The organism is Pseudomonas frederiksbergensis, assembly GCF_001952935.1.
Taxonomy (GTDB): Bacteria; Pseudomonadota; Gammaproteobacteria; order Pseudomonadales; family Pseudomonadaceae; genus Aquipseudomonas; species Aquipseudomonas frederiksbergensis.
Map to the genome: position 1 here is coordinate 5,125,945 of NZ_CP018319.1, position 55,444 is coordinate 5,181,388.

The window sequence follows — 55,444 nt, forward strand, 5'->3', positions numbered from 1 at the left end:
ACCCATGAGGAGCTGGATCTTTATGGTCGGATCATGAACTACATCCAGCAGAATCTGACCGATCCGGACCTGTCGATCGAGCGCATCGCTCAAGTGCATTATGTGTCCACGCGAACCGTCACGCGCGCTTTCGCCCGTTACCAGAAAACGCCGGTTGCGGAGATCTGGAAAGAGCGCCTGATCGCCAGTCGTGAGGCTATAGAGCGCGGCCAGGTACGCAGCATTTCCCAAGCTGCACTGGATTTCGGATTCTCCGATTTTTCCCATTACAGTCATGCTTTTCGCAAGGCCTTTGGTGTGGCACCTCATACACTCCTGCGCCGAACTTGAGAAAGGCCCCAGGATTCACAAAAAACGCCACTCAATGAGTGGCGTTTTTTGTGCATGAGATTAATGTTCAGCGTCCGGCCATTAGCCCGGCTTTGACGAGAGTTCAGAGCCTGAGGTATGAGTCGCCTGCAACGCACCCTGGAGGGTACTCATCACCATGTCATGCAGCAACTTGCGGCGTACTCCCTTGCTTGCGTGCGGCTCCCCAACCCAGGCTGGCAGTTGGTTGAGGAGGGACACGATGCCGCTCAAGGTGGCGCGCCGGGTGGCATTGGTCGGTTTACCGGTGAGCTGCTCTATAGTTTCCACCAGGTGCTCCTCGTAGCGTCGGCGCAGGGTCAGGATCAAGGCATGCTGTTCGCTGCTCAGGCAATGGAGGTCGTACTCTGCCAGGCGGAAATGCGCCCCCATGCGCTCGTGTAGCAGGAGGTGCGCCTCAAGCAGGCCATGCAGTCGTACCGCCGGTGCGGATTTGCGACGATTCACCAGGCTGGCGCCGTGAAGCAACTGTTCGTAGAGTTCCTCGATCAGCTCGAACAACAGTGCTTCCTTGCTATCGATGTGGTTGTAAATGGAGCCGACATTGATCCCCAGATAAGTGGCGAGGTCGCGCATGCTTACCCGGCTGAAGCCACACCTGGCGAACAGCTCGAGAGCCTTGTGGCGGGTTTCCAGGTAGCGCGAGTGGTGCCCTAGTTCGACAGGTAGCGCCATCCCCTTCATACGCGAAACTGCCCCAACAGCCGATTCAGCTGACCCGCCAGTTGGCCCAGTTCCTGGCTGGCCTCGTTGGACCGGCCTGCTGCCTGGGCATTTTCGTGGGCCAGCGAAGCTGCACGGGTGACATTCTGGTTGATGTCCTCGACCACATGGGACTGCTCCAGGGTGGCGCTGGCGATCGAGGCGTTCAGTTCGGTGAGATTGCGCAGCGCGCTGAGAATCTGGTGCAGGCTTTCACCGGTTCGGCGGGCCTGTTCCACGGTTTGTTGAGCGGCTTGGCTGCTGGTATTGATGACCTTCACCGCCGCTTCCGAGTTGCCCTGTAGGCGCTCGATCATGCCTTGGATCTGTGCGATGGACTGCTGAGTGCGCTGGGCCAGCAGGCGCACTTCGTCTGCTACCACGGCGAAGCCGCGGCCCTGTTCGCCAGCGCGCGCCGCCTCAATGGCGGCATTCAGCGCCAACAGGTTGGTCTGCTCGGCGATGGCGCGAATGACTTCCAGCACACTGCCGATCTGGGTGCTTTCCTGGGCCAGGCTCTGGATCACCTCGACAGCCTGGCCGATGGTCTCGGACAACTGGTCGATCTGGCTCAGGCTGTTGTCAATATTGTTCTGGCCCTGGCGTGCCTGCTCATCGGCCTGGCGTACTTCGTTGGCGGCGTGTTCGGCGTTCTTCGCCACTTCCTGCACGGCGTAAGAAACCTCGTGAATGGCGGTGGCCACCAGCTCCATCTGCTGGGACTGTTGTTGGCTGTGGCGCTGGCTATCGCTGGCAATCTCAGCGAGTGATTGCGAGGCCTGGTCCAGGCTGCCTGCGGTCTGCATAGACTGGCCGATCACAGTGCGTAGCTTGTTGGTGAACACGTTGAAGTGGACGTTGAGGGCAGTGAGCTCGTCGCGCCACTGGCTGTCCAGGTTGCGGGTCAGGTCGGCATCGCCGCTGGCGATGTTCTGCATGGCATCGACCGCTTGCGCCAGTGGCGAGGCTATGCTGCGGGCAATCAGCAGGATCAGCGCGCTGAGCAGCAGCGTGATCATTATCAGGATGACGAAGGTATGTACCAGCTGGCGGCGGAACTCGACTTGCACGTCGTCAATGTAGATACCTGAGCCGACGATCCAGCCCCAGGGCTTGAACAGTTCGACGTAGGAAACCTTTTCGACCGGAGTGTCGGCACCCGGCTTGGGCCAGCGGTAACTCACCAGGCCTGAGCCGTCGCGTTTTGCCACGGCAACCATTTCGTCGAAGAGCGCCTTGCCATCAGGGTCGAGGGTGCCAGCCATGCGCTTGCCTTCAAGCTTGGCATTGGGATGCAGGATCATGCGCGTGTCGAGGTCTTCGAGCCAGAAGTAGTCCCCGTGGTCATAGCGCAGATCGCGTATGACCGCGATAGCCTGCTGCTGCGCCTGTTCACGACTGAGCCCGTGTTCTTCCAGGTTTTGGAAGTGGCGCAGGATCCCGCTGGCCGTCTCGACCACGTGACGGGTTTTCAGCGCCTTGGCTGCATACAGGTTGTCATAGCTCTGCTTGAGCATCATGCCGGCAAGAATCAGCAGCATCAGGATGGACGTGAGCAGGATCAACCACAGTCGGCGGTTGATGGGAATATTGCGCAAGCGGGGCATGGGCAACTCCACAAGGAGGGGCAGAAAAGAGGGCGTCCGGACGCGGCAGGCGCGTCCGGACGGGGGACTCAGAGCGCGTAGTGGGCCAGCTCGCGGGCGATCAACAGGCGTTGGACCTCGCTGGTGCCTTCGTAGATCTGGGTGATGCGTGCATCGCGGTAGTAACGCTCAACCGGATAATCCTCCAGGTAGCCGTAGCCGCCATGGATCTGCATGGCGCTGGAACACACGCGCTCGGCCATTTCCGAGGCGAACAGCTTGGCCTGCGAGGCTTCTGATAGACACGGTTGCCCGGCGCTTTTCAGGCGTGCGGCATGCAGCACCAGCAGTCGGGTGGCATTGAGCCGGGTGTGCATATCGGCGAGCAAGTTGGATACGCTTTGGTGTTCGATGATCGGCTTGCCGAATTGGACGCGTTCGCGGGCGTACCCCAGCGCGGCTTCGAAAGCGGCGCGGGCGATGCCCAAGGCCTGGGCGGCGATACCAATGCGACCACCTTCCAGGTTGGACAGGGCAATGGCCAGGCCCTTGCCGCGTTCGCCCAGCAGGTTAGCCTCGGGGATCGTGCAATTGTCCAGGGTCACCGCGCAGGTATCCGAGGCCTTGATCCCCATTTTGTGCTCACGGCGGTCGACCACGAAACCAGGGTTGTCGGTCGGTACCAGGAAGGCCGACAGCCCCTTCTTGCCCTGTTCCGGATCGGTGACGGCGAAAACGATGGCCAGCTTGGCGCGCTCGCCGTTACTGACGAACTGCTTGGCACCGTTGAGCACCCACTGCCCATCATGCAGCTCGGCTCGGGTGCGCAGGTTGTGTGCTTCGGTGCCGGCCTGCGGCTCGGTCAAGCAGAAGCAGCCTATGGCCTGGCCGCTGGCCAGAAGCGGCAACCAGTCGTCTTGCTGAGTCGGGCTGCCATATTTCAGCAGGGGGCCGCAGCCCACTGAATTGTGGATACTCATCAATGCGCCGAGGGCACCGTCGCCGGCCGAGATTTCCTCCACGGCCAGGGCGTAGGCCACATAGTCGGTGTAACTGCCACCCCAAGTGTCCGGCACTACCATGCCCAGCAGGCCCAGTTCACCCATCTGCGCCACCACGGCGTCATCGATCCAGCCGGCCTTCTCCCAGGCTTGGGCATGCGGGCCGACTTCGCTGCGGGCAAAGTCGCGCGCCATGTCGCGGATCATGCGTTGTTCTTCGGTCAATTCGATATCGTGCATTGCGGTGTCTCCTGCCGATCAGGCGGTGCGAAGAGGGTTTGCAGAGGCCGGGTGGAAGTCGCCGAAAAAGGATTGCACCCGCGGTGGTGCCAGTTCCGCCAGGGTTGGAGGGTTCCAGCGCGGGGTTTTGTCCTTGTCGATGATCAACGCGCGCACGCCCTCGATCAGGTCACCTTTGTCAAACCACTGATAGTCCAGGTGCAACTCCAGGGCAAAGCAATCGGCCAGGCTCAGGTAACGGCCGCGACGCAGCAATTCCAGGGTCACGGCCATCGCCAGTGGCGAACGGCTGTCGAGCAGTTTGGCCGTCTGCTCGGCCCAGTCGCGCAGCTCGGGACGTTGCTCGCGCTGCAGGGCGGTGAGAATGGCCGGCACATCGGGCAGGGAAAAATATTCATCGATCACCTGGCGATAGGCCTTGAGTTCCGATCCCGCAATACGTTCGGTGGACATGCGGGCGAGCAGGTTTTGCAGGTCTTCGTCGGGCGCACCGGTCCAGTTCAATTGATCCAGGGCGGCATCCAGTTCGGCCAGTTGCTCACTGGGCAGGCAGTAGTCAGCCAAGTTGGCATAGAGGGCATCGGCGGCACGTACCTGGCAACCTGTGACCCCCAGATAGATACCCAGCTCACCCGGAAGGCGCGGCAGGAAATAGCTGCCGCCGACATCGGGGAAAAAGCCGATGCCGACTTCCGGCATGCCCATCCGCGTGCGCTCGGTGATCACCCGTAACGAGGCGGCCTGGGCCAGGCCCATGCCGCCGCCGAGGACGAAACCATCGAGCAGCGCCAGCACCGGTTTGGAATAGCCGTGCAGGTACTCATCCAGGGCGTACTCTTCCTCGAGAAACAGCTCGTGCAGGTTGTCGCCGGCCTTGTGACTGTCGTACAGCATGCGGATGTCGCCACCGGCACAGAAGGCTTTTTCCCCGGCGCCACGAAGGGTCACGGCGACGATCTCCGGGTCCTGTTCCCAGACCCACAGGTACCGGCACAACAGTGTCACCATGGGCAGGTCCAGGGTGTTCAACGCACTTGGTCGATTCAGCGTCAGGTGCCCGATGCGGTTGCGCACACTGGCCAGCACCGGGGCTTGCTGCTCGCTCATGCTTTTGCTTCCCCACGGAACAGTTTGATGATGGCGGAGAAGTCCAGGCCGCCATTACCTTGCAGGCTGAAGGTCTGGTACAGCTGCTGGGCGGCAGCACCGAGCACCACCGGCTGACGCACATGTTTCGCTGCTTCGGTGGCGAGGCCGAGGTCCTTGAGCATCAGGTCGGTACCAAAGCCGCCACTGTAACCACGCGAGGCCGGAGCGTTTTCCAGCACGCCCGGGAACGGATTGTTGATCTCCGAGCTCCAGCACCGACCGGTGGAGGTGCCGATGACACCGGCCAGCACCTTGGCGTCCATGCCCAGGGCCACACCCAGGGCCATGGCCTCGGCGACGCCGACCATGGAGATGCCGAGCAGCATGTTGTTGGCGATCTTGGCCACTTGGCCGTTTCCTGCTGCGCCGCAGTGCACGATGTTCCTGCCCATGGCCGAGAGGATTGGCAGGGCCTGGTCGAATACGCTGACCGGGCCGCCGACCATAAAGGTCAGGGTGCCTGCCGTCGCGCCACCGGTGCCGCCGGATACCGGCGCGTCGAGCATTGGGTTGCCCTGGGCAAGGGCGAATTTGGCCACCTCGCGGGCACTGAGCGGGTCAATGGTTGAACTGTCGATCAACAGCACGCCCTGGCCAATATTGGCCAACAGGCCGTCCTTGCCGCGATAGACCTGCTTCACATGGTCGGCGGTCGGCAACATGGTGATGATCACCTCAACCTTGGCTTTGGCCACGGCGGCGGGTGAGTCAGCGGCGCTGGCACCGGCCTCCACCAGGGTCGCGACCGCCTGCGGGAAAGGATCGAAGACGGTCAGGCTGTGTCCAGCCTTGAGCAGGTTGCGGGCCATTGGGCCGCCCATGTTGCCGAGGCCGAGAAATCCGATATGCATGATGACTACCTTTTGCGAGTGGGGGATCAGCGGTGCAGGAAATTCGGCACGCGCTTGTCGACGAAGGCTTGCATGCCTTCCTTTTGGTCGTGGCTGGCAAACAGCGAATGGAACAGCCGCCGCTCGAAACGTACGCCCTGACTGGCCGGCGCTGGGCGCCGGCCAGCAAAGGTCATTTCAGGGTGATGGTGGTGTTGACCGCACCGCTGGTGTCGTCTTCGTCGAACCAGCGCTGGGTGACCGTCTTGGTCTGGGTGTAGAAGGTCACCACTTGTTTGCCGTAGGGGCCCAGGTCACCGAGTTTGGAGGCGCGAGAACCGGAGAACGAAAACAGCGGGACCGGTACCGGGATCGGCACATTGATGCCCACCTGGCCGACGTCGATCTCTTCCTGGAAGTGACGGGCCGCAGCGCCGGAGCGGGTGAACAGGGCGGTACCGTTGCCATTCGGGTTGGCGTTGATGATCTCGATCGCCTCGCTCAGGTTGGCGGCATGCATGACGCACAGCACCGGGCCGAAGATTTCTTCGCGGTACACGGACATTTGTGCCGTGACGCCGGAGAAGATGGTCGGGCCGACGAAGTTGCCGTCCTGGTAGCCAGGCACACTCGGGTTGCGCCCATCCAATTCGAGCCTGGCGCCTTCTTCGATGCCGCTGGCGATCAGGCTGTTGACGCGATCCAGAGCCGCGCAGGAGATCACCGGGCCGATGTCGGTGCCAGGTTCGGTGCCGCCATTGATCTTGAGGGTTTTGGTCCGCTCGATCAGGTCCGGCAACCAGGTCTGCGCTTCACCCACCAGAATGACCACCGGCAGGGCCATGCAGCGCTGACCGGCGGCGCCGAAGGAGGCGCCCAGCAGGTTGTTCAACGTCTGCTGTTTGTTGGCATCGGGCAGGACGATGGCGTGGTTCTTCGCGCCCATCATGCACTGTGCACGCTTGCCATTCTGGGTAGCGCGGTTATAGACATGGGTGCCGACCTTGGTCGAACCAACGAAGGACACGGCTTTGATGTCCGGGTGGTCACAGATCAGGTTCACCGCGTCGACGCCGCCGTGGATGACGTTGAGCACGCCCTTGGGTACACCGGCTTCCAGGGCCAGTTCGACCAGGCGCATGGTCACCAGCGGGTCTTGCTCGGATGGCTTGAGGATGAAGGTGTTGCCGGTGGCGATGGCCATCGGGAACATCCACAGCGGGATCATCGCCGGGAAGTTGAACGGGGTGATGCCGGCACACACGCCCAGCGGCTGCATCAAGGTGTAGGTGTCGACGCCATTGGCCACGTTGTTGGCCAACTCACCCATCTGCAGATTGCCGATGGAGGCGGCGTGCTCGACCACCTCCAGGCCGCGGAACACATCACCTTCGGCATCCGGCAGGGTTTTGCCCTGTTCAGCGGTGAGCAGAGCGGCCAGTTCCTTGATGTTCTCGCGGATCAGTTGCTGGTATTTGAAGAAGATCCGGGAGCGGGCGCCGATCGGAGTCTTGCGCCAGGTCTTGAAGGCTTCCTTGGCGCTGGCCACGGCGGCGTCCATTTCCTCGGCGGTGGCGAAGGGCACGCGGGCCAGGACTTCCTGGGTAGCCGGGTTGATCACGTCGCGCCATTGGGTGCTGCGCGATTCGACGAATTCGCCGTTGATGAGAAGCTTGACGCTAGGAATGCTGGAGGAGGTCATTTTCGGGTCCTGTCTACTTTCTTTGAGTCGAGTGAGGCCCCTCGGCCTGATTGGCCGAGCGGTCGCGTTTGAATTCAGGAGGGCCGGCGTACCGGCCCGGGTTCAGCCCTTGAGGTGAGGGAAGTCTTCTTCGAAGTACTCTTGCGCGCCGCGTGCATCGCTCTGGCGGCGCTGCACTTCCATTTGCCGCAATTCCACCCGACGAATCTTCCCTGAGATGGTCTTGGGCAGTTCGCTGACGAATTCGATACGCCGCACCCGCTTGTAGGGCGCCAGGTGCTCGCGAGCGAAGGCGAGGATGTTGCCGGCCAGTTCAGCACTGCCGGGTTCGTCATGGGCCAGGATCAGGAACGCCTTGGGCACGGCCAGGCGTAGCGGGTCCGGGCTTGGCACCACGGCCACTTCCATCACCGCCGGGTGCTCGATCAGTGCGCTTTCCAGCTCGAAGGGACTGATGCGGTAGTCGGAGGCTTTGAACACATCGTCGGCACGGCCGACGAAGGTGATGTAGCCCTCTTCATCGATCTGTGCGGTATCGCCGGTGCGGTAGTAACCGTCGCGCATTACTTCTGCGGTTTTTTCCGGGCTGTCCTCGTAGCACAACATTAGGCCAAGCGGACGCACATCCAATGGCAGGGCTACTTCTCCCTCGTTGCCGGGTACGCCGTCGGGGTCAAGCATGGTCACCCTGTAGCCCGGCAGAGGACGGCCCATGGAGCCGGGTTTGAGCAGTTGGCCGGGTGTGTTACCGACCAGAGCGGTGGTTTCCGACTGACCGAAACCATCACGCAGCGGCAAGTCCCAGGCATGCAGGATCTGCTCGATGATCTCCGGGTTCAGTGGCTCACCGGCACCCACCAGTTCGCGAAGGTTCAGGCGCTCCTTGTAACTGGCCAGATCCTCCTGAATCAGCATGCGCCACACGGTGGGCGGGGCGCACAGGCTAGTGACGCCATAGCGCTCCAGCGCGCCAAGCAGGGCCGGGGCGCTGAAGCGCGCGACGTTGTGGATGAAGATGCAGGCGCCGGCGTTCCATGGTGCGAAGAGGCAGCTCCAGGCATGTTTGGCCCAGCCCGGTGACGAGATGTTCAAGTGCAGGTCACCCGGCTGCAGGCCAATCCAGTACATGGTTGACAGGTGGCCGACCGGGTAGCTCTGGTGACTGTGCAGCACCATCTTTGGCTTGGAGGTAGTGCCAGAGGTGAAGTACAGCAGCATCGGGTCGGTGGCTAGCGTGCGGTCCTCGACGTCGAACTGCTCGGAATACTCGCTGGCGGCACTGTGCGGGGTCCAGCCGGCGGGGGCCGGGCCGACGCAGATGCGGCTGCAGCCTTCTCCCAGGCCGACGAACTTGTCGACATGGGCGCTGCCGACCACCAGGTGACGAACCTGGCCGCGCTCGATGCGGTCGCCCAGGTCATCGGGGGTCAGCAGGGCGGTGGCGGGAATGACCACGGCGCCGATTTTGAAGGCGGCCAGCATGGTTTCCCACAAGGCGACATCATTGCCGAGCATCAGCAGGATGCGCTCGCCGCGGCGCACGCCGAGGGCACGCAAGTGGTTGGCCACCTGGTTGGAGCGCGAGGCCAGTTGCTGGAAGCTGTAGCGCTGTTCGCTGCCGTCTTCTTCGACGATCCACAAGGCGTTGGCGTGATTGTCCTCGGCCATGGCATCGAAGTAATCCAGTGCCCAGTTGAACTCGTTCAGTTGCGGCCAGCGGAAGTCACGCACGGCAGTGGCGTAGTCGGTACGGTGGGCCAGCAGGAAGTCTCGAGCGGCGAGGAACGGTTGGCAGTTGCTGTTCATTGGAGTCTCCATCGATCGTGGTGACGATCGGCGCGGGTACAGGTACGGGATGGTCAGGCGGCGAGGGGGGCTTCGCTGCGGGCAGCAATGCGTACTAGACGCATGCAGGTACCTGAGAGCGGGGAGACGGCGGCAAGCATGGATGTCTTCACGGTGTATGCCCTTGTTTGTTTTTGTTGGGTCTGGCGCGGTTCATGACCAGGCGCTTGAGCCCAGTATATGCATGCAAAAATCAATTAAAAATGCTCATAAAAACCGGTGCGTTGTGCAAAAAAATCATAGAGGTGGCGCGTTGGATGGAGGGCCGCTCGCACTCTCAGGCGATGCGAGCGGCCCCCGTCTCGCGGGGGGATTTACCAGAGCGCCAGGGTATAACTGACGATCAACCGGTTTTCATCCAGGTCGCTACCGAAGTGGGTCGATCGCACCGTCGCATTGCGCCACTTCACGCCGACATTCTTCAATGGCCCGCTCTGCACCACATAACCAATGTCGGTATCACGTTCCCATTCCTTGCCTTCCGGGCTATTGCCGCCCAGATCGATGTTGTCACCGGTGAGGTAGCGGGTCATGAAGGTCAGGCCCGGAATGCCGATGGCCGCAAAGTTGTAGTCGTAGCGCGCCTGCCAGGACTGTTCGTCCTTGCTGGCGAAGTCGCCGATCTGCACGAAGTTCACCAGGAACGCATCGGTGCCGTTGACGTAGGCGTAGCCGGTGTCGCCGCTCATGCCTTGATAACCCAGGCCCACCGCATGCCCGCCGAGGTTGTAGGTGAACATCGCGCCGATGGCGTTGTTATCGACATTGCTGCCGCCATCATCCGTGGAGCGGGCGAAGCGCAGATCGGTCTTCAGCGACTGGCCGGTGGTGACTGGCAAGACGTAGGTCAGGTTGACCAGGTGCTGGCTGTAGAAGTTGTCGAGGTGGCCGTAGCTGTAGCCGGTGGCGAGGTTGCTGGTCCATTTGTAGTTCAGGCTGGCGAAATCGAAGCTGTCGCTGTCGAGATGACGCGTGGTGATGCCCTTGGCGCCGGTGCGGGTGATCCCCATGTCCTCGTAGTCCGAGGAGTCGCGCTGATTGACTTGCGTCAGGCGCCCGGCATCCACGGTCAGGCCTTCGAGTTCCAGCGACGTCAGCTGACCGCCCTTGAAGGTTTGTGGCAACAGCCGTGAATCGTTGGCCAGTACCGTCGGCAGTTTCGGCAGCAGCGTGCCGAGTTTCAGTGTGCTTTTTGAGGCGCGCACTTTGGCGGTCAGGCCCAGTTCGCCGTACTCGTCCTGCGCCCCTTTGCTCGTGTCACGGTGGCGTTTAAGCAGGCCGGAGCCTGCGCGATCAGGGCTGGAATCGAGCTTGACGCCGAGCAGGCCGATGGCATCGAAGCCGACACCGATCAACCCGTCGGTGTATCCCGATTCGTAGCGCAGCAGGAACCCCTGCGCCCATTCCTCTTGTTTGGATTGGGCGGCGTTGTCCTGGCGATAGTCACGGTTGAAATAGAAGTTGCGCAGTTCCAGGCTGGCTTTACTGTCTGCGAGGAAGTCCGCGTGGACCTGGGTGGCAACGCTGCTGCTTGCCAGGAGCAGGGTAAAAAGGGTGGGTTTCATTGCATGCCTCTTGTTGTTATAAGCAAGCCTTTCCCGCACTGGCCGGGGCCGGTGGAGGGAAGACTCGATGGAGGTGCCCTGCGCCGGGAGGCGCAGGACGGGAGTAAAAAAGCGCGACGCTAAGGGGCGAACTCGCGCTCGGGGCATAGACCCCGGGAAGCTGCAGCGTTAGTGACTGCTGGCCATAGCAGCGCCCAGGCCAGTCTGGGCGCGGACGAACTGATCGGCATAGGCAGCGCGCTCGCGGTCGGCACGCTCGCTACGGTCCAGTTTGGATGCCACCACGATGACCAGGAAGGCCAAAGGCATGGAGAACAGCGCCGGCTGGTCGTAGGGGAAGATTGCCTGGGCATGGCCCAATACGCCGACCCATACCGACGGAGAGCCGATGACCAGGGCCAGGGCGCTGATCAGGCCAGTCATACCGCCATAGAGGGCGCCACGGGTGGTCAGGCCACCCCAGTACATGGCCATGATCAATACCGGGAAATTCGCCGAGGCCGCTATGCCAAACGTCAGGCCGACCAGGAAGGCGATATTCTGGCCCTCGAACAGAATGCCGAGGGAAATCGCGACGATACCGAGACCGACAGTGGCGATGCGCGACACACGCATTTCCTGCTTCTCGTCGGCCTGGCCCTTCTTCAGTACCGAGGCATAAAGGTCGTGAGAGATGGCCGAGGCGCCGGCCAGGGCCAGGCCGGCCACCACTGCAAGAATGGTGGCGAAGGCCACGGCGGAGAGGAATCCGAGAAACAGGTTGCCGCCCACCGCTTTAGCCAGATGCATGGCAACCATGTTGCCGCCGCCGATCATGGTGCCGCCGAGCTTGCCGTCGACATAGTACTGCGGGTCTGTGCCGACGATGACGATGGCGGTGTAGCCCAGGATGCAGACCACCAGAAAGAAGAAGCCGATGAACACCGTGGCGAATAGCACCGATTTGCGCGCCTCCTTGGCGTTGGGCACGGTGAAGAAGCGCATCAGAATGTGCGGCAGGCCGGCGATGCCGAAGACCAGTCCGAGGGACAGGGACACCGCGTTGATCGGGTCGGCCAGCAACGTGCCCGGGCCCATAATCTGCACGCCGCTGGCATGCACCGCCACGGCTTGGGCAGCCAGCGTCTCGAAGCTGAAGCCGAAACGACTCAGGGCCATCAGCATCAGGGTCGTGCCGCCGGCCAGCAGCAGGACTGCCTTGGTGATCTGCACCCATGTGGTGGCGAGCATGCCGCCGAAGATCACGTAGACCAGCATCAGCAGGCCGACCACCACCACCGCCGTGCGATAGTCGAGGCCGAACAGCAGCTTGATCAACTGGCCAGCACCGACCATCTGCACCACCAGGTAGCAACACACCACCGTCAGCGAACCGAGGGCGGCGAAGCTGCGCACGCGAGTTTGATCCAGGCGGAAGGAGACGATGTCGGCGAATGTATAGCGGCCCAGGTTACGCAGGCGCTCGGCCATCAGGAAGGTGACGATGGGCCAGCCGACGAAGAAGCCAATGATATAGATGAAGCCGTCATAGCCCTTGGCGAACACCAGGCTCGAGAGGCCCAGCAAAGTGGCCGCCGACATGTAGTCACCGGCGATCGCCAGGCCATTCTGAAAGCCCGTGATACCGCCGCCGGCACTGTAGAAGTCAGCAGCGGAGCGCGTGCGACGGGACGCCCACCAAGTGATCAGCAAAGTGGCGAGGACGAAGATGAAGAACATGCCGATGGCATGCACATTGAGCGGTTGCTTCTCTGCGGTGATGGGTGCGGCGTTGGCCAGCAGGGGACTGAGGGCGAGAAGGGCGAGTAGGCGTTTCATGCGCGGGTCTCCTGGAGGATCTGCGCGCTGAGCGCGTCGAAACGTGTGTTGGCGGTGTTCACGTACCAGGCGGTAAGCAGCCAGGACAGCAGGATAATTGCCACGCCGATTGGCATGCCGAGGCTGAGATGACTGCCGTCGTACAGCGGCAGGTGCAGCCAGGCAGGTGCGAAGGCCACTACCATGATGAAGCTGTAATAGACAGCGAGGACCGCGGCGCTCAGTGACCAGGCCAGCAGTGCGCGCTGGCGGGTGAGTCGCTGGAACTTGGGATTGGCCCTGACCTGGGCGCAGGTCTGGGCGTGGTTCGGATGGTCAGTCGTCATGATGAGGCTCCGCTTTTAATTGTTGTTGTATGTCGCCTTTTGAGAGGCGTACGGGTACCCGGGCGACGTCCCGAAGCGGAGCGTCACCTGAATGCTGCTGGAGTCGTATCTGCCCTGGCGATCTTCCGGAGGCGAGGGGTGCTGAAATGACGTCGGTCAGGTGCCGACAGGGAACCCGCCTATGAGCTCTCGACGGGTCCGAATGTGGCAGTGATTGCGCTGTCGCACAGCTGCCTGTTTTCGGCTTGAAAACAGTGTTTTTACCCTGCATTCATGCCGTCAGCCTTGATTGAAAATTGGGCCTTTTCGGTTGAAAAACGATGCTGGTCAAACCAGGCTGAATGCGAGTATATGTTGGCTAATTTCCAATATGTATTGGCAGAAAAGCCTGATGAATATGCAAAAACGCACAACCCAAAGTCATGTGAATTGGGACGATATGCGCTTCTTTCTCGAAGTCGCCCGTGCTCACACCGCGAGTGGCGCAGCACGCCGTTTGGGAGTGGACTACACCACGGTGTCGCGGCGCATCCGCGCCCTTGAGCAAAGCCTTGGTGCGCTGCTTTTCGAGAAGTCCCGAGCGTCGGGCTTCGTCATGACCATCGAGGGGCAGCGCTTGGTCAGTCACGCCGAAACTCTGGAAAGTACGCTGCTGGCAGCCTGCGAGCAGGTTTCCGGAACCACCGGGGGGCTCGCCGGGCACCTGCGTATTGGCTGTACCGAAGCTTTCGGCTCCTGTTTCGTCACCACGCAGATGAGCCACTTCATCATCCACTATCCGCATATATCCGTGGACATCCTGCCGGTCCCGCACTTCGTCAACCTGTCACGGCGCGAGGCAGACATCGCCATCACCCTGGAGCGGCCTGAGCGCGGTCCGTACGTGTGCTCGCGGCTGTGCGACTACCGTCTGCGTCTGTATGCGACACCGGAGTACCTGGCCAATCATTCGCCGATTGCCAGTCGCGAGGACCTGGCCGGTCACCCATTCGTGACCTATGTCGAGGATCTGGCCTTCAGCTTCAAGTTGCTCTACCTGAACGACCTGCTGCCCGGCGCGCACAGCCGCCTGCGCAGCACCAGCGTAGTTTCCCAGTACCATGCGGCGTTGGAAGGGCGCGCGCTGGCCATCCTGCCCTGCTTCCTCGCCGGTCCCGACCCGCGCCTGTGCGAAGTGCTACCGGATCAGGTGGAGGTCACTCGACAGTTCTGGATGTACTACAGCGAGGACCTGCGCAAGCTCAAGCGGATCACCTTGGTAGCCGACTATTTGCGCGCCTGTGCTGAACTCAATCATCCGCTGCTGATGGGCGAGTCCCGCGCGATGGCCTACCTGCCGTCGCCCTGAATTGCAAGTTTGGCCGCGGCTGCCGGCGCGGTGTCTACAGCCGCCGGCGAGGGCTCATTGACCTGGCCACGGTGAGCCTGGATTCATGCATTCAGCGGACCTTGGCGATCAGCCGCGAGTTACGTTCATTGCGAAAGGCCAGTTGTTCAATGGTCTGGGTCGCGTGCTCGGCTTCTTCGCGAGCCTTGAGGATTACGCCGTGATGGTCCGATTTGCTGCACACCGGGTCGGCATTGCTCACGTCCCCCGTGAGCATGAAGGCCTGGCAGCGACAGCCGCTGAAGTCTTTTTCTTTCTCGTCGCAGGAACGGCACGGCTCAGGAGCAACGCCTGTGCCAGCCTGACCGAAAGCGCCGTGGGCACTGGGCTCCAGGCCTTACCCAGGAGGCAACCCAGGCAGGAACGGCAAAGCAAGGGCTGTATCGAACTCGTACAACTGTCTCGGAATGGGACAACGACGCCCGCACTGATTCGACCAGACCAGCAAAAAGTGAAGCCGCCGCCAACGGTCCGTCGCGCGATCAAAAAGCCCTTTACGAAGGCGCAAAGGCGCTGGATGATCTCGAACCTGCAACCTGACCCTAAAAAAATAAAAACAGGTGTCTCTATGCTTCTTGAGCATGCGTTGTTAACCGATGTCAGCGGCAAGCCGATACGCCAGCAACACAAAATCTTTTCAACCGAGTGGGATGAAATCAGCGACTGGTCGGATCGCGTTTACATGCCCTATCGTGTGGCCCCCATCGGGCATGCCATCAAGCCGCACGCAACCATGCATTCGTCCAGGATTGGCGAGTTGACGCTGACTCGTTTTGCCTATGGAGTCGCCGTGAGCGTCGATGAATTTTCGCCCGAGTCGGGGAATGCGTTACTGCTGACGACCATTCGCGGCAATGCCCGGCACTGGGCTCAACGTTCGGTCACTGAGGATACGGCAGTAGGTCAATCCTTCATTGCCAATTGCAGTCGTGTCGATTACCGGATCGACCTCGACCCGGATCACCTGCAACTGAATCTGACTATTCCTCATGCAGTTCTGGAACGGATGGCGCAGCAGTGGTTTGGGTTCGTGCCCGATGATCGGTTCTGGAGACATAAATGCATTATCGGCGGAATCGGTTCTAGCTGGCTAAGCCTGCTGGAGTACACGGTTCGTTGTGTTGCCGAGGCTTCCGAGCACATGGCTGAAGGACGTATGGGGGCTCACCTGGAGCAAAGTCTTTGCGTTCATTTATTGCGAGAGTGGGCTGGCCGCGCCGAGCAAGCAGGGCTTGATTTCAATAGTCCAATGAACCGGATTGCACCGCGTTATGTCAGGGCCGCTGAAGAGTTTATGAGTGCCAACGCATTGAGCCTGCCGACGATGGCAGAGGTTGCCAGTGCCGTCGGGACCAGTGTGCGGGCATTGAGTGGAGCCTTCTCGCGTTTTCGCGGCATGACGCCCGGTGCGTTCTTGCGCGAGCAGCGGTTGCAGGGTGTGCGCCGCGATTTATTGGCAACGGATCCGGAGTCGGGTACGACTGTTTCCACCATCGCCTTTCGGTGGGGTTATCTAAACCTGGGTGAATTTGCGGGAATCTATCGCAAGCGTTTCAGTGAATTACCCTCCCAAACCTTGCAGCGCCGACTGCGTTAGCGATGCGAGGCAGAAAAGGGCACCGAGAGTGACGTCCAAGACGCTCTCGGTACCCAGGAAGCCAACCACTTGCTGTGGGTCAGAACACCCACAACAGCCGTAGGTTAACCCGCTGCTTTTCCTTGAAGCCGTTGTCGACCGATACGTCCTGGCCGTAATTGAGCAGGGCCTGGAACGTAGGGGTCAACCAGTACGATCCCCCGACACGGTACTTGCTGGTGTTGGGTTCATCGTTCAGATCCTGACCGTCAACGCGCGTCTCACCACCCCAGAGTTGAGACGCGCCGACATGCACCGAGAGCTTGGGTGTCACGGCGTATCTCAGGTAGGACTGGGCTTGCCATAGAGGCTTCTGTCGCAACGTCAGGCCTTGACTCGTGAGGTCATCATTTTTGCCAAACAGGGTTACATCGGCGGTGAGGTCCAGAGACAACTTTTCAGTGAGGCCGGTCACATAGCCTGTCTGCAACGTCATCTTCCAACGATTTTCGCCAAGGTTGAGTGCATCGTTTCGGTCATAGTTACCGGTCGGCACGAACAGGTAGGGCGCAATGCCCCAATATCGGTTCTTCGCCGGATCATTCACGAGCCACAGAGTGGACGCCAGGACCAAGTCGCCCACGCCATTGGTTTGTCCCAACGAGTCGTTATCGCGTGTTCCTTCCAGGCGCCCGAATGGCAACAGGAACTGCGTATTAATCGTGTAGTCACCCAACTGCTGGTAATTCGCGACGCGCAATATGCCGATATCCGAGTCGAGTCCCGCTTTGATCGCAACCTTGTGACCATTACCGTAAAGTGACCGCCGTTCGGCATGCTGGAGGTAAAGCAAGCCGATATTGCTGCCGGCTGGAAGCGCAGCGGCGTATTCGCCGGCGTCCACATCGACGGCTCCGGCGTTGCCCGCCAGAGTCGCCAGCAGGAGGCCGGCACTGATTGTTGACGTGCCAAATGCGCATTCTGTGGATCGAGCGCGCGCAGGGGTACGTGTGGAGATCTCCATGAGTCACCTGTTTTGTTTTTGTTGTTTTCGGAGAAGGGGATAGTTTTCTTGCGCCATCGCCTGGAGCCCTTGGGGGGCTCTCATGCGAATCGAATCAGGTACGGGTTCAGGTGGTCAGATTGCGGTAGGCCGCCGTTTCGAAATCCAGATATCCATTGGTCGAAACAGGGTCTACGAATGGCAATATCTGAGTGGCCCAAAAACCACCGATGCCATTCTTGCGATCGATCCAATAGAAAAGATTGGCCAACCCAGCCCACGCCAAAGAGCCCGCAGGACGACCGGTGGGTGCGTCTTGTTCGTTGATCATGAAACTCAACGCCCATGACTTTGGCATGCCAGGGAAGAATTCCGCAGTGTGGGAGATACTCGGAATCACGCAGGGAAGGGCTTTTATTTTCAGGTTGTCGAGCCCGTTTTTTTCAGCGAAACGAATCGTCTCAGGCTTCAGAATTCGTCCGTGATCACCCTGTCCATCGTTTAGCCAGGCCCGGATGAACAGGCAATAATCCTTCACTGTCGAGAACAGGCCATGGCCTCCCATGTGCACTTCTGGTTCCTCTGGAAGGAGGGAGCCCTCGACCGCGGTCAGCGATCCATCTTCTTCACGCTGATGCATTCCAGCCCGTCGCTGGATCATCGATGCGCTCATGCTAAAGGCGGTATCGGTCATGCCCAGCGGCTCAAAAATACGCTGTTGCATGACTTCACCCAGACGTTTGCCGGTAATGGCCTCGACCACCAGACCGGCCCAATCCATGTTGGAACCGTATTCCCACTGTTCACCAGGCTCAAACAGCAAGGGCGTCATAAGTGCCGCCAACGATCCACTGATGATGCTGGGTTGGCGTCCTTCCTGGACTAGCCTGTTGTAGTTTTCGTTAAAGAATTCATAACCCAGGCCTGCTGTATGAAGCAGAAGCATCCGCGTGGTGATGTGTTTTTTGGGCGCGCGAAGCCGCGGGGTGCCGTCGGTATCAAACCCTTCAAGCACCTTAAGTTCGCCGATCATCGGCACATAGTTCCTGGCAGGCGCATCGAGATCCAGTCGGCCGTCCTCGACCAACTGAAGCACCGCCGTGGCGGTTATCGCTTTAGTCGTGGAAAACATGGCGAAAACACTGTCGGTCGTCATTGCATCAGTTTGACCGAGCGTTCGTTGTCCTGAAGCACCCTCGTAGAGCAAACCATCTCGCCCGGTTATTGCTGCAACTACGCCTGGCACGCGCTGTTGTCCCGCGGTGACGGTATCGAGCAGGTTATTGATTGATGAAGTGAAAGCCGGATTCATTATTCTTATTCTCCTTGAACCCATCCCTGGTGCGCTCGGCTAGAGCCTATGGCGGGATGTGCAGTGGCAAGACTGGTTAAGCCGACGTGAAGCGTTGAACGTCGGTCCAGGGGAGACTAAGAAAACAAGTTCGGAGCGTCTGTCGTCTGCCGGCAAGGGGTGTCGGAATCAGGCACTTATTTAAGTACTGCGCAGGAGGGCGACGAGCAAACAGAGATAACGAGCGCCTACTGAGTGAGGCTCGCCAGCAGAGCAAAGCGGTCGCAGATCCGCCTGGAGGGAAGTTTGCGCGTATCCGTACTGCGTTGCTCATTGAAGTCCTTAAGCGCCAGTACAGACCAATCGGTTAGCTCATCGATATGTGGCGTCGTCATTTGAGCGTAACAATGACCTTGCCCTTGGCTCGTCCCTGCTCGACGTACTTCAACGCCTCTGCCGTTGATTCAAAGGTGAAGGCGCGATCAACCACAGGTTTGATGATGCCGTCCTCAACGAGCGCGGTGATTTGTTGCAGTTGAGCACCATTGGCCCGCATGAACACGAATGCATAGCTGACATCCTGCTTGCGCGCTTTGCGACGAATGCCAAGGCTCAACAGGCGCATGACTTGCTGCAATGGCCAGGACAACCTTTGCTCCTGCGCGAACTGTGCAGTGGGTGGACCTGAGATGGAAATGAGCTGGCCGCCGGGCTTGAGGACCTTGAGTGACTTCTCCAGTACATCGGCGCCAAGGCTGTTCAACACCACGTCATAGTCGTGCAAGACACTTTCGAAGTTCTGCTGTGTGTAATCGATTACTGCATCGGCCCCGAGTGCCTTCACCCATTCGACATTCGCGGTGCTGGTGGTGGTCGCGACAAAGGCGCCGAGGTGTTTGGCGAGCTGGATGGCGAGAGTGCCGACGCCGCCGGAGCCGGCGTGGATCAGTATTTTCTGGCCCTTTTTCAGTTGGGCGGTTTCGACCAGCACTTGCCAGGCGGTCAGTGCAACCAAGGGGAGGGACGCGGCTTGTGCCATGGTGGTATTGGCGGGTTTGCGTGCGACCGCGTTTTCGTCCACTGCGATCAATTCGGCGAACGTTCCGATCTGCGCTTCAGGCGGGCGAGCGTAGACCTCATCTCCCGGCTTGAACCCCGTCACCTGTGCTCCAATCTGAACCACTACGCCCGCCAGGTCATTGCCCAGCACCAGCGGAAATGCATAGGGCAGGATCAGTTTGAATTCGCCTTTCCTGATCTTCGAATCCAGAACGTTGATGCTGCTGGCGTGTACCTCAATCAATACGTCGTGGGCGCCCACTTCAGGGACGGCCACTTCTCCAATGCTCCCAGTGTTCTTGCCATAGCGATCAATTAGAAATGCCTTCATCGTGGTGCGGCTCTTGTCGGTTGGAGGGAGGGTGGGCGGTACGTATTCGGCGTTGATGTGCCGCGTTGTCAGGCATCGAGGAACGCCAGTGCCTTGGCCACGAAGTCAGCGTAGTTCTGGAAAATTCCGCCGTGCCCGGCATCTTCATAAATAACCAACTGTGCGTTCGGGACGCGGTTGGCCAGTGTCAGCGAGTTTTCACTGGGCACCATGATGTCGTTGTCGCCGTTGACGATCAGCGTCGGCGTCCGCAAGCGCTCGAGGTCTTGCGGTGCCTGATTGCCCCACGCGGTGATGGCTTTCAACTGTCGCAGGAAAGCGTAGGGCGTCGGGCCTTTGTCGCGATTATTTTTGCGCGCTTTCAAGCGTTGCAAATACTGCGAGGCGGATCGACGGCCGTTGGGCGTCGAAGTAAAGAACAGGTAGAACTTGGGATCGCGCAAGGTCAGTAAGCCTTTGAGCATCAATGGCCACGTGACCGAACCGACCTTGTCGATACCAGTGCCGCCGGCTGGCCCGGTGCCGGTCAGAATCAAGCGGCGCACCAATTCTGGCGCTTTCAGGGCGATGTCTTGAGCAACGAAACCGCCGAGCGAAAAACCGAGCATATCAACGGTGTCGAACCCCAGCGCATGCAGCAGTTGGATGGCATCGTCAGCCATTTCGCCGACCGTCAGTGGTGCGGTTCCACCTGAGCCGCCGATACCGCGATAGTCGGTGGTAATGACGCGCCTGGTTTGTGCCAGGCCATCGATGATCGCGGGATCGAAGTTGTCCAGCACCGCGCCCCAATGGTTGAACAGTACGAGAGGCACACCGGTTGTGGGGCCGGTGTCGCGGTAGGCGAAGGGAATGCCGTTGACCGTGATCGACAGGTTCGCCGCGTTGATGAACGACGTCTGCGAACCCGAGGGGGTATTTGTCTTCGTTGGATTCATTTCTACTCCGGACAGCGAGCCTGACGCGCCTGCATCGAATCCGGCGCGTATGCTCGCTACCAAAAGATCATTGTTGGGTTAGGTAGCGCTGGGCAACCGCAGCCTGGCGGATTTGCCCCAGCAAGCCCTGACGTGCGCTCTGCAGGTCATCCCAGCGTTCAGCTTCGTGCAGCGGCGGGATCGTTACCGGTTCGCGACGATCGAATCCGACCAGTGCGGCATCCACCAGATCGCCCACTTCCATGATTTCGCTCAAGGTATTTATGTCGACCCCGGAGCGATCCCAGATTTCCGTGCGGGTGGCCGCCGGCAGCACGGCCTGCACGTAGACGCCCTGAGGAGAAAGTTCCAGGCTCAGGCCTTGGGAAAGAAACAGCACAAACGCCTTGGTTGCACCATAGACCGACATGCCGAACTCCGGAGCAAGACCCACCACCGAACCGATGTTGATGATCGCGCCTTCGCCTGCTTTGGCCAGGCGTGGGGCGATGGCGCTGGCCAAGCGCACCAGCGCTGTGGTGTTGAGGGCGACCAGTTGCGCAACGCTGTCGGTGCTTTGGTCGATAAAGTTACCGGACAGCGCGGCACCGGCGTTATTGACAAGGATGCCGATACGGGCGTCGTCGCGCAGGCGGGTTTCAACAGTTGTCAGATCGCCGAGTTGGGTCAGGTCCGCCGGAATGATATCGACGGCGACGCCGTGTTCGCTGCGCAATCGGGCTGCAAGTGCGTCCAGACGTGCCTGGTCTCGGGCGACCAGTACCAGATCGTGTCCGCGTTGCGCGAAGCGCTCGGCGTAGACGGCGCCAATGCCGGTGGAGGCGCCAGTGATGAGAACAGCAGGGCGAGTGCTCATGGGTTATCTCTCTTTGAGGATGTGTGAAACAGAAAGCGCGATCACTGATTGCTCAGCTTGCGGTAGCGTTCGATTCAGCCAACGTCGGGTAGTCGATGTAGCCTGCTGCACCGCCGCCATAGAGCGTGGCGGGATTGAAGGCGGACAACGGCGCGCCACTTTTGAGGCGCTCTACCAGATCCGGATTGCTAATGAACGGGCGACCGAATGCGATCAGATCGGCTTGGTCTTCGGCGAGCCTTGATGTCGCCAGATTCAGGTCATAGCCGTTGTTGGCGATGTAGGTATTTTTGAAGCGCTGGCGCAGGGCGCCGAAATCGAATGGCGCCACGTCACGCGGGCCACCGGTCGCGCCTTCGACCACGTGTAGATAAACCACACCGAGCGCGTCGAGTTGGTCGACGACGTAATCGAATTGCGCCTGCGGATCACTGCTGGAAACGCCATTGGCCGGCGACACCGGCGATAAGCGCACACCGGTGCGATCCGCGCCGATTTCATTGACGACGGCCGCCGTCACTTCGAGCAACAGACGCGCTCGATTTTCAATCGAACCGCCGTAAGCATCGGTACGCAAATTGGCGCTGTCCTTGAGGAATTGATCCAGCAAATAGCCATTTGCACCGTGAATCTCTACACCATCGAACCCAGCAGCGACAGCGTTTGCCGCGGCCTGGCAGAAATCGGAGACGATCCCTGGTAGTTCGCTGATGTCCAGTGCGCGCGGCTCGGAGACGTCTTCAAAGTGGTTGTTGACGAATACCTTGGTGGCGGCGCGCAGCGCAGAAGGGGCCACGGGTGCGGCGCCGTTTTCTTGCAGATCAACGTGCGACACGCGGCCGACATGCCACAGTTGCAGAAAGATTTTTCCGCCCTTGGCATGGACGGCATCGGTCACTGTGCGCCAGCCGTCTATCTGCGCCTGCGTGTAGATCCCGGGGGTGTCCTGATAGCCCTGGCCCTGTTGGGAAATCTGCGTGGCTTCGCTGATCAGCAAGCCTGCGCTGGCACGTTGGCTGTAATAACTGGCCGCGAACTCGCTGGGGACAAAGCCTTCGCCTGCGCGGTTACGTGTCAGCGGCGCCAGGACGATGCGGTTCGATAGCGTGAGGGCGCCAAGCGTGTAAGGGGTGAACAGATTCTGATCGGTCATCTGGTATTTCTTCCGTGCCCGTTGATGGAGTTCGGTGGTGTGTGCAATTAGGATGATGATCTTAATCTAAGCTGTCAACAGCTTTGATTATGACCAGCATCTATGTATGCTTGGCCGCATGATTTCCCAGTGAACATGAGGTATTGCACGTGAGAGTGACCAAGGCCCAGGCGCAGGCCAATCGAGAGCACATTGTCGAGACAGCCTCTGAGCTGTTCCGTGAGCGTGGCTTTGACGGCGTCGGTGTGTCGGATCTCATGGCGGCTGCCGGTTTCACCCATGGAGGTTTCTACAAGCATTTCGGTTCGAAGGCCGACCTGATGGCCGAAGCCTCTGCTTGCAGTCTTGCCAAGTCGCTGACAGGTGCCCAAGCGCTCGACGTTCCCGGCTTCATCGGCGTCTATGTGACGAGGGAACATCGGGACGGACGTGGCAGCGGTTGCACCATGGCCGCGTTGTGCGGCGACGCGGCGCGTCAATCGGATGATTTGAAAGCGACGTTTGCCGAAGGGATCGAACACACTCTCCAAACGCTGGGGGAAAAATATCCGACGGGGCCGGACTCCGCGGCGGGTGAGGGAAGAAAGAAAATGATTGACCTGCTGTCACGTGCTGTCGGCGCGATTATTTTGTCGCGTGCCTGCCCGGATGATTCCGCGCTGGCGGATGAGATCCTTGAGGTGTGCCGCGCTGAAATGTTTGCTTCGTTGCCGAACGATGATGTGGAAGCGGTTTAGAAGGGCGGCTCATTCAAAGCGTAGTTTTCGGATGAAGTTCAATTTTATGCTTGGACCAGAAAGTCAATTTTGGGTCGAAAGCTGCGGCTCACGAGTGACGGCTTTTGGACGACAGTTGCCGGTCGAGAAGGACTGCAATCGACCCAGGCTGTGTGAAAACATTGCCGATGAATCAATAGCATTAGACAAACAACCTCAGGTCTTTCACATTCCATCTAAAGCGGGTCAGGAAAAAGACATGCCTTCACGTTTGGCATCCAGCTACCCAGATATTCAACATGCATTGGACGCGATCATTCCAAGCAAAAAATTGGACGTGGCTACTCGTATTGTCCTATGGGCGGCGAGTGACGCTGGGCTAGACCCAGCCGAAATTATGGTCACGCTGTCAAAACTAGATCCAGTGCTGTTCGACAACCTTTGTTCTGAAATGGAGGCGCAGTATTTCAGACTGTTCGAGCGCGGAGATGAGATGCATCTATCGTTTTTCTGCAAGGCTCGAGCCTACAGCGCCAGCGCTTGGTTGGCTCGTGAGGCACCCTACGAAGCAATTTACGAGTCAATCTTTGCCACAGAGAAACCCCTTGTGATTGCTGATTTTTTGTAGGTAAAAGAACCTCCCGAACAACATTACTTAGCTCTGAGACCGCAACTTTCGGGGCTTTGAAGCCTACTATTGGGTGGGGCCGCTGAGTTTCAGCTGTAGCCTGATGACTCGCCCATCGACCTTGGCTGTGTGAAGCGCTAATGATTGTCTAACCTTCTGATCGTTGAGATCGTATCGGGGGCGATCATGAAGCGATTTATTGAAGGTGAGGCTCGCACGCAAGTGACGCTGCTGCCAGAGTGTCTGGACGATTACGTAGCCGAAGAAAATCCAGTGCGCGTTGTCGATGTTTTCGTCGATGAACTCGACCTGGGCGCACTTGGTTTTGAGGGCGTCGATCCTGCCGCAACTGGTCGTCCGGCCTATCACCCAGCGGTGTTGCTGAAGATCTATATCTACGGCTATCTCAATCGGATTCAATCCAGCCGCCGACTTGAGCGAGAGACCGAGCGCAACGTCGAGTTGATGTGGCTAACGGGGCGTTTGGCTCCGGACTTCAAAACCATTGCCGACTTTCGCAAAGACAACGGCAAAGCCATTCGCAGCGTATGCCGCCAGTTCGTAGTTCTTTGTCGCAACCTCAATCTCTTCTCCCAATCGATCATCGCCATCGACGGCAGCAAATTCAAAGCCGTCAATAATCGCGACCGCAACTTCACTCAGGGCAAGGTGAAGGCACGCATGCAGCAGATCGAGCAGAGCATTGATCGATATCTGGCGGCGATGGATTCGGCGGATCGGGCAACGCCCGAAGTGGCCGAGGCCAAAGCAGAGCGGCTTAAAGAAAAGATAGAAACACTGAAAAAGCAGATGCAGAAACTCAAGGACATCGAGGCGCAGCTCCACGAAAGTCCAGACCAGCAGATCTCCCTCACAGACCCAGATGCACGCTCAATGGCTACGAGCGGCCGAGGCACCGGAACGGTTGGCTACAACGTACAAACAGCTGTCGACGACAAACACCATCTGATCGTTGCCCATGAGGTGACCAACGTTGGTAATGATCGTGGGCAACTGAGCAATATGGCGAACCAAGCGCGTGAAGAAATCGAGGCTGAATCGCTAACGGTGGTGGCCGACCGAGGCTATTACAAAGGTCTGGAAATCCTTGCTTGCGAGCAAGCCGGCATCATTACCTTCGTACCGAAACCCCTCACATCTGGCAGCAAAGCCGAAGGCCGATTTGGTAAGCAGGACTTCATCTATCTTACGGCGTCGGACGAGTATCGATGCCCTGCGGGGCAGTTACTAACCAGGCGGCATTCGTCGATGGAAGACGGCATGTTATTGCATTGTTACTACTTCTCGGGCTGCCAGTCCTGCTCAATGCAAAAGCAATGTACGACGGGTAAGGAGCGCCGTGTGAAGCGTTGGGAACATGAGGCTGTAGTCGACGCGATACAGGTTCGGCTAGAACATGATCCAGCGATGATGAGGGTTCGTCGACAGACTGTTGAACATCCTTTCGGAACGCTCAAGTACTGGATGGGAAGTACCCACTTCCTGACCAAAACCCTGCCGAGGGTGAGCACTGAGATGAGCCTTCATGTGCTCGCCTACAACCTCAAACGAATGATGAGCATCTTCGGCATCGCAGGACTGATTGAGGCGATCAGGGCGTGAACCCAGCCGTTTGGGCCGCTGACGCGGCCCAAACGGCATTACGAACGTCTATGTCACTGACTAAGCTAATTCGCGCTTCCGCCCGCTGATTCCATAGGCAACCCTCGCGACTCTCAGTTTTCGAGGTATTTAGCGCGTTTTCACACAGCCTGGACCCATTGCAGACATTCAGAAATGTCTACAAAAGCGGTAAATCCCCTGAGTGGGTAGGCAATGCCTCCTTCATTCACTGACGTTTCATTTAAAAAAACCGTCCACTCCCGGTCCTGATAACTGCCGGTGGTCGATTCCATTTGCCGTGCCAGTGCCTGCAAATGATGCAGCACGTTATTGGTGAGGTCCACGGGGGTACGCCGTGAACGGTTGGAGGCGAAGCTGATCGCAGCCACCACTTTTCCGCTGCGTTCGCGTAGCGGCACGGCGACAGAAATGGTCCCGGGTTCCATCTCGTCTATGGCCAATGCGTAATTGACGTCGCGTATGTGGTCGTCTTATTGATTTTTAATGAGATTAAATATTTATGGCGTGATTTTTCACAATGAGTAATCAGGTTAACCGAATCGACCGACAGGTTGCGTTCGGAAAACCAAATGGTGTTCAGGGCCGCTAACGCCAGACCGGCAACAGGCCCAAGGAAAACAGTACATGTGAAGCCGCACTGATCACGCCGAAAAACAGCACCAGGGCAATCATGGGGTGGCCGCCCCACACGCGATACCGCGGGCTGCCAAAGCGTTTGCGTGATGCGCTGGCCAGCAATGCCGGGGTAATCACGGCCCAGAGGGTCGCCGCCAGACCGGCGAAACCGATTGCATGGATAAACCCTTCGGGCCACAACAGCCCGCAGAGCATGGGCGGCAGGAAGGTGGTACCTGCGGTTTTCAGGCGACCTCGCGGGCTGTCGTCAAACTCCAGCACGTCGGCCAGATAATCGAACAGCCCCAGAGTCACGCCAAGAAAGGAGCAGGCGACGGCGAAGTTGGAAAAAAGGCTGAGGAATACGTCGATTTTCGCGCTGTTGAGCATGGCCCCCAACGCGCTGATCAGTACGTCGATATTACCGCCACGCTGAGCGATGTCCTTGAACCCGTCCCGGGGAATGTTCCCCATGCTGCACACCATCCAGACGACATAGAGACCCAGCGCGATGAGGGTGCCGCTGACCAGGCAGGCCCGGATACGCTGCGGATCTTTGCCGAAGTGTTTCATCAGGCTGGGCACGTTGCCGTGAAAGCCGAAGGACGTCAGGCAGAAGGGCAGGGTCATCAGCAGGTAAGGGAGGTAGTGGCTGTCCGTGGCGCTGCGATTGAGCAGCGTCGCCGGTTGCACATGATCGAGCAACCCGCCGAAGGTCAGGAAAAACGCGATGATCTTTGCACCGAAAATCACCGTGGTCACCCGGCTCACCGCTGCCGTGCTCAGCCACACGATGACCGATACCGTCAGGGTGAAATACAGGCCCCCGGCCCGCGCCGACAGATTCACGCCCAATGACTGGGCGCTGTGATGAATCACTGAACCACTGGCCGAGATGTAGGCGTAGGTCAGCGTGTACAGGACAAAGACGATGCTCAAGCCGTTCAACACATTCCAGCGATGACCCAACAGGTCTTTGGTGATCGTTGAAAAACTGGCACCCGGACGATAGTTGAGGTTGGCCTCAAGAATCATCAACCCGGAATGCAAGGTGCAGAACCAGGCAAACAATAGGACCGCGACGGAGCCATAAAACCACAGGCCGGACATGACGACCGGCAGCGAAAACATGCCGGCGCCGACAATGGTGCCACCGATCATCATGGCGCCGCCGAGCACCGAGGGCGACCGTTCGAGTGCAACGGGGGGAGCGGAAGAGGACGTAGAAGTGCTGCGCATGGCAAGGCCTGCATTTGAATTATTAGAGAACTGTTCTTTCAGTGGGCGAAGAGGTCGGCGTCAGAAAGGATCGGCGCCATTCAGCGTTGCCGATGATGGCGCCGACAGCGCGTCAGCGCATGGCCAGCAAGCGTGACAACTGACGGGCTCTCTCCAGCAGCAGGCTGTCCTGCCCGGGCAACGCGTCGAACGAAAGGCCGACCGGTAGCGAGAGTTTTTCCGCTACCGGAACGGTGACGCTGGGTGCCGCCAGGTTGCTTGCCGGGTCGGTGTTGCGCACGAACGTCTCGAAGTTGCTTTCTGCCTCGCACTCCGTGAGTAACGGTGCTGTGCAGCTGACGGTGGGGTACGCAATGACATCCAGTTGATGAGCATTGAACAGACGACTGTATTCACGACCCAGCTGCAGTTTGCTCATCAAGGCCTGTACATAGTCCGTGTAGGAAATCGCCGGACTTTCGAGTTGTGCCGTCAGTATTTTCTTGATGCCCGGGTCCTGGATCTGCGCCAGGATGCTCAGGAATTGGTCGCCCCAGCCTTCTTTCATCAGGAAGCGCGGGAAGTCGATGAAGAACTCATAAATCGGCAATGGGAACTGAATGCTCTCATTGATTTCCCCGATCAACAGGTCATCGACCGGAACCAGCTCCACGCCCCGATCTGCCAGTACTTCGATCGCCGCGAAGCAATCGTGTCGGACTTTTTCGTCGAGGTTGGCCCAGAAGAATTTTTCCGGTATGCCCACCCGTAGCGGTCTGTTGTCGTCCAGCGCAGCGGGGAGGGCCCCGGTCAAGTGACGGTGGATGAACTGACAGTCTTGCAGTGTGCGGGTCAGTAGCCCCGGCGTGTCCTTGGTCTGGGAAACGGGCACGATGCCGTCGACCGGGTAGCAACCCGTGGTGGGGCGAAACCCGACGATCCCGCAGAACGCAGCGGGGATGCGCACCGAACCGCCGGTGTCGGTGCCCACGGCGCAGGGCACCAGGCCGGCGGCGACGGCTGCCGCGCAACCGCCGCTGCTGCCGCCGGCGCTGTAGCGTTCGTCGACCGGGTTGACCACGGCGCCATGGGTTCGGTTGGCTGACGTCACCCCGAACGAAAGTTCATGCATATTGTTTTTACCAACGGCCCTCGCCCCCAGCACCTTGAAGCGCTCGACAATCCCGGCATTGGACAACGGGTAATAAGCGGCCAGCCCCGGCGTTCCTGCGGTGGTCGGCATGCCGCTGACATTGATGTTGTCCTTGAAGGAAACGGGAATGCCATACAGGCCCGCCTCCCGATCCGCGCCGGGGGCGCCCTCGAACGCCGCCGGATCGAACGTGATGAAGCTGTTCAGGTGTTGATGATCAAACTGTTTGTCGCGCAGGGATTGGTGCCAGGTGTCCAGGCAGTGACTGCCACTGCGAAATCCGCTGACGAGTTCTTCAATTGAATGCTGGCTGTACATAAAACGGGTCTCGGCTATGGGGATGGAGGCTTGCGATGAAGGCGTCAGCAATAGCGGTATTGAGCGTGCAGCCCGTCCAGCGGATTGTCGGCAATCAAGTCGCCACCTAGACTACTGATCACCGCACAGGCACCGTTGAGCGCTGTTTGAATGGCGCCTTCCGCCCAGCCACCGGTGAAAGAGCAGCCGCACCCGGCGAGGTACAACCCCGTGTCCTGTTGTGGGTCGAGGGCTGTTTTGAATTGGTAGAACAAGCGCTCCGAGTAAATATCGTCACCCGGAAAGTTGAGTTTGAAGGCACCCAGCGAATGCTTGTCGGTCAGCCAGTCATACTCCAGGACGTAGCGCTGGTAGTTACCATCGAGCGGTAGCAGGTGGCTGGCAAACTCTGGAGCGCTCATGGCCAGTTCATCGACAAGACGCAGGCAGCGCTGAACTTTGTCGGTCATTGAAACCATCTTGTGGGAGTCGTCTTCCCAGGTGTAGCTGATCAAAACCACGCCCCAGGACTCAGGATCCTGAGGCGCGTAATCGAGGCAGTACACGCCCTTCACCAGGGTGTCTGTCTGGATGTTCTGTGGCAGGCCGTGTTTCAACCAGAACTTGTCTTTGGTCAGGATGAACAGCTTGGACGAACCGACCATATGGGTCTCGTTGATCGCCCGCGCCACATCACGATTCACGAAGGCCTGGTTCTGCGTGAGCTTCATGTTCACCTGCAGCGCCCGGGTGGTGGTCGTGGTAATTACCCGGTCGCAGGCATAGGTTTCGCCATTGCTGCCGGCCAGCAGGATTTCACCGTTATCGCCCTTGTTGATGGACTCGATGCGGGTGCGACAGATTCGGTCGCGCAGGGGCATGCCGTTGAATGACGTATCGGCAATCAACTCCGACAGCGACGAGATGCCCATCGGCACCAGCCGTTGATTGACTTCGAGGCCATTGACCACCAGCCGCAGAATTTCGGTAAAGGAGGCGCGGTAGACCGATTGGAAACCGCCCGAGCCAATCCCCAGCGACCCGAATAGATGGAAGTCTTCGGGTTTGCGCCACTGTTGTCCGCCGGGCGGGTTACTGCCGGTGAAAATCCGCACCATGGCCGAATAGAACGAGCTGTCGCCGAAGCAATCCAGATAGCGCTGCCATTCCGGCTGCACTTCCGCGTAATTGTGTTGTTTGAGTAACTCGGTCAGTAACAACGGTGGCGCCAGGCAGGTGCCGTCATCGAAGGTTACGCCTTCTTTCAAAAACGCATTCCAGCCCCGATGGACCGTGCTGAAAATCGCTGGTGGCGGCTGCATGGCCGCCCAGTGATGAGTCTCGCCGCGGTAGTGAATTTCAGTGTCCACGACACCGGGGTCGGGAAATGCTTCAGTGGTTTCGATACCGAAGCGGTTCAGGTAGTGAAACAACCCGACCTCGCTGGGAGGAAAGCGCATTGCGCCCATTTCGGCGATGAATTGCGGGTGGTCGTCGTCAAAGCGCTGGGTCAGCAAGCGCCCGCCCAAGTGTTCCTCGGCGGCCTCGAACAGCGTGACCCGACGGGCGCCTGCACGTAGCAGTTCGTAGGCGGCGACCAGCCCGGTCAGCCCGGCACCGACAATGCCGATGTGTCTGTTGGCCGTTTCGGGTGGCAAGTAACCGATCGCATCGACGGCATTGCGCAAAAACTGGCCGTAGTCGTACAACAAGTCAACATACGGAAAGGAACAGGGAAATGTGGCTTCGTCGAAGCCGGTACTCATAACGTTCACGTGTGATTCTCGATAAATCAGATGATTAACTGCAGGCTTTCAATCGCTCGGGAGGGATTGAGCAGAAGTACTTTTTTGCCTTTGATTTTCCAGATGCCTTCGACGTTAATCAGTTGATGCTCGACGGTGACCGGGAAATGCCATTCGCTGTCACCGCGGGCTTCGCAATAGAGCATGTTGGTGCTACTCGATGCGCTGAGATCATCGTCTTCCAGGTGGATCAACGAACACTGGGCGATATGCAAACCGCGACTCTTGGGCTGTTGCGAGTAGTTGCGCGCGTTGGTCAAGCGGTTGATGCGCAACGTGGTCAGAAACCGGTCTTCATACAGCAGCGAGGACTCATGGAGGGGGCTGGTCTGTTCTCGCCTCACCGGTATCCAGTAGGTGTATTCGGGAGTCAGCAGTTGTTGCCAGGCACTGAAGTCTTGCTGGTCCAGCAGCTGGATTTCGCTGGCAATCAACTGTTCGATCGCGTGTTTATTGTTCTGGTGGAGTTGCATGGTTTTCCCGCATCAAGTGCTGCCAGCTGTTGTAAAAGTTGCGCATCGCCATTTCGCTGGTGCCCGAAACCACCTGGGTCCGCTCATAGGATTCGTTCGATTCAAAGAGTCGTGCCACGTTGACCCACTCGTTGGCGTGACTGCGCAATCCCTCCGTCGCCCGCTCGTACATTTCCACATCGTCGTGGGCCACCATCGAGCAGGGGGAATTGATCAGGTTGTTGTACTGGACGGTTCTTTCCAGCAACTGGATGGGGGCACCCAGCAACTCGAAGATCCATGACTCGACCACCGTCTCCTGGGCGCTGATCGGCTTGATCACCCGCAACGTCTGGATCGGTCCCTTGACCATCAGGTTCGGGAAATAGACGGTGTTGTGTCGGGTGTCTTCGAGAATCTCGGTGGCCTGGCGTTCGCCATAGCTATGGACCATCAAGTCCCAATACCCCGGAATGTCGGCATAGGCTTTATGGATCGAGTTGCTGACACCGGTATGCCCATGGCCGTTGGGCCAGGTGCGAATGCCCATGTTGGCGAAAAACTCGTAGGACGCCATGAACGGCGAGAACAGCTCGACCACCATGGGCGAAGGGCTGGTCTGGTCGCTGGTTTCCTTCCACAAGCGAATCGCTTCGCCCGCCGAGGACTCGTGGGCAATCATCGGGTGACAGGTGTCGGTCTGGTTATCGACGACCATTTTCCAGTTGCAGCGATGTCGGTGCAGGAGCGGCTGGCCAACGATGCGAAGCTGACCCAGGGGTGAGCGCAGCACCATGTTGTCCAGTGTCGATAATGACTCGCCGAAAAACGTGTTGAAGTCGATGCCTTCCGCCTGGAGGCGGACAAACACAAAACCGCGATAATTCTCCACCGCCGCGACGGCTTGCATGCCTCTGTGGGCAGAGCACGTGCTGAGGTCGCAATCGTCGTATTCCTTCTTCACCGGAATACTCAACAGTTCGCCATCGGTCTTGAATGTCCACGCATGGTAAGGGCAGCGGATGAACCGGCCGACGTTACCGCGAGGCTCGGCCAACACTTTTACGCCTTTGTGCGGGCAGCGGTTATGCAGGACAACAATCTCGCCATTTTTTTGCCGGACCATTGCCAAGGGTTGTTGGGCAATGTCGGTGGTGAAAAAGTCACCAGGCTGCGGGATCAGACTGTCGTGCCCCACATAGCACCAACTGGCGGCGAAGACGCTGTGTTGTTCTTGTTCAAAGAGCTGTTGATGAAGGAAGAGCGATTTGTGCACTTCTCTGCCGTTGAAGTAATTGTCCAAACGGTTGTCCTCGTTAGATCGCCAGCTTCAGGCGTTGGCTTTTGGCCCGCGAGACGCAGGGATAAATCGTTGTGCTACAGGCGGCTTCTTGTTCGCTCATGATGAAATCGCGATGATCGACTTCGCCCTCAACGACCTCTATTGCGCAGACGCCGCACTCACCGCGCCGGCAGTCATAGAGCGGGTCCAGGCCGGCCGCCTCGAGCGCCTCGAGCAAGGATTGATCGGGATTAACGTTGACGCTGATCCCCGACTCGACGGCGTCAATCACAAAGGCCGACGCATCGTCTTCACGGACCACATTGAAGATTTCAAAATGGATGCGCTCGCGCCCCAGGCCATTGGCCTCTGCATGGCAAAATACCTCGTTGAGCATCGATTGCGGGCCGCAGACGTAGAGCCGGTCGTGTGGTGCCAGATCGGCCAGCACCTGGCTGACAGAGCGACGGCCCTCGGGCTGATTGGAGAAGTGCAAGTGCAAGCGTTCCTGCAGCAGTGCCTGCATTGGCAAGGCATAGGCCGCGTCATCGTCGCTCCTGGCGAAATAGTGTAGGTGGGCGCTTCGATTCAATGACGTCAGGTGTTGAAGGATCCCGGTCAGCGGCGTAATGCCGATGCCGCCGGCAATCGCAATGTCCCTGCCGACGTCTTCAGTGAGCGGGTAGGTGAACGTATTGAACGGGCCATTGAGCTGCACCGTGTCGTTGACGGCCAGCGAACGAATGTAGCGACTGCTGACCGAGTCGGCAGTGAGCCGGATGGCAAAGACGACGCTGCCTTGCTGCGTAGTGCGGTCTGCCAGCTGTACCGCCGAGTAGTGCCGCCATTCATTCAGTTCGGGGATGAACCATTTGAAATGTGCGCCCGCTGCCGGCACCGCACACCCCGTTGCTAGCGGGCTGACGGTGATTTCTTTTATAGAGGCCGAGAGCATTCGGCAATCAGTGATTGTGCAGTTCATACGAGAATCAGCTTTCATGGCTTAGCGGCGTTTCATGCAGGTAGATCCATTGGGCGTTGTGGTGATGCATGCCAATGATCGCCACCGAAACCCGTGAGCTTTCGCGCTGGCCGAGGCGATGGGTTTCCTTGTAGCGAATCGCCACGCTGTTGCCTTCCTGCCAGACCGTCTGCAGATCGCTGATGACGATCTCCAGGCCTGGCTTGGCGCCGACTGCACCTTTAAACATCTGTTCGACTGTCGCCCGGCTGACAATGGCGGCCGAGGTGGTGACCATGGTGAACTGCTCGGCAAAGGCCGATATCAGTGGTTCAAGCGTGGCCTGCCCCTTACCGTTTGCGTCGGTGAACAGGGTGTGGATCAGCTCGTGCACGTGATGAATGCTGTGGTGCGCCTGTTCAACTATTTTGTTGTGCATGACAGTCCTTTTGAGTGTTCAACTGACTCAGTTGAAAGAGTGGGAACAGGCCCACCAGCGCGGCGATGGCAAAGGTCACGTGGTAGGCCTGGGTGGTATCGAAATGCTTCAAGAGCAGATTGAAAACCATCAGGAAGAGGGCAGCGCCGATGCTGAATGACATCTGTCGGTTGATGTTCCAGATGACACTGGCCTTGTGGGTGTCATTGCCCTCGAAGTCCATCAGCGACGTGGTTTGTGCTGTGTTGGCACCGATGCCGCCGCCGATCCCCATCAAGCTGTAGGCGATGACGATCACCAGAAAGTCTGAGGGATCGTTCACCAGTAACAGGGTGGCGATGCCGGCGCTGTGCAAGAGCATGCCGAGGGCAAACAGCCGCTTGGCGCCCATCCGGTTATAGACCCGGCCACAGATCAGCATCGCGATGAATGCGCCGATGGCGTAGAGGATCATGAACATCCCTGTCAGTCGGGCGCTGAAGTGCAGGGTGTTTTGCAGGAAGAAGATGCTCATCAAGTTGACCCCCGTGAACACACCGGGAATCGCGTAATAGATAAAGATGGAGGTGCTGAGTTTTTTGCTTTTGAGCAGGCTCAGTTCAATGATCGGATTTTTGCAGGTGCGGTAGTGCAGCCCGTACAGCACGACGAACGTAACGCCGGCCATGACGAAGAGGGCGGCCACCCATGCCGGAGCGTCGCCGCCATACAACGACATGCCCATCAGCAGGCTGCCGAGTGCAGCGCTGACCAGCAGCAAGCCCTTGATGTCGGGTCTGGGCAAAGTCGTCGGTCGCGCTTCGTTGATCCAGAACCATGACAGCAATGCCGCGATCAGTGAGAACGGGATGTTGCTGTAGAACACCCAGCGCCAGGAGCTGCTGTCGACGATGCCGCCGCCGATGGTCGGTGAAATGGCGGGCGCAATCAGGGCGACGGCCATGACCAACGTGGATATTTTCGCCCGCTGCTCGCCCTTGAACAGGTTGAACGTCAGTGCCTGTCCGACAGGAATCAACAGGCCGCCGCCAATCCCCTGGACGAAGCGCCAGATCACCAGCTCGTTGAAACTGTTGGCCAGCCCACACATCCACACGGAGGCTGTAAACACGATCATCGAGGTGGTGAGGATTTCCCGACTGCCAAAACGACCGGCCAACCAGGTGCTGACCGGAATGATCAGTGTCAGCCCCAGAATATAAGCGTTAGCCACCCAGGCAACGTCTGAAGTACTAACGTGCAGCGCCGCCGAGATACTCGGTAATGCGACCGCCGACATAAAGATGTTAATGCAGTCTATAAAAAAGCCGATCAGAAATATCAGTGCAACTTTGTAGCGATAGGTCATGTTGTTTCCCCTTTGCCACAAAGCATAGGGGCGGTGGACTTGAACTGTCGATACGACTATCCTTGAAACAATGTTTGACGGGATTTAACAGTGAGCCTTATTGCTATGCACACTCATCTTAATCGGGTCCAGACATTCCTGGCCGTGGTCGATTTTGGTTCTTACACCAAGGCTGCCAATTATCTGAGCATCAGCAAAGCCATGGCCAGCCTGCATGTCAAGGCGCTGGAGGACGTGCTGTCAGCGACGTTGTTGATTCGAAATACCCGAAATATATCCCTCACCGAAATCGGTCAGGACTTTTATGAAGAGTTCAAAGGTATTGTCGCGGACATCGATAACGCCTTCGATAATGTATTAAAAGGGCATAATCGGGTGTCCGGAAAGTTGCGCTTCAGTTCCACCAGTGAATACGGCGAGGCCTATATTCTTCCGTTGATACCGCAATTTATAGAGCGTTATCCGGAAATAAAACTCTGTTATAACTTCAACTCGTCACTCAATGATCTGGTGGCGGAAAAGTTAGACCTGGTTATCCGTTTAGGTAACTTGGCGGACTCGGCTTTCAAGAGCCGTAAACTGGCGGATTATGAAATTGTCCTGGTGGCTACCGAGACGTTTCTTGCACGTCACCCGGTGCAGAATCCTCAGGACCTGAATTCGGTGCCGTGGATCGCCAACAGCAACCTGCAGGCACCGACCCAGTGGACGTTGAGCCATCCGCACTTGGGGACTGTCGAGATCAACGGGATCAATCAGTTTGAATCCAATTCTTCCACGGCCATCCGCTCCATGACGTTGTCGTCGCTAGGCGTCTCGGTGCTGCCCGCCTGGGTGATCAAGGACGATATCGCCAGCGAGCGGCTGATCCGGTTGTTGCCCGACTATTCGCTGCCCTCGCAGTCCGTCAACGTGGTGTTTCCCAACAGCCCGCATTTGCCCCACAAATCGAGGGCATTCATCGATTTCCTGTTGCTACATCTGGCGCAGTAAGCACCAAATAAAAGCCCCTGAATCGAGAGATTCAGGGGCTTTCGTTTAACCGGATACTCGTCTTGACTGAGCAAGCCCAATGTCTGCTATTGGCCGATTTCTGCCTGTCGAGACCGGCTAAAAAACTACCCAATAAAGACGATCATCAAAGAAGCCTCTAGCGCATAAAGTTGGAGACCTCCAGTGGGATGCCGGCGGGACCTGCGTTCTCAACCGCTGCCCTTGGGGGTAAAAAAGTTGTACGCGTTCTGTTCTGATGGCGTAAAAACTATACATTGAGCTAATCTTGTATAGAATTTTAAAAAAGGCCGAGACGTTGATGAACGTGGCTGAGTCCAGACGCTTTCTCGTACATCGCCTGTCGATAGGCTGGCTATTCGCGATGTTACTCGCCGTACCTGCCTGGGCGGATTGGCATCCCGCGCTGCCCGATAGGCGTTTGGTGGGCAGCGGCGACTTTACCTGGTTCGGCGTGAGTCTATACACCGCGCGGTTGTGGAGCTCTGGGTTGCCGCTGACCTGGGATCAGCCCTTTGCGCTCGAACTGACTTATCACCGTGTCTTTTCCCGGGACACACTGGTGGAGGCCAGCCTCACTGAAATGGCGCGCATGGCAGAGGCTCGTCTAGAGGAGTCCACCCTCCAGCGCTGGTCCAATGAAATGCGTGAAGCCTTCGTCGATGTTCGGCCCGGAATGCGCATCACCGGCGTCTACCATCCCGGCAAAGGCTGCACGTTCTTCGTCGACGGCCAGTTGCACCATCGGGTCGACGACCCTGCATTCGCCCGCGCCTTCTTCAATATCTGGCTTGATCCGCGCACTCGGGACAAGCAACTGCGTCAACGACTGCTGGGGATGGCCGGGCCGGCGGAGTGAGGAGGTTGGGATGCGTCAAATACTGGTAGTGCTCGTTAGCCTGTTGCTGGTCAGCTGTAACAACGTTGGCGTGGAGCACTACGCAAAGGAGCGACCGACGTTGGATCTCGTGGCGTTCTTCTCTCGGCCAGTACTCGCTTGGGGCCTGTTCCAGAATCGCTCGGGCGAGGTGGTCAAGCGTTTCCATGTCCAGATCGAAAGCCGCGTCGAGGGCCAGCAATTGATCCTCGATGAGCGATTTCTCTACAGCGATGGCACGCGTCAGCGGCGCGTCTGGACGCTGGAACCGGTCGGCGCCGGGCGTTGGCGTGGTCGTGCGGACGATGTAGTCGGTGAGGCTAGCGGCGAGGTCGCTGGCAACGCGCTGCGCTGGCGCTATCGCCTTGACCTGCCGGTTGACGGCAGGCATTGGGAAGTGGATCTGGACGACTGGATGTACCTGATGGACGAAGACACGATGATAAATCGCTCGAGTATGAGCAAGCTTGGAGTCGAGTTGGGAGAAGTGATCCTGTTCTTCCGCCGTCAGCCGGAGTCGCTTCCGTAAACCCACAATAACCGGCAAAGCAGGCGATATTCACGCAGGCCGTTGCTTATCAGCGGGACGCAGCCAGTCGCAGGATGATTGGCATCCATACAGCCCACAGCGCTGCAAGTAGCAGGGCCGTGCAAAGGGTGCCCAAGGGCAGGCCTACACCGGCCTGCGTTGCGCCGGCGATGTAAGCCAGAGGTCCACCGCACAGACCCAGTAGCGCCCCGTACCAGATGGGACGTCGAGCCCACGCCAGGCTGTGGCGAAGCCCACTCGCCAGTACCAGCCACAGCATGGCAAGCCACAGGGGAAGGGGTTGCTGGGCAAAATCGAAGACTCCCAGCGCACCCAGGCTGGCATCCAGTAAACAGCCTGCCATCCCCACACAGGCCAGAGTGATTGCTTCGTCGCCTGGTCGTGGGCAAGCAGCCACATGCACCAACAGGCCTGCCGCCACGGGGAGTAGCAGCCAAGGATGCCGCTCGCTCAGTACGCAAGCCCACCAGGCGGCCTGCATCCATAGCGCGTTGCCGATCAACCAGGCCCGGCTCAAATCAGGCGCCCGGCAGCGCTGCGCGGCGTGCGGCCGGAGCTGCCCAGAGCAGTTGCGCGACGCCGATAGTACGCTCCTCGAAACCACCCTGGCAGTAACAAAGGTAGAACTCCCAGAGGCGTTGAAAGGTGTCGTCATAGCCCAGCTCGGTCAAGGCGGTGCGCGACTGACGCAAGTTGTCCCGCCAGTGCTGCAGAGTCCGCGCATAGTCCAGGCCGAAGTCCTCCATGTGCACCAGGTTCAACGCGGTATGGCTACTGGCGGTCTGCAGCATGACGCTCAGGGAGGGCAGGGCACCACCGGGAAAGATATAGCGCTGAATGAAATCTACCGACCGCCGGGCCTGTTCATAACGCTGGTCACGGATGGTGATGGCCTGCAGCAGCATCAAGCCGTCATCCTTGAGCAGCGACGCGCAGCGCTGAAAGTAAACAGGCAGATAGCGGTGCCCGACCGCCTCGATCATCTCGATAGAGACCAGCTTGTCAAAGCGTCCGCCAAGGTCACGGTAGTCCTCGCGCAGGACGGTAATGCGGTGTTGCAGACCAAGATCCTGGACGCGCTGCAGGGTATGGGCGTACTGCGCCTCGGACAACGTGGTGGTGGTCACCCGGCACCCGTGGTGGGTCGCGGCATGGATCGCCAGGCTACCCCATCCGCTACCGATCTCGAGCAGATGGTCATCGGGGCGTAGCGCAAGTTTGGCGCAGATACGCTCGAGCTTGTTCAGTTGGGCCTGCTCCAGAGTCTGCTCCAGACTGTCGAACATGGCTGCCGAGTACATCATGGTCGGATCCAGCAGCCGCTCGAACAAGGCATTGCCCAGATCGTAATGGGCGAGAATGTTGCGTCGCGCGCCGCGCCGGCTGTTGCGGTTTACCCAGTGCAGCAGGCGTAGGATCGGACGGCCCAGGCGCGCCAACCCGCCTTCAAGGGCGTCGAGCACTTCCAGATTGGCGACAAAGAGGCGAGTGACCGCAGCCAGGTCCGGACTGCGCCAGTAGCCATGGATATAAGCTTCGCCGGCACCGATAGAGCCGTTGGCAGCCACCATCCCCCAAGCTGCCTCGTCGAAGATCTCGACCTCAGCGTGCAGCGCGCTGCCGACGTCGCCAAACAGCCACTGCCGGTCTTGGTAGATCAGGCGCAGCCGGCCTTGGCGCAAGTTGCGAAGCTGAGTGAGCACGGCGCTCCTGGCCAGGCCGCCGAATAACGGCGCCAGGCCCCACGATTTGCTAACGCTCAGAGTTGGATCGGACATGCTTGGGCTCCTCGTGGATGTGATGGCGAAGGTTTTGGCTGCTCTGACTGGTCTTGTGGGCATAGAGCGGGGTGCGTTTGAGTAACAGGCGCATGGCTTGCCAATAAATCGCACCGAGGGTGCGCAGGCTCATCCAGGGGAAGGCCAGTACGTGACGTTGTAGTGCGGCGGCATCCAGCGGCTGTCGGCGCAGGGACAGGTCGGCCTCGAACACTTTTTGTCCTTCGCGGCGGTTTTCCATGTGGATGCGCATGTGCGCCTCATCAATGGAGAAGCGCATGTGGTACTGCATATCCATTGGCAGAAATGGCGAGACATGGAATGCCTTCGTGACCGAGAACTGCCGGGGCTGCCCGGGCAGAACAGGCAACACGTAATGAAAACGTTCTCGCCAAGGGGTGTTGCGTACCTCCAGCACAATCGCCGCCAGGAGACCGTCACTGTCGTGGCAAAAATAGAAACTGACCGGATTGAATGAAATCCCCCAACTGCGCGGCTGGGTCAGCAAAAGAATGGTGCCGCAGGGCGCCTGGCCCAAGGCCTTGGCCACCACTTCGCGCACCGCTTCCTTCAAGGGGATACCGCGACGAGTCCAGGCTGGCAGGTAATCGGTTTCTCGCCAACACAACGTCGCCAGGCGAGAAGCACCGAGTAACGGAGACAGGCCCAGCAGCAGATCCTGTTCGTCCAGATCCAGATAAAGCATGCCAATGCGATAACGGAACCCATGGAATCGCGGCGCCAGACGCCGGTGGATGACCCAACCGTAGCAAAGGCTGCTGTTCACAGGCGCTCCCCGAATCTTTGGGCGACGTCCAGTGCGCTGACCACGCCATCCTCATGGAAGCCGTTTGCCCAATAAGCGCCGCAGAAGTAGCTGTGCTGGTTTCCCTGTAGCTCGCCCTGGCGCGCTTGGGCCGCCATGGCGGCAAGGCTGTATTGAGGATGTGCATATTCGAAGCGAGCCAGCACCTGCGACGGGTCCACGCAATCGCCCTGATTGAGGCTTATGCAGAAGGTTACCGGGGCGTCGAGGCCTTGCAGTATGTTCATGTTGTAGGTCACGGCCGCCGGGGCGTGCGCGGGTCCACCGAGGCGATAGTTCCAGCTGGCCCAAGCCTTGCGCCGGCTGGGCAGCAGGCGGGTGTCGGTGTGAAGCAATACTTCGTTGGCGGCATAGTCGAGGGCGCCTAGCACCTCGTGCTCGGTGGCCGTCGGTTTCTCCAGCAGCGCCAAAGCCTGGTCGCTATGGCAGGCGAACACGACCTTGTCGAAACGCTCCTGGCCTGCCGCACTTGTGATCACCACGCCGTTGTCGTCCCGGCGGACGCTCATCACCGGGCAGCTGAGCCGAATGCGTTCGCTGAAGGTCTTGCACAATGGCTCCACATAGCTGCGCGAGCCACCCTCGATCACTCGCCATTGTGGTCGCTGGCTGATCGAGAGCAGTCCATGGTTACGGAAAAAGCGGACGAAGAAGTGCAACGGGAAGCGCAGCATATCGGCCCGTGATACCGACCAGATGGCCGAGCCCATGGGGACGATGTAGTGATGGATGAAACGCTGCCCGTAGCGTCGCGTGTGCAGGTAATCGCCAAGACTCATGCCCGGCTCAATGCGGTGGCCGTCAAGGTCGGCCACCGCCTGGCGGTTGAAGCGCACGATATCGCGCAACATACCCCAGAAGCCCGGCGACAGCAGATTGCCGCGCTGGGCGAAGAGGGTGTCCAGGTTGTTGCCGTTGTATTCCAGGCCACTCTCCGGATCGTTCACGGAAAAGCTCATCTCGGTGGGGCGTGAGACGACTCCAAGGCGATCCATCAAGCGGATGAAGTTGGGATAGGTCCAGTCGTTGAATACGATGAAACCGGTGTCTACTGCATAACGCTGGCCCTGCCATTCTATGTCGACAGTATGGGTATGACCGCCGATCCAGTCAGCCGCTTCGAACACGGTCACCTCATTGCGACGTGACAACAGATAGGCACAGGTCAGCCCAGAGATCCCGCTGCCGATAATGGCGATACGCATATGACGCTATTCCTGTTCGGTTCGCGCCAGTCGACGGCCCAGGGCCAGGCGCCAACGCGCTGGCAGGGCGCCAAGCAAGCGCAGGATGAGAATGAAGAAGCGTGGAAAGTTGATCTCCAACGGTCGTCGCGTCAGGCGCGCGACGACATGCCGCGCGGCGCGGTCGGCCGTCCAGAGTTGGGGCATGGCAAAGGTGTTGCGCTGAGTCAGGGGGGTGTCGATGAAGCCGGGGCTGACCAGCGTTACATCGATGCCTTCGGTATGTAGATCCAGGCGCAGGGACTCGACCAGATAACGCAGAGCCGCCTTGGACGCGCCATAGGCTCCAGCCCGGGGTAGCGCCAGCCAGGTTACCGAGCTGCCGATCACTACCAGATGTGGTCTATGCCCCCGGCGCAGCAGTGGAAGGGCCGCCTGCAGGCAGTAGCTGACCCCCAGCAGGTTGGTGCGCATCATCCGCTCGACGGTCTCGGCTTCGAACCTGCCCGGCACAAGGTATTCGCAGGTACCGGCGTTCAGGATCACCAGGTCGAGTGCGCCCCAGGCATGCTCGATGTTTTCGCAGATAGCCGAGACGTGTCGTGGGTCAGTCACGTCGCCGGTAGTGAGCAGGGCCCCAGGGTAGCGCAGCACCAGCGGCATCAGTGCCTCCGCCCGCCGGCCACCCAAGGCCACCTCATGGCCTTGTTCCAGCAGCCGCTCAGCCAGGGCAGCACCGAGGCCGCTGCTGGCGCCTGTCAGCCAGCAGCGGCTCATGCGAGCCTGCCCTTGATCCAGCCAATCACTCCGCCAAGTACGGGAACGTGCTCGTAGAGGAGGGCGCCGGCATCGAAGTAGTCGTGGTGCAGGTAGACATGTGTCGTCCAGCGCAGGTGGCTGCAGCCATGCAGACTGATCGGCTGACCGCGGGACAGGCGCGGATGACGGAAATGCAGGATCCAGCGCAGATAACCCTGCCCGGGGGCGGTTTCATCCGCGTCAAGGAGGTCGTAGCGGATATCCTGGACGTTGGTGTACAGCTTTTCAAAGTACGTGCGCAGTGCGGGCAAGCCATCCAGCTGATGCAACGGGTCACGAAACTGAACGTCGTTGCTGTATAGCTCGCCCAGGCGGTCCAGACAATCAGCGTTCAGCGTTGCGAACGTATCAGCGAAATGGTGGAGATATGCAGACATGGCAGGCTCCAGGTAAAGTTGTACAATTCGAGAAAACTGTACAGATTTATCTGAAGCCTACGGGGAAAATTGTACAAGTCAATATTCTTGTACACTTTTTGTGTAAGTTTTAGCGCTACTCGTCGTTAGGCACCAAGCCTTGCCAGTTTACTGCGAAGCTCGGCCACTTCGGTCTCAAGTGACTGTATCCTTTCCAGAGCGGCAATCTTGTCGCTGACGTCGTGCTGTATGCCAATGTAGTAGGTCAACTGGTCGGCATCATTGTGCACGGGAGTGATAGACAGCTCGTTCCAGAACGGGCTGCCATCCTTGCGATAGTTGCGCAGTACCTGACGGCAGGGCTGACCGAGGCGGATGGCGTCACGGATTGCCTCCAGCCCGGCCTGGGCATGATCGTCTGCCTGCAGGAAGCGGCAATCCTGGTAGAGAATTTCGTCTGAACTGTAGCCGGTCAGGCGCTCGAAGGCAGGGTTGGCATAGATGAGGATGCTGTCATTGCCTTCCTGCTCGGCCACGACGATGCCGTCATTGGAGGCTTCGACCATAAGTTGCAGGAGTTTGGCGTCAATCATGATCTGGGCTCATTGTGATTCATGGGGTTGCCCCACAGCGTAGTCGCCAGCGACAGCCATGCCTAGATGGCAGGACGCAGGACCGTCGGACATCGATTGGTGCTGGTTAAAAAGCGTCATGCCTGGTTTAGAATGCCGACACACTCAGGATGCAACGACTTTCAATGACCGAGCCCATCGAATCCACCTCCGACGACGCATTGCTCCCCATGCGGGAAGTCGCCAGCCTGACTGGCGTCAACCCGATCACCTTGCGGGCATGGGAGCGCCGCCACGGGCTGATCCGACCCGTACGCACTGTGGGAGGGCATCGCCTGTATTCGCAACAGGACATCGAACATATTCGTAGCATCATGCTCTGGACCAGCCGGGGCCTGCCCATCAGCAAGATAGGCGCTTTGCTCGTCCGGCAGCAGGACACACCCGATGCCACTGTATCTGGCTCGGCCGAAGCTCCCCTGGTCCAGTGGCAAGAGGCAGTTCATCGTGCCACTCAGGCTTTTGACGGCGCTGAGCTGGAGCGCCTGCACGGGCAACTATTTACGATCTATCCGAAAGCAACTGCACTGGAGGCTATTCTGCTGCCGGTTTGGCGCAGCCTGGCATCCGGTAATAATTTCGGTCGACGCAGTCAGTGGTTGTTCCTTGACGCCTTCTTGCGTGCGCGGATGTTATTGCGACTGCAGATGAACCAGAGCAACGGTGCTTGCGTGCTGCTGGCAGACGGCTCGGGCCATGCGCGCGAATTGGAGCTGTTGTGTGCTGGTTTGTTGATGAGCAGCGACCAGCTTCGCATCGAGGTGTTGGGCACGGGCCAGCCTCTGGAAGAACTGCCGTTGCTGTGTGAAGCAATTCAGCCCGCCGCGCTGGTGCTATTGGTCCAGGCGCCACTGCAGGAAGATGCGCTCAAGCGACTGCGCGCCCTTCAAATGGGCGTTACGTGCCCAGTGGCCTTGGCCGGCGACGCGGCTGCCGCTTCGTCGGCAGGGTTGCGGGGTTCTTCGATTGCCATTTTGGGCAATGACGAAGCGAGTATTTTGCCCAGGCTGGAAGCCTTGGTAAGGGGAACACTGCAAATTTGAATTCAGTCATTCCAGCTAAGGAGGGTTATCTCAAACTGCATTGCAAACTTCATCCAGATCCTGCCAAGAGTTGATACAGAGCCTGACCAGGAACACTGGGATATGGGCTGAGAGAGTCGCCTTCCTGCCAGTTAATCCCACATCAGCTTTTTCTGGCTTTCGGTGTAATTAGATCCGAGGTCTGCTTAGTTCAGCCCTTTCATACGTACATTCGCCCTTTGCACCGCGGCCATTTTTTCAGGCCGCTTCATGCGTTTCCACTTTCTAATGTCTTCCTTGCTCCGCCCACAACTCACACACAGATCCCCCCTAAGTTGGCACACCGAGACGCAGGGATTTTCGATTTCTTTAGCCATCGTCAATAACCTTTAGCCAGGCGCTTCTGCCAATCACCACCCTGGATACGCTGGCATTCTTCTTCAGAGTCAAGGCAGACATTGCGATCTGAAAGGTTCAGATCGATGCCGACCTCATTCAACGCGATGGCCGTCAGCTCAAAGATGTGAGCCTTCGCGTCAACTTGGGCGAGCTTTCTGTCAGCCAGGGTTTCGAACACCCAGATTACCTTCAGGGTTTCAGCCAACGCGTTCAGGTCAGCAATGTGGGTGAGCCAGATAAAGCCTTTGATTTTACCTTTTGCTGTTTCGCACGCTTCGGTCAGCGCGGTTATCAACCGGCGTTCAATTCGCGCCAGTTCACGTTTCCCTGGAGGCATCGCAATTTCCTTTGGAGTTAATGGGGGAGGTCCTGATCAGGCAGGTCGAAATTCGACCGTCAGATGGCTGACCTCGTGAACCGGCTTGAGACGTTCACGAATGCTGTCGGCGTTCGCAGTGGCTTCACCAAGGACGCTGACGATGGCGGCATGGGCTTGCGGTCCAACCCGCCAGACGTGCAAGTCCGTGATGGTGGCATCCCCCGGTTTTTCAACCAGTTCGCGGATTTCATCGGCAACGTGGGCGTCTGTTTGATCCAGCAATACACCTGCGGTGGCCCCCATCAAGGTCCATGCCCACCGCGCGATAACGATGGCGCCGACGATGCCCATGACCGGGTCCAGCCATACCCAACCCAGATACCGACCGGCGAGCAGTGCAGCGATGGCCAGAACCGAAGTCAGCGCGTCTGCGATGACGTGGACATAGGCCGATTTCAGGTTGTTGTCGTTTCCATGATGGGTATGGCCATGATCATCATGATCGTGCCCATGACGGTGCCCGTGGCCCAGCAGCAGGGCACTGACGATGTTGACAATCAAACCGGCAATTGCGATGAGCGTAGCGGTGCCGAACTGAACCTCCGTTGGCTGCAAGAGGCGCATGACGGACTCAACGCCAATGCCCAGGGAAACCATACCGAGAATCAACGCCGAAGCGAACCCGCCCAAATCTCCAACCTTTCCGGTACCGAAACTGTAACGCTGGCTGGAGGCGTGGCGTTTAGCGTATCCGTACGCGGCCGCCGCGATGCCCAATGCGCCGGCATGAGTTGCCATGTGAAACCCATCGGCCAATAACGCCATCGAGCCTGTGATATACCCGGTGGTGATTTCACCAACCATCATCACAACAGTTAGAGCCACTACCCAAAGCGTACGCTTTGCGTTTTCGTCATGCGCTGAGCCAAGGAACACGTGGTCATGCGTGTAGTTGATGTTCTTGCTGTTCATGAGTGTGTGCCGGGATGTGTTCACTTGGAGTAACGGCGAATGGCTTCAAGAAGCTCTTCGACGCCCGTATTGCGCTCCTCTTCACTGAGTCCAGGGTTCGCAACATGCTCACGCGCGTGATCCTCGATGATTTCCTCCATCAAGCCGTTGATGGCTCCGCGAGTGGCAGCAACAAGGTGCAGTGTCTTTGCGCAATCGAGGTCCGACTCCAGTGCCCGTTCAACGGCCTGTATTTGTCCGGCGATGCGTTTAACACGCTTGAGAAGATCGTCTTTGTTTGCAGCGATATGGCCCATTGGATACCCCCCCTACCTATGTTGCGCACATGATAGGTATACCCCCTATACCTATGCAAGGGACGACGGACAAAGGGATCATCTACGGCCGTTTAGGGGAAAGAGAGGACTTCATTGGGAACTCAGGTAGAGAGGTGAGGGAAGGGGAATGCCGCTTCTGCGGCCTTTTCCTTCAAGGCGCTCAGGGTCAGATCACTTTAATGGCCCGGCCAATGAACTGCACCGGACCCGTGGGTTTGCCGGTCTGCGATCCATTTGGATTTTCCAGAGTCAATTCGAAGAGCTGGTTGGGTTCCAGCGGGGGTAATTTATCCAGAGGGACTGAAAGCGTTTGCCCTGGTTTGACCAATCCAAGAGATACCGGTCCTTGCCAGCCGTCCGCTTTGGTCCAGAACTCAAGTGCTTTATCGGTTGGAACTTGCGCTACCACCAAGGGTATCAGTTGGATTTCCCTTGGGTTGCTCGCCTGAATGACCCAGCCGGGCGCCTGGCTTTGTGGAGCCACCAGAACGACCAGGTAGGTGGTCGGATTTACCGGAGCTGTTCGTGTCAGTAGTACTGATCCGAGCAAGAGCGTTGCGACAAGACCTGATCCCGCGAGCCCACGCCATAGGGGAAGAAGGTTCCACCATGAAGTTGGCTTCGCGGCGGCTGCCACTGCTGATGCTCGCCGGTCATTGCTATTCAAGCTACGCTCGATTCGCCTCCAGAGCAGCGGAGTAGGATTCTGCGGTTCAGCCAATTCGGTCAACGTAAGCAAGCGCTGTTCCCACGCATCTACAGCAGATCGCAAATCGAATTCCTGAGCGAGACGCTTTTGTATCTCGATGCGTTGCTCAGCCGGCAACGTGCCTAATACATACTCACTCGCCAGTTCGTCAATGTTCTCGGGATGGTCATCCTCCGGGCTTATGGTCATCCCATGCACTCCCGCAATACAACCAGACTGCGTTTGATCCAGGCTTTGACGGTCCCCAGCGGTGCGTCCAGTTTCTGCGATATTTCAGAATGCGAATAGCCGTCTACATATGCATGAAGGATGCAGTTGCGACGTACCGGCTCCAGTTGTTCAAGGCATAAATAAATACGTCCTGAACGGGTTCGAAAATCGAAGGCCTCCACACTCTCTGACGATGTCTCCATGGATGACAAAGCTTGCAGTGCCATTTCACTTTGCTCGCTGACTTGTACCTCTCTGGCGTTATCTCGCATGAAATTGAGCGCCAGATGTCGCGTCACGCTGAAGATCCAGCCACGGGCAGAGCCTCGTGCCGGATCAAAACTGGCGGCACGGGTCCATATTTTGATGAAGGCATCGTGCACAATGTCTTCTGCCAAGGAGTTATTGCGAGCGATTCGCTTGGCAACCCCCAAAAGTCGAGCACTTTCCTGCTCATACAAGTCTCGCAGTGCCTGCTGCTCGCCCCGGGAGCAAGCAGCCAGGCAGGCTTCATAGTCAAAACAGGGCTCGGGTAGGGACAAAGTTTTCAGCCGCCAGCTGGTAGAAATTTCCCAGCCATTGGGCTGGAGTTCCATCGGAGCAGAGTAGACGACTTTGTGCGATAACAACCTGTTCCAGGTAGTTGGCTTAATTGGCTGCCCAAAAAATATAGTCAGCCTGATATTTCACTACCTCACGTTTGCCTTTGTCAGCGGTGGAGCATTCAGTCGTGGGCGCTACGCCGCCTTTTACGGCCACCCGCTGGATAAAACTGACACCGCTCATCGCGCCATTGCCTTCCGCAGGGGTAGCCTTGACCAACTGATAAGGGAGGTCGCCAGTACCTGAGGGTGCAACCGCCAGTTGGGTCCCGGTAATTTTAGACCCGTCATTAGCTTGCCAGGTGGCAGGCGGTCCGAAGTAGGTGCCGACCTGTTTGCCGCTGCGATCATTTAGTACTGCTTTGGGCCCGACGAAAGCCCATTCAGTCTGACCGATGGCGTTTGTTTTGGAGCGACACTCATACGTGATTTCGCCTACGCCCACGGTTTCCAGCGCGACCTTATGACCGTCAGGAACCTTGATGCTGTCGGGCAGATCTGACTGGGCGTAGGCAGCTGGCAATGTGACTAACAAGCAGGAGGCAGCAAGCGTAGTACTGACAATGCCCAGAAATCGTTTAGCGTTCATACAAGTCTCTCCAGAAAGGTGATCAGTTCAGCAGCGTTGGCTACTACCTGTACTACCCATTGGAGGACAAACTGGATGCAGTTCTTGAAAAATATCAGTAATGGAAGGTTTGTAGCGTTATTGCTTAATCGCTGTATGAGTGTCTGTTTATGGCCGAATCTGGGGAAAAGTCGATTTTCAGAATGACGTTGGATGGATCGGTGAAAGCGCCCACTACTGGCTTTCATCGCAGTCTGGTCGAGGAACTCATCACGGAAGGGCTGCCGATTCTTCCGGTGTATCTCGGTAGCTCGGTGAAGATGCGTGAATCAGATGAGCGCTGCCATCCTTTTAGCGCTGGCGCGCTATCTCGATGGTGCTGTGCACATCGATAATAACTGGTGCGAGAATCAAATCCAGCCGTGGGCTCTTGGGCGCTCGAACTGGCTGTTCGCGGGCTCGTTACGCAGCGGCAAACGTGTGGCGGCGATCATGAGCTTGATCCAGTCTGCGCGCATGAATGGACATGATCCATATGCATATTTGAAAGACGTTCTCACGCGCCTGCCTATGCCGCGAGTGAGCGAGATCGATCAGTTGCTGCCGCATAAGTGGCAACCTGTTTAATCAAGCATTTTCGGTTGGCTCCACTCCTGCTAGTCAAGCCTTGAAGCGTGTTGAAAACCCTCGCCAGTGATTGCCCGACGTATTTCGCGCGCGTCGCGGGCTGGAGATGCGCCGAATTGCCTTACATATTCGCGGCTAAACTGGGATGCGCTTTCATAGCCGACAGCGAACGCCACGTCAGACGCGCGATGCTCGCCAGCAAGCAAAAGCTGGCGAGCCTCCTGCAACCTGAGCTGTTTCTGATACTGGATGGGACTAAGGCCTGTTATCGACAGAAAATGGCGATGCAGGCTTGCCCGGCTCATCCCGCTTGCATCGCACAACGCCTCGATGCGAAGTCTGGTGTCGTAGTAGTCCCTGATCCAGGCAACGGCTCGCCGGATGCGACTTACTGCGCCATCGGGTTGGGCAATCTGACGCAGCAGTCGTCCTTGTGGGCCCTGAAGAAGACGATAGAGCAATTCCCGTTCGACCAAGGGGCCGAGAACCGGGATATCGGCAGGTGTGTCGAGCAAAGATAATAAGCGCAGCAACGTGTCGCGAAGCGAAGCGGTCATCGGGTTTATCAGGATGCCAATCCCTTTTTGTTCGCTCTCGCGAACCGACGGCATGGTCGCCGCCAGTTCCGCCAATATGGCCGGATCCAGCACGAGCGATACCGCAACGTAAGGCTGCCCCCCTTCAGCATCAAGAATCTGCCCGATCAATGGCAGGTCCAGGGCGCTGATGAGATATTGCTCACTGTCGTAGCTCAGAAGATTGTCGTTAATCGCGACGCGCTTCGAGCCTTGCAGGATGAAGCAGATCATCGAGCGATACAGGCAGGGCGCCTTGTCTGTAGAGCCTTGCCCGACGCAGATGTCCACACGCGGGATCGGTGTGATAGTCAAACCGGGTGGCGCATGGCGCAGGGCTATATCAAGATGCGGTGCAAGATCGTTGTGCATGAACCGATTATGCCTACGCGCCGCCACCACGCAACATGATTGATACAATCAGGCAATAAATTGAGCTTATTGGGCGTGGGTTACAAACCGGTCATTGCCTATCTTGGGCAGGTCAAGAAAGCGCCAAAAAGCGCACCTAACCTAGCAGAGACAGCCCATGACCAACCAGATCGCACTCATCACTGGCGCCAGCCGTGGCCTTGGCCGCAACATGGCCCTTCACCTCGCCAAGCGCGGCGTCCACATCATCGGCACCTATCGCAGCGGCGCGGCAGAAGCTGAAACGCTGAAGCAGGAAATCGAGGCGCAGGGCGGCAAGGCCGCGATGCTGCCGCTCGACATCACCGATACCGCCAGCTATCAGGCTTTTTCGAACGCATTGGCTGAAACGCTGAATACCAAATTCGGTTGCGAGCGCTTCGACTTCCTCGTCAACAATGCCGGCAATGGCCTCTTTTCAAACTTTACTGACGCGACCGAAGACCAGTTTGCCTCACTGGTCGCCACGCACCTTCGCGGCCCGATTTTCCTGACTCAGAAGCTGTTACCGCTAGTGGAAGACGGCGGTCGCATCCTGAACGTTTCCTCCGGCTTCGTGCGCTTTACTCTGCCGGGGTACAGCGTTTATGCGGCGGTGAAAGCCGCCGTTGAAGTGCTCACCCGTTACATGGCCGTAGAACTGGGGCCGCGCCAAATTCGGGTGAATGCGATTGCCCCAGGCGCCATTGCAACCGATTTTGGCGGTGGTGCAATGCGCGATAACAAGGATGTGAACGCTTATGTAGCACAGGGCATCGCGCTGGGCCGTGTCGGTCTACCGGACGATATAGGCGGTGCGGTTGCCGCGATCCTGTCTGATGACATGGCCTGGGCTAACGGGACGACTTTTGATGTCTCTGGCGGGCAGTTGCTGTAGCCACAGCCGCATTCATTCCATCCCGTCGTTGCCCTATCGAGAAGGGGGCTGGACCTGGCCGAACATTATGAGCGTGTCTACAACCATTAAGATCTGGTGCGGACAACAAAACGCCGGCATGAGCCGGCGTTTTGCTTACTGGGTTTTATCGCAAAGCCTGACGGGCGAGCTTAGCGAAACGCCGGCACCACCTGCTTGATGAACAGCTCCAGGGATTTTTTCTTCTCGGCGTGAGGCAAGCTGTTATCGCACCAGAAGCTGAACTCATCGACGCCCAGTTCCTGGTAGTACTTGATGCGCGGGATGATTTCCTCTGCCGTGCCGATCATGGCGGTTTTGTGCAGGCTTTCGAGTTCGAACTCCGGGCGAGCGGCGAATTTCTCTTCCGGGCTCGGCGCCAGGAAGCCGTTGACCGGCACTTCCTTGTTGCCGAACCAGGCATCGAAGGTGCGGTAGAACTTCGAGATCGCCTTGGCCCCGACTTTCCAGCCTTCCGGGTCATCGGCCGCATGCACGTGAGTATGGCGCAGCACCATCAATTGTGGGCGCGGTACGTCCGGGTTGTTGTCGAGGGCGGCCTGGAACTTGTTCTTCAGGTCGAGGACTTCTTCGTCGCCCTTCATCAGTGGCGTGACCATCACGTTGCAGCCGTTGGCCACGGCGAAGTTGTGCGAGTCCGGGTCGCGGGCGGCGATCCACATCGGCGGGTTGGGCTTCTGGATCGGTTTTGGCACGCTGGTGGAGGTAGGGAATTTCCAGATATCACCGTCGTGGGCATAGTCGCCTTGCCACAGGGCGCGCACCACCGGAACCATTTCCCGCAGGGCTTGACCGCCTGAGGAGGCAGGCATGCCGCCGGCCATGCGGTCGAATTCCACTTGGTAGGCGCCACGGGCCAGGCCGACTTCCATGCGACCGTTACTGATCACGTCCAGCAACGCGCATTCGCCAGCGACCCGCAACGGATGCCAGAACGGCGCGATGATGGTGCCGGCGCCAAGGTGAATGGTAGTGGTCTTGGCGGCCAGATAGGCCAGCAATGGCATCGGGCTTGGCGAGATGGTGTATTCCATGGCGTGGTGTTCGCCGATCCAGACGGTGCTGAAACCACCGGCCTCGGCCATCAGGGTCAGTTCGGTCAGGTCTTCGAACAACTGGCGGTGGCTGACACTTTCGTCCCAACGTTCCATGTGCACGAACAGGGAAAACTTCATGACGCTTACCTCGGATCTTTGTTATTGACTGTCGGTTCAGGCGAGGACGGGCAGGGCGCCCATTTTGCCGTGGCAGTACACCAGCGGACCGGCGGTGTGCTGCGGCACTATCAGGTTCTTCACGGCGCCAACCATGATCGCGTGGTCGCCACCTTCGTATTCACGCCATAGCTCACATTCGATGACGGCCGTGGCGTTGGCCAGAATCGGATTGCCCAACTCGCTCAACGTCCATTCGATTCCTTGAGCTTTGTCTTTGCCTTTACGGGCGAAGGCATAGGCTTCGCTTTGCTGGCCGCCAGAAAGCACGTGAATGGCAAAGCGTTTGTTCTTGATCAGTACCGGATAGGAATCGGAGCTGTAGTTGGGGCAGAACAGCACCAGGGCCGGGTCCATGGACAGCGAGCTGAACGCGCTGGCGGTGAGGCCGACGATTTGACCCTCATCATCCAGCGTGGTGATTACCGTCACACCGGACGGGAACGAGCCCATGACTTGTTTGTAGATGGCGGCATCGATCATTGGAGGGTCCTCGGGCGCTGCGGCATGGTTTTTATGAATTTATAGGTCTGATGGTATACCGTAATACATAGTTTGCAAGGGCTTTTTATCTTTGCCGATAAACGCGTCCTGCGGCGATAAGGCTTAATGTTTACGGGGCTTTTAACGCAAGGTTGAGAGCCGGAGGCCCTTGGAAAAGCGGATCAGTTTGCCTTTCAAGCAACGGATCAGTCTTGTGAAAATGTTGGAATACCATAATATGGTGCGCTTCTGAGGGGTTGCCAAAGAGCGCCCCCGGTTTGGCTTCATACAAATATAAGATCAGACAAACTCGAGTTCATGCACATGTCCCAGATGTCCCGGCAAGACCCGTTGATCGAGAATCACACGGTCGATTACGTCCCACTCGCGGAACGCCATGGGAAGGCCCGCGATCTGTTCACTCTATGGTTCAGCACCAATATTGCGCCGTTGCCGATCGTGACCGGCGCGATGGTGGTTCAGGTATTTCACCTTGACCTGTTCTGGGGGCTGCTGGCGATTGTCCTCGGGCATATGGTCGGCGGTTTGGTGATTGCCCTCGCATCGGCCCAGGGTCCGCGCATGGGAATTCCGCAAATGGTGCAGAGCCGTGGTCAGTTCGGCCGTTATGGTGCGCTGCTGATCGTGTTCTTCGCTGCGCTGATCTACATCGGTTTTTTCATCTCCAACATCGTGCTGGCCGGCAAATCGATTGTCGGCATCGTGCCTTCGGTTCCGGTGCCGGCGAGCATCATCATCGGCGCCCTCAGTGCTACCGCGATCGGAGTGATCGGTTACCGCTTCATTCATACCCTCAATCGCATCGGCACCTGGGTCATGGGCAGCGCCTTGCTCGCCGGTTTTCTTTACATCTTCGCCCATGAATTGCCGGCGGACTTTTACAGTCGCGGCGGTTTTAACCTGTCGGGCTGGCTGGCCACGGTGTCGCTGGGGGTCATCTGGCAGATCAGTTTCTCGCCTTATGTCTCGGATTACTCCCGTTACCTGCCGGCGGATATCGGCATTGCCAAGCCGTTCTGGGCCACTTATCTGGGCGCGACCCTGGGCACCATTCTGTCGTTCACCTTCGGTGCGGTGGCGGTACTGGCGACGCCGGAAGGCACTGAAGCGATGGATGCAGTGAAACAGTCCACCGGTTGGCTGGGGCCGATTCTGATGGTGCTGTTTTTGCTCAATATCATCAGCCACAACGCCTTGAATCTGTATGGCGCGGTGCTGTCGATTATTACCTCGATCCAAACCTTCGCCAGCCAATGGACGCCGAGCATCAAGCTGCGGGTGGTGTTGTCCAGCGTGGTGTTGGTGGGCTGCTGCCTGGTGGCGTTGGGGGCTTCGGCAGATTTCATCACGCAGTTCATCGGCTTGATCCTGGCGCTGTTGCTGGTACTGGTGCCATGGGCTTCGATCAACCTGATCGACTTTTATGTGATCAAGCGCGGCAGCTACGACATCGCATCGATCTTTCGGGCGGATGGCGGGATTTATGGGCGTTTCAATCCGCATGCAATCGTTGCGTACTTCATCGGCATCCTTGTGCAGTTGCCGTTTGCCAATACTTCGTTCTATGTCGGGCCATACGCCAACCTGGTCGAGGGTGCGGATCTTTCGTGGCTGGTGGGGCTGGTGGTGACGTGTCCGTTGTATTACTGCCTGGCTACCCGCGGGCAAACCCGGCAGAGCAGAGCTGCGCGGTGGGGATACACGGACTGACCCTACAGGGATCGCATTCGATCTTCCTTGGGGGGCAAGATAAGGCTCAACAGCACCGAAGTCAGAATGATCCCGCCGACAATCGCCAGCGACCATTCAACTGGCAGGTGAAACCACGGCATCAGCGTCATCTTGGTGCCGATGAACACCAGTACGATCGCCAAACCATATTTGAGCAAGTGAAAGCGGTCAGCCATGTCGGCCAGCAGGAAGTACAGCGCCCGCAAGCCCATGATTGCGAAGATGTTCGATGTGAACACAATGAACGGATCGGTGGTGATAGCGAAGATCGCCGGGATGCTGTCGATCGCGAACATCAGGTCGCTGGCTTCGATCAGCACCAGTACCAGAAACAATGGCGTCGCCCAGAGTCGACCGTCTTGCACCACAAAAAAACGTTCGCCATGAAACTCACCAGTGACACGCAGATGACCGCGTATCCAGCGCAATATAGGGTTTTTTTCGAGATCAGGCCGCTGTTGCGCGAATGCCAGCATCTTGATCCCGGTGATGATCAGTAACACACCGAACACATACAGCAACCACGCGAACTGCGACACCAGCCACACGCCGGCGAAAATCATCGCCCCCCGCATCACGATTGCCCCGAGCACACCGTACAGCAACATCCGGCGCTGCAACTCCGGCGGCGCGGCGAAGTAGCCGAAAATCATCACGAAGACGAACATGTTGTCGATCGACAGCGACTGTTCGATCAGGTAACCGGTGAGGAACTCCAGCATTTTGCGCTGGGCGATTTCGGGACCGAGCTCGTCATTCAAGTACCAGCGCAGCAATCCTGCAAAGACCAACGCCAGCGCGCACCAGGCAATTACCCAGCATGTCGCCTCGCGCGACGATACCCGATGCGCCTTGCGCCCGCCGAAGACAAACAGATCCAAAGCCAGCATGGCGACGACGAAGATGATGAAGGCGACCCACATCCAGGGTTCGCCGATGCTTATGGGCTGCATGTCGTTATCCTTGGCTGGTCGTATTCTGGAGCCGACAGGGCCATGCTAGCGAGAGGATGAGGGTTTAGAAAAATCGA

55 protein-coding genes and 4 pseudogenes (1 of these 59 cut by a window edge) are annotated in these 55,444 nt (G+C 58.4%); 14 read left to right on the forward strand and 45 right to left on the reverse strand.

Annotation, left to right across the window (positions count from 1 at the left end):
* Positions 1-330: the final stretch of an AraC-like ligand-binding domain-containing protein gene (locus tag PFAS1_RS24185; protein ID WP_076031589.1), read on the forward strand. 606 nt of this gene lie to the left of the window's left edge; 330 of the gene's 936 nt are visible here — the last part of the coding sequence; its start codon lies beyond the left edge, outside the window; its stop codon occupies positions 328-330.
* Between the two features lie 81 nt (positions 331-411).
* On the opposite strand, the gene PFAS1_RS24190 is transcribed toward PFAS1_RS24185, so the two are convergent.
* The 11 genes and pseudogenes from PFAS1_RS24190 to PFAS1_RS24235 form a co-directional block, all read right to left on the reverse strand.
* Positions 412-1,053 carry a TetR/AcrR family transcriptional regulator gene (locus tag PFAS1_RS24190; RefSeq protein WP_076030814.1) on the reverse strand — a complete coding sequence of 214 codons (642 nt, stop codon included), beginning with the start codon at positions 1,051-1,053 and terminating at the stop codon, positions 412-414.
* On the reverse strand, positions 1,050-2,678 hold the full coding sequence (locus PFAS1_RS24195) for a methyl-accepting chemotaxis protein (protein ID WP_076030815.1): 1,629 nt from the start codon (positions 2,676-2,678) through the stop codon (positions 1,050-1,052). Before PFAS1_RS24195 ends, PFAS1_RS24190 begins: the two co-directional genes overlap by 4 nt.
* A gap of 68 nt (positions 2,679-2,746) precedes the next feature.
* Entirely contained in the window at positions 2,747-3,898 is a 1,152-nt protein-coding gene (locus PFAS1_RS24200) for an acyl-CoA dehydrogenase family protein (protein ID WP_076030816.1), read from the reverse strand.
* Between the two features lie 18 nt (positions 3,899-3,916).
* Positions 3,917-5,005: an enoyl-CoA hydratase/isomerase family protein gene (locus PFAS1_RS24205; protein ID WP_076030817.1), complete on the reverse strand. Its 1,089-nt coding sequence runs from the start codon at positions 5,003-5,005 to the stop codon at positions 3,917-3,919.
* Positions 5,002-5,898, reverse strand: coding sequence for a 3-hydroxyisobutyrate dehydrogenase (mmsB, locus tag PFAS1_RS24210; RefSeq protein WP_076030818.1), 897 nt, complete (start codon positions 5,896-5,898; stop codon positions 5,002-5,004). Before mmsB ends, PFAS1_RS24205 begins: the two co-directional genes overlap by 4 nt.
* 26 nt (positions 5,899-5,924) lie before the next feature.
* Positions 5,925-6,041, reverse strand: a pseudogene (locus tag PFAS1_RS29635) (enoyl-CoA hydratase); the annotation flags it as partial.
* Between the two features lie 29 nt (positions 6,042-6,070).
* Positions 6,071-7,579 carry a CoA-acylating methylmalonate-semialdehyde dehydrogenase gene (locus PFAS1_RS24215; protein ID WP_074877452.1) on the reverse strand — a complete coding sequence of 503 codons (1,509 nt, stop codon included), beginning with the start codon at positions 7,577-7,579 and terminating at the stop codon, positions 6,071-6,073.
* A gap of 102 nt (positions 7,580-7,681) precedes the next feature.
* Positions 7,682-9,385 (reverse strand): AMP-binding protein, encoded by a 1,704-nt coding sequence (locus PFAS1_RS24220; protein WP_076030819.1) that lies wholly within the window; start codon positions 9,383-9,385, stop codon positions 7,682-7,684.
* Between the two features lie 353 nt (positions 9,386-9,738).
* Positions 9,739-10,989 (reverse strand): OprD family porin, encoded by a 1,251-nt coding sequence (locus tag PFAS1_RS24225; RefSeq protein ID WP_076030820.1) that lies wholly within the window; start codon positions 10,987-10,989, stop codon positions 9,739-9,741.
* Between the two features lie 168 nt (positions 10,990-11,157).
* The gene (locus PFAS1_RS24230) at positions 11,158-12,807 is read right to left on the reverse strand and encodes a cation acetate symporter (RefSeq protein ID WP_076030821.1); all 1,650 of its coding nucleotides are present in this window, start codon (positions 12,805-12,807) and stop codon (positions 11,158-11,160) included.
* Positions 12,804-13,133, reverse strand: coding sequence for a DUF485 domain-containing protein (locus tag PFAS1_RS24235; protein ID WP_074877444.1), 330 nt, complete (start codon positions 13,131-13,133; stop codon positions 12,804-12,806). Before PFAS1_RS24235 ends, PFAS1_RS24230 begins: the two co-directional genes overlap by 4 nt.
* Before the next feature lie 397 nt (positions 13,134-13,530).
* Here PFAS1_RS24235 and PFAS1_RS24240 point away from each other — a divergent pair, with 397 nt between their 5' ends.
* Positions 13,531-14,481 (forward strand): LysR family transcriptional regulator, encoded by a 951-nt coding sequence (locus tag PFAS1_RS24240; RefSeq protein WP_076031590.1) that lies wholly within the window; start codon positions 13,531-13,533, stop codon positions 14,479-14,481.
* Positions 14,482-14,572: 91 nt separating this feature from the next.
* On the opposite strand, the pseudogene PFAS1_RS24245 reads toward PFAS1_RS24240, so the two are convergent.
* A pseudogene (locus PFAS1_RS24245) lies at positions 14,573-14,803 on the reverse strand (SPASM domain-containing protein); the annotation flags it as partial.
* Positions 14,804-15,088: 285 nt separating this feature from the next.
* Between PFAS1_RS24245 and PFAS1_RS24250 the strand changes: the two are divergent.
* Positions 15,089-16,117 (forward strand): AraC family transcriptional regulator, encoded by a 1,029-nt coding sequence (locus tag PFAS1_RS24250; RefSeq protein ID WP_076031591.1) that lies wholly within the window; start codon positions 15,089-15,091, stop codon positions 16,115-16,117.
* A 79-nt stretch (positions 16,118-16,196) separates the two neighbouring features.
* Here PFAS1_RS24250 and PFAS1_RS24255 read toward each other — a convergent pair whose 3' ends face one another.
* The 6 genes from PFAS1_RS24255 to PFAS1_RS24280 form a co-directional block, all read right to left on the reverse strand.
* A complete protein-coding gene (locus PFAS1_RS24255; RefSeq protein WP_076030822.1) occupies positions 16,197-17,120 on the reverse strand; it encodes a transporter in 924 nt (307 codons plus the stop codon).
* A gap of 106 nt (positions 17,121-17,226) precedes the next feature.
* Positions 17,227-18,411, reverse strand: a complete 1,185-nt coding sequence (acmB, locus tag PFAS1_RS24260) for a methyl acetate hydrolase AcmB (protein WP_076030823.1) — start codon at positions 18,409-18,411, stop codon at positions 17,227-17,229.
* A 370-nt stretch (positions 18,412-18,781) separates the two neighbouring features.
* Positions 18,782-19,780 (reverse strand): NADP-dependent oxidoreductase, encoded by a 999-nt coding sequence (locus PFAS1_RS24265; protein WP_076030824.1) that lies wholly within the window; start codon positions 19,778-19,780, stop codon positions 18,782-18,784.
* Between the two features lie 68 nt (positions 19,781-19,848).
* Positions 19,849-20,718 (reverse strand): alpha/beta fold hydrolase, encoded by an 870-nt coding sequence (locus tag PFAS1_RS24270; protein WP_076030825.1) that lies wholly within the window; start codon positions 20,716-20,718, stop codon positions 19,849-19,851.
* 67 nt (positions 20,719-20,785) lie between these two features.
* Entirely contained in the window at positions 20,786-21,574 is a 789-nt protein-coding gene (locus tag PFAS1_RS24275; protein ID WP_076030826.1) for an SDR family NAD(P)-dependent oxidoreductase, read from the reverse strand.
* Between the two features lie 52 nt (positions 21,575-21,626).
* On the reverse strand, positions 21,627-22,727 hold the full coding sequence (locus PFAS1_RS24280) for an alkene reductase (protein ID WP_076030827.1): 1,101 nt from the start codon (positions 22,725-22,727) through the stop codon (positions 21,627-21,629).
* A 149-nt stretch (positions 22,728-22,876) separates the two neighbouring features.
* On the opposite strand from PFAS1_RS24280, the gene PFAS1_RS24285 reads away from it, so the two are divergent.
* The 3 genes from PFAS1_RS24285 (at position 22,877) to PFAS1_RS24295 (ending at position 25,694) form a co-directional block, all read left to right on the forward strand.
* Positions 22,877-23,464, forward strand: coding sequence for a TetR/AcrR family transcriptional regulator (locus PFAS1_RS24285; protein WP_198044931.1), 588 nt, complete (start codon positions 22,877-22,879; stop codon positions 23,462-23,464).
* Positions 23,465-23,495: 31 nt separating this feature from the next.
* Positions 23,496-24,071 carry a hypothetical protein gene (locus tag PFAS1_RS30075; protein ID WP_232252166.1) on the forward strand — a complete coding sequence of 192 codons (576 nt, stop codon included), beginning with the start codon at positions 23,496-23,498 and terminating at the stop codon, positions 24,069-24,071.
* Between the two features lie 186 nt (positions 24,072-24,257).
* The gene (locus tag PFAS1_RS24295; RefSeq protein ID WP_076031592.1) at positions 24,258-25,694 is read left to right on the forward strand and encodes an IS1182 family transposase; all 1,437 of its coding nucleotides are present in this window, start codon (positions 24,258-24,260) and stop codon (positions 25,692-25,694) included.
* Between the two features lie 140 nt (positions 25,695-25,834).
* Here the strand turns inward: PFAS1_RS24295 and PFAS1_RS24300 are convergent, their stop codons facing one another.
* From PFAS1_RS24300 to PFAS1_RS24340, 9 genes are all read right to left on the reverse strand, one after another.
* Complete coding sequence (locus PFAS1_RS24300; protein WP_083671764.1) at positions 25,835-26,140, reverse strand: IclR family transcriptional regulator domain-containing protein; 306 nt, start codon at positions 26,138-26,140, stop codon at positions 25,835-25,837.
* Between the two features lie 160 nt (positions 26,141-26,300).
* A complete protein-coding gene (mtr, locus tag PFAS1_RS24305) occupies positions 26,301-27,569 on the reverse strand; it encodes a tryptophan permease (RefSeq protein ID WP_076030831.1) in 1,269 nt (422 codons plus the stop codon).
* A 112-nt stretch (positions 27,570-27,681) separates the two neighbouring features.
* Positions 27,682-29,019 carry an amidase family protein gene (locus tag PFAS1_RS24310; protein WP_076030832.1) on the reverse strand — a complete coding sequence of 446 codons (1,338 nt, stop codon included), beginning with the start codon at positions 29,017-29,019 and terminating at the stop codon, positions 27,682-27,684.
* A gap of 44 nt (positions 29,020-29,063) precedes the next feature.
* Positions 29,064-30,773, reverse strand: coding sequence for an NAD(P)/FAD-dependent oxidoreductase (locus PFAS1_RS24315; protein WP_076030833.1), 1,710 nt, complete (start codon positions 30,771-30,773; stop codon positions 29,064-29,066).
* 17 nt (positions 30,774-30,790) lie between these two features.
* Positions 30,791-31,276, reverse strand: coding sequence for an aromatic-ring-hydroxylating dioxygenase subunit beta (locus PFAS1_RS24320; protein ID WP_076030834.1), 486 nt, complete (start codon positions 31,274-31,276; stop codon positions 30,791-30,793).
* Positions 31,254-32,558, reverse strand: coding sequence for a Rieske 2Fe-2S domain-containing protein (locus PFAS1_RS24325; protein WP_076030835.1), 1,305 nt, complete (start codon positions 32,556-32,558; stop codon positions 31,254-31,256). Before PFAS1_RS24325 ends, PFAS1_RS24320 begins: the two co-directional genes overlap by 23 nt.
* A 13-nt stretch (positions 32,559-32,571) precedes the next feature.
* Complete coding sequence (locus PFAS1_RS24330) at positions 32,572-33,492, reverse strand: flavin reductase family protein (protein WP_232252167.1); 921 nt, start codon at positions 33,490-33,492, stop codon at positions 32,572-32,574.
* A gap of 34 nt (positions 33,493-33,526) precedes the next feature.
* Entirely contained in the window at positions 33,527-33,937 is a 411-nt protein-coding gene (locus PFAS1_RS24335; RefSeq protein ID WP_076030837.1) for a DUF4440 domain-containing protein, read from the reverse strand.
* On the reverse strand, positions 33,918-35,285 hold the full coding sequence (locus PFAS1_RS24340) for an MFS transporter (RefSeq protein ID WP_076030838.1): 1,368 nt from the start codon (positions 35,283-35,285) through the stop codon (positions 33,918-33,920). The genes PFAS1_RS24335 and PFAS1_RS24340 overlap by 20 nt, the downstream gene beginning before the upstream one ends.
* 105 nt (positions 35,286-35,390) lie before the next feature.
* On the opposite strand from PFAS1_RS24340, the gene PFAS1_RS24345 reads away from it, so the two are divergent.
* The 3 genes from PFAS1_RS24345 (at position 35,391) to PFAS1_RS24355 (ending at position 37,702) form a co-directional block, all read left to right on the forward strand.
* Positions 35,391-36,278, forward strand: coding sequence for a LysR family transcriptional regulator (locus tag PFAS1_RS24345; RefSeq protein WP_076030839.1), 888 nt, complete (start codon positions 35,391-35,393; stop codon positions 36,276-36,278).
* Between the two features lie 382 nt (positions 36,279-36,660).
* Positions 36,661-37,155 carry a chalcone isomerase family protein gene (locus PFAS1_RS24350; RefSeq protein WP_076031593.1) on the forward strand — a complete coding sequence of 165 codons (495 nt, stop codon included), beginning with the start codon at positions 36,661-36,663 and terminating at the stop codon, positions 37,153-37,155.
* A gap of 10 nt (positions 37,156-37,165) precedes the next feature.
* Positions 37,166-37,702, forward strand: coding sequence for a DUF3833 domain-containing protein (locus tag PFAS1_RS24355; RefSeq protein ID WP_076030840.1), 537 nt, complete (start codon positions 37,166-37,168; stop codon positions 37,700-37,702).
* 49 nt (positions 37,703-37,751) lie between these two features.
* On the opposite strand, the gene PFAS1_RS24360 is transcribed toward PFAS1_RS24355, so the two are convergent.
* From PFAS1_RS24360 to PFAS1_RS24390, 7 genes are all read right to left on the reverse strand, one after another.
* A complete protein-coding gene (locus tag PFAS1_RS24360; protein ID WP_076030841.1) occupies positions 37,752-38,240 on the reverse strand; it encodes a DUF2878 domain-containing protein in 489 nt (162 codons plus the stop codon).
* A gap of 1 nt (position 38,241) precedes the next feature.
* Positions 38,242-39,501, reverse strand: a complete 1,260-nt coding sequence (locus PFAS1_RS24365; RefSeq protein ID WP_076030842.1) for an SAM-dependent methyltransferase — start codon at positions 39,499-39,501, stop codon at positions 38,242-38,244.
* Complete coding sequence (locus PFAS1_RS24370) at positions 39,476-40,288, reverse strand: DUF1365 domain-containing protein (RefSeq protein ID WP_076030843.1); 813 nt, start codon at positions 40,286-40,288, stop codon at positions 39,476-39,478. The genes PFAS1_RS24365 and PFAS1_RS24370 overlap by 26 nt, the downstream gene beginning before the upstream one ends.
* Complete coding sequence (locus tag PFAS1_RS24375; protein WP_076030844.1) at positions 40,285-41,532, reverse strand: NAD(P)/FAD-dependent oxidoreductase; 1,248 nt, start codon at positions 41,530-41,532, stop codon at positions 40,285-40,287. The genes PFAS1_RS24370 and PFAS1_RS24375 overlap by 4 nt, the downstream gene beginning before the upstream one ends.
* 6 nt (positions 41,533-41,538) lie before the next feature.
* The gene (locus PFAS1_RS24380) at positions 41,539-42,288 is read right to left on the reverse strand and encodes an SDR family NAD(P)-dependent oxidoreductase (RefSeq protein WP_076030845.1); all 750 of its coding nucleotides are present in this window, start codon (positions 42,286-42,288) and stop codon (positions 41,539-41,541) included.
* A complete protein-coding gene (locus tag PFAS1_RS24385; RefSeq protein ID WP_074877343.1) occupies positions 42,285-42,707 on the reverse strand; it encodes a nuclear transport factor 2 family protein in 423 nt (140 codons plus the stop codon). Before PFAS1_RS24385 ends, PFAS1_RS24380 begins: the two co-directional genes overlap by 4 nt.
* Before the next feature lie 125 nt (positions 42,708-42,832).
* Positions 42,833-43,279 carry a PAS domain-containing protein gene (locus PFAS1_RS24390; RefSeq protein ID WP_076030846.1) on the reverse strand — a complete coding sequence of 149 codons (447 nt, stop codon included), beginning with the start codon at positions 43,277-43,279 and terminating at the stop codon, positions 42,833-42,835.
* A gap of 176 nt (positions 43,280-43,455) precedes the next feature.
* On the opposite strand from PFAS1_RS24390, the gene PFAS1_RS24395 reads away from it, so the two are divergent.
* Positions 43,456-44,361 (forward strand): MerR family transcriptional regulator, encoded by a 906-nt coding sequence (locus PFAS1_RS24395; RefSeq protein WP_472515495.1) that lies wholly within the window; start codon positions 43,456-43,458, stop codon positions 44,359-44,361.
* Between the two features lie 185 nt (positions 44,362-44,546).
* On the opposite strand, the gene PFAS1_RS24400 is transcribed toward PFAS1_RS24395, so the two are convergent.
* The 7 genes from PFAS1_RS24400 to PFAS1_RS24430 all read right to left on the reverse strand — a co-directional run bounded on the left by PFAS1_RS24400 (position 44,547) and on the right by PFAS1_RS24430 (position 48,457).
* Positions 44,547-44,717: a DUF1289 domain-containing protein gene (locus PFAS1_RS24400; RefSeq protein ID WP_074877338.1), complete on the reverse strand. Its 171-nt coding sequence runs from the start codon at positions 44,715-44,717 to the stop codon at positions 44,547-44,549.
* A gap of 2 nt (positions 44,718-44,719) precedes the next feature.
* A complete protein-coding gene (locus PFAS1_RS24405; RefSeq protein ID WP_076030848.1) occupies positions 44,720-45,076 on the reverse strand; it encodes a hypothetical protein in 357 nt (118 codons plus the stop codon).
* 36 nt (positions 45,077-45,112) lie between these two features.
* Complete coding sequence (gene dmeF / locus PFAS1_RS24410) at positions 45,113-46,030, reverse strand: CDF family Co(II)/Ni(II) efflux transporter DmeF (RefSeq protein ID WP_076030849.1); 918 nt, start codon at positions 46,028-46,030, stop codon at positions 45,113-45,115.
* A gap of 20 nt (positions 46,031-46,050) precedes the next feature.
* A complete protein-coding gene (locus tag PFAS1_RS24415; protein WP_074877333.1) occupies positions 46,051-46,326 on the reverse strand; it encodes a metal/formaldehyde-sensitive transcriptional repressor in 276 nt (91 codons plus the stop codon).
* A 187-nt stretch (positions 46,327-46,513) separates the two neighbouring features.
* A complete protein-coding gene (locus PFAS1_RS24420) occupies positions 46,514-47,245 on the reverse strand; it encodes an anti-sigma factor (protein WP_076030850.1) in 732 nt (243 codons plus the stop codon).
* Complete coding sequence (locus tag PFAS1_RS24425; protein ID WP_413037965.1) at positions 47,242-47,808, reverse strand: sigma-70 family RNA polymerase sigma factor; 567 nt, start codon at positions 47,806-47,808, stop codon at positions 47,242-47,244. The genes PFAS1_RS24420 and PFAS1_RS24425 overlap by 4 nt, the downstream gene beginning before the upstream one ends.
* A gap of 106 nt (positions 47,809-47,914) precedes the next feature.
* Positions 47,915-48,457: a DUF3455 domain-containing protein gene (locus PFAS1_RS24430; protein WP_076030851.1), complete on the reverse strand. Its 543-nt coding sequence runs from the start codon at positions 48,455-48,457 to the stop codon at positions 47,915-47,917.
* Positions 48,458-48,696: 239 nt separating this feature from the next.
* Between PFAS1_RS24430 and PFAS1_RS30080 the strand changes: the two are divergent.
* Both PFAS1_RS30080 and PFAS1_RS24440 read left to right on the forward strand, forming a co-directional pair.
* Positions 48,697-48,774, forward strand: a pseudogene (locus PFAS1_RS30080) (ParA family protein); the annotation flags it as partial.
* Between the two features lie 16 nt (positions 48,775-48,790).
* Positions 48,791-49,063: pseudogene (locus tag PFAS1_RS24440) on the forward strand (transposase domain-containing protein); the annotation flags it as partial.
* Between the two features lie 29 nt (positions 49,064-49,092).
* On the opposite strand, the gene PFAS1_RS24445 reads toward PFAS1_RS24440, so the two are convergent.
* Positions 49,093-50,010 (reverse strand): AraC family transcriptional regulator, encoded by a 918-nt coding sequence (locus PFAS1_RS24445; RefSeq protein WP_076030853.1) that lies wholly within the window; start codon positions 50,008-50,010, stop codon positions 49,093-49,095.
* A 157-nt stretch (positions 50,011-50,167) separates the two neighbouring features.
* On the opposite strand from PFAS1_RS24445, the gene PFAS1_RS24450 reads away from it, so the two are divergent.
* On the forward strand, positions 50,168-50,926 hold the full coding sequence (locus PFAS1_RS24450; RefSeq protein WP_076030854.1) for an SDR family NAD(P)-dependent oxidoreductase: 759 nt from the start codon (positions 50,168-50,170) through the stop codon (positions 50,924-50,926).
* A gap of 170 nt (positions 50,927-51,096) precedes the next feature.
* Here the strand turns inward: PFAS1_RS24450 and PFAS1_RS24455 are convergent, their stop codons facing one another.
* A complete protein-coding gene (locus PFAS1_RS24455; RefSeq protein ID WP_076030855.1) occupies positions 51,097-52,140 on the reverse strand; it encodes an LLM class flavin-dependent oxidoreductase in 1,044 nt (347 codons plus the stop codon).
* Between the two features lie 36 nt (positions 52,141-52,176).
* Positions 52,177-52,662, reverse strand: a complete 486-nt coding sequence (locus PFAS1_RS24460; RefSeq protein ID WP_074877311.1) for a flavin reductase family protein — start codon at positions 52,660-52,662, stop codon at positions 52,177-52,179.
* 324 nt (positions 52,663-52,986) lie between these two features.
* On the opposite strand from PFAS1_RS24460, the gene PFAS1_RS24465 reads away from it, so the two are divergent.
* The gene (locus tag PFAS1_RS24465; protein ID WP_076030856.1) at positions 52,987-54,393 is read left to right on the forward strand and encodes a purine-cytosine permease family protein; all 1,407 of its coding nucleotides are present in this window, start codon (positions 52,987-52,989) and stop codon (positions 54,391-54,393) included.
* A 2-nt stretch (positions 54,394-54,395) separates the two neighbouring features.
* On the opposite strand, the gene PFAS1_RS24470 is transcribed toward PFAS1_RS24465, so the two are convergent.
* Positions 54,396-55,367, reverse strand: coding sequence for a TerC family protein (locus PFAS1_RS24470; RefSeq protein WP_076030857.1), 972 nt, complete (start codon positions 55,365-55,367; stop codon positions 54,396-54,398).
* Positions 55,368-55,444 lie beyond the last annotated feature (77 nt).

Bases quoted from the DNA above. Each gene is read 5' to 3' on its own strand.
- PFAS1_RS24190 (WP_076030814.1), bottom strand. From the start codon at position 1,053: ATGAAGGGGATGGCGCTACCTGTCGAACTAGGGCACCACTCGCGCTAC.
- PFAS1_RS24195 (WP_076030815.1), bottom strand. From the start codon at position 2,678: ATGCCCCGCTTGCGCAATATTCCCATCAACCGCCGACTGTGGTTGATC.
- PFAS1_RS24200 (WP_076030816.1), bottom strand. From the start codon at position 3,898: ATGCACGATATCGAATTGACCGAAGAACAACGCATGATCCGCGACATG.
- PFAS1_RS24205 (WP_076030817.1), bottom strand. From the start codon at position 5,005: ATGAGCGAGCAGCAAGCCCCGGTGCTGGCCAGTGTGCGCAACCGCATC.
- mmsB (WP_076030818.1), bottom strand. From the start codon at position 5,898: ATGCATATCGGATTTCTCGGCCTCGGCAACATGGGCGGCCCAATGGCC.
- PFAS1_RS24215 (WP_074877452.1), bottom strand. From the start codon at position 7,579: ATGACCTCCTCCAGCATTCCTAGCGTCAAGCTTCTCATCAACGGCGAA.
- PFAS1_RS24220 (WP_076030819.1), bottom strand. From the start codon at position 9,385: ATGAACAGCAACTGCCAACCGTTCCTCGCCGCTCGAGACTTCCTGCTG.
- PFAS1_RS24225 (WP_076030820.1), bottom strand. From the start codon at position 10,989: ATGAAACCCACCCTTTTTACCCTGCTCCTGGCAAGCAGCAGCGTTGCC.
- PFAS1_RS24230 (WP_076030821.1), bottom strand. From the start codon at position 12,807: ATGAAACGCCTACTCGCCCTTCTCGCCCTCAGTCCCCTGCTGGCCAAC.
- PFAS1_RS24235 (WP_074877444.1), bottom strand. From the start codon at position 13,133: ATGACGACTGACCATCCGAACCACGCCCAGACCTGCGCCCAGGTCAGG.
- PFAS1_RS24240 (WP_076031590.1), top strand. From the start codon at position 13,531: ATGCAAAAACGCACAACCCAAAGTCATGTGAATTGGGACGATATGCGC.
- PFAS1_RS24250 (WP_076031591.1), top strand. From the start codon at position 15,089: ATGCTTCTTGAGCATGCGTTGTTAACCGATGTCAGCGGCAAGCCGATA.
- PFAS1_RS24255 (WP_076030822.1), bottom strand. From the start codon at position 17,120: ATGGAGATCTCCACACGTACCCCTGCGCGCGCTCGATCCACAGAATGC.
- acmB (WP_076030823.1), bottom strand. From the start codon at position 18,411: ATGAATCCGGCTTTCACTTCATCAATCAATAACCTGCTCGATACCGTC.
- PFAS1_RS24265 (WP_076030824.1), bottom strand. From the start codon at position 19,780: ATGAAGGCATTTCTAATTGATCGCTATGGCAAGAACACTGGGAGCATT.
- PFAS1_RS24270 (WP_076030825.1), bottom strand. From the start codon at position 20,718: ATGAATCCAACGAAGACAAATACCCCCTCGGGTTCGCAGACGTCGTTC.
- PFAS1_RS24275 (WP_076030826.1), bottom strand. From the start codon at position 21,574: ATGAGCACTCGCCCTGCTGTTCTCATCACTGGCGCCTCCACCGGCATT.
- PFAS1_RS24280 (WP_076030827.1), bottom strand. From the start codon at position 22,727: ATGACCGATCAGAATCTGTTCACCCCTTACACGCTTGGCGCCCTCACG.
- PFAS1_RS30075 (WP_232252166.1), top strand. From the start codon at position 23,496: ATGAAGTTCAATTTTATGCTTGGACCAGAAAGTCAATTTTGGGTCGAA.
- PFAS1_RS24295 (WP_076031592.1), top strand. From the start codon at position 24,258: ATGAAGCGATTTATTGAAGGTGAGGCTCGCACGCAAGTGACGCTGCTG.
- PFAS1_RS24300 (WP_083671764.1), bottom strand. From the start codon at position 26,140: ATGGAACCCGGGACCATTTCTGTCGCCGTGCCGCTACGCGAACGCAGC.
- mtr (WP_076030831.1), bottom strand. From the start codon at position 27,569: ATGCGCAGCACTTCTACGTCCTCTTCCGCTCCCCCCGTTGCACTCGAA.
- PFAS1_RS24310 (WP_076030832.1), bottom strand. From the start codon at position 29,019: ATGTACAGCCAGCATTCAATTGAAGAACTCGTCAGCGGATTTCGCAGT.
- PFAS1_RS24320 (WP_076030834.1), bottom strand. From the start codon at position 31,276: ATGCAACTCCACCAGAACAATAAACACGCGATCGAACAGTTGATTGCC.
- PFAS1_RS24330 (WP_232252167.1), bottom strand. From the start codon at position 33,492: ATGCTCTCGGCCTCTATAAAAGAAATCACCGTCAGCCCGCTAGCAACG.
- PFAS1_RS24335 (WP_076030837.1), bottom strand. From the start codon at position 33,937: ATGCACAACAAAATAGTTGAACAGGCGCACCACAGCATTCATCACGTG.
- PFAS1_RS24340 (WP_076030838.1), bottom strand. From the start codon at position 35,285: ATGACCTATCGCTACAAAGTTGCACTGATATTTCTGATCGGCTTTTTT.
- PFAS1_RS24345 (WP_076030839.1), top strand. From the start codon at position 35,391: ATGCACACTCATCTTAATCGGGTCCAGACATTCCTGGCCGTGGTCGAT.
- PFAS1_RS24350 (WP_076031593.1), top strand. From the start codon at position 36,661: ATGTTACTCGCCGTACCTGCCTGGGCGGATTGGCATCCCGCGCTGCCC.
- PFAS1_RS24355 (WP_076030840.1), top strand. From the start codon at position 37,166: ATGCGTCAAATACTGGTAGTGCTCGTTAGCCTGTTGCTGGTCAGCTGT.
- PFAS1_RS24365 (WP_076030842.1), bottom strand. From the start codon at position 39,501: ATGTCCGATCCAACTCTGAGCGTTAGCAAATCGTGGGGCCTGGCGCCG.
- PFAS1_RS24375 (WP_076030844.1), bottom strand. From the start codon at position 41,532: ATGCGTATCGCCATTATCGGCAGCGGGATCTCTGGGCTGACCTGTGCC.
- PFAS1_RS24380 (WP_076030845.1), bottom strand. From the start codon at position 42,288: ATGAGCCGCTGCTGGCTGACAGGCGCCAGCAGCGGCCTCGGTGCTGCC.
- PFAS1_RS24385 (WP_074877343.1), bottom strand. From the start codon at position 42,707: ATGTCTGCATATCTCCACCATTTCGCTGATACGTTCGCAACGCTGAAC.
- PFAS1_RS24390 (WP_076030846.1), bottom strand. From the start codon at position 43,279: ATGATTGACGCCAAACTCCTGCAACTTATGGTCGAAGCCTCCAATGAC.
- PFAS1_RS24400 (WP_074877338.1), bottom strand. From the start codon at position 44,717: ATGGCTAAAGAAATCGAAAATCCCTGCGTCTCGGTGTGCCAACTTAGG.
- PFAS1_RS24405 (WP_076030848.1), bottom strand. From the start codon at position 45,076: ATGCCTCCAGGGAAACGTGAACTGGCGCGAATTGAACGCCGGTTGATA.
- dmeF (WP_076030849.1), bottom strand. From the start codon at position 46,030: ATGAACAGCAAGAACATCAACTACACGCATGACCACGTGTTCCTTGGC.
- PFAS1_RS24415 (WP_074877333.1), bottom strand. From the start codon at position 46,326: ATGGGCCATATCGCTGCAAACAAAGACGATCTTCTCAAGCGTGTTAAA.
- PFAS1_RS24420 (WP_076030850.1), bottom strand. From the start codon at position 47,245: ATGACCATAAGCCCGGAGGATGACCATCCCGAGAACATTGACGAACTG.
- PFAS1_RS24430 (WP_076030851.1), bottom strand. From the start codon at position 48,457: ATGAACGCTAAACGATTTCTGGGCATTGTCAGTACTACGCTTGCTGCC.
- PFAS1_RS24445 (WP_076030853.1), bottom strand. From the start codon at position 50,010: ATGCACAACGATCTTGCACCGCATCTTGATATAGCCCTGCGCCATGCG.
- PFAS1_RS24450 (WP_076030854.1), top strand. From the start codon at position 50,168: ATGACCAACCAGATCGCACTCATCACTGGCGCCAGCCGTGGCCTTGGC.
- PFAS1_RS24455 (WP_076030855.1), bottom strand. From the start codon at position 52,140: ATGAAGTTTTCCCTGTTCGTGCACATGGAACGTTGGGACGAAAGTGTC.
- PFAS1_RS24460 (WP_074877311.1), bottom strand. From the start codon at position 52,662: ATGATCGATGCCGCCATCTACAAACAAGTCATGGGCTCGTTCCCGTCC.
- PFAS1_RS24465 (WP_076030856.1), top strand. From the start codon at position 52,987: ATGTCCCAGATGTCCCGGCAAGACCCGTTGATCGAGAATCACACGGTC.
- PFAS1_RS24470 (WP_076030857.1), bottom strand. From the start codon at position 55,367: ATGCAGCCCATAAGCATCGGCGAACCCTGGATGTGGGTCGCCTTCATC.